Below are 54,270 nucleotides of genomic sequence, written 5' to 3' on the forward strand. Positions count from 1 at the left end.
TTTTACATAGCTCTCTTCCGTACTGGTCCAGCTGAAGGGATATTATCTAACTTAAATGTTCTCACCTTTTTTACGGTAGAAACAATAAGCCATAATACTCTTATCATTTACTTCAAGCACACGTATATAACGCTCTCTAACATTGTTATTGCTATCTGTATAAAAGATAATGATTTTTAACTTATTTTCTGCAGAACGATTAAGTAACCCTTTCACGATAAGACCATTTTTAGGATATTAGTTCTTATCATAACACAAAAACGAACATGTATACTTGTTTAGTTGGAGACTTATGCGATGTTTTTGGTTATATTTCAGGATAATGCAGGAATTTGAAAATTATTTTCGAATAATATTTAATAGAATTTTATAAAGGGGATTACGATATGAAACTAATTCTAACAAAAGAGATTAAAAATAAATTAAGAAAAAAAGAAGCTAGATTTAAATCAGTAGCAAATAGAATTTTGTGTAAACTTAATTTTAAATATCTTATCTCAATGACCATAATCACCACAGTTCCTGCCTCAATTCTTTTAACTCTTTTTGAGAGCTATATTACTAAGATAACAGAACCATTGGCAACATTTATAAGTTTTTTTCTCACAGTAGCATACTTTTTGTTTTGGGGCGTAATATACAAAAAGAAATACAGGCTATATCAAAATCCACCTGCTTCCTTGACTGTCATTATCAGCTCCTATCATCTTATAATAATTACTAGCGTATTAGTAATTATTGCTATAGTACCTTACACTAACCTACCAATTGAAACAATCATTGGAATATGGCTCAGTTTTTATGGGATATTATACTCTAATCATCAAAACAATAAAAAAAGGTTAGACGAATACCATGAAAAAAATATAATTTGTAAAAAAATGCAACAAGAAGTAATTGAGTATTTTTATGATAAAATTAATACTAAACTTTAAAATGTTTATATTAACGGAATTTGCCGGAATGTAAAAATAAACCTTCTCTATAGAAGGTTTATTTATTAGGGATAAGATCATTTAAAACTATATGTATATTAGAGTAGGGATTTACATATCTATCATTTTGATTAGACATTAAGGCTTCGCTATGCTGCTTTGCAGTTTCCCACCTCTCAGCTATTTTTCCTATAATATCGATCTGACTTTTACTTTCACCATATTTAACTTTTAGATAATCTGACATTTTTTTATGAAGTTTAGTTTTGGTTAGATCGTACTCGCCATTTAAAAATTCAAAATGTAACAATAACCATGTCTCAAAACATAAATTTGTAAATCCTACACCTATATTTCTTTCTTCAGCTTTTTTAAAAGTCAATTCAAGTTGATCCCTTGGCAAGTTATCTTTATCAAAAATTATCCACACGCTATCAAAATTCTTTTTTGAATTACTCACTTTTCCGCTTGCAGTATTCAATAAACTAATTCCACTTTTTCCTGTACCATCAACTTTTATTGTTACATTAGGCAAATTCAGAAGCTGCTTTAACCTTTCAAAATATATAACTTCAGTCTCTTTACCTTCACAAACAAGAAGAATACTTTTATGCTTTGTTAGACCTTTTTTCTTTCTCCTTTTAATAGGCATAACTCATATACCTGCTTTACAATTATTGAAAGGCTGAATATCAAGTAAGCCTTCACTAATAACAGGATAAGCACCGAATTTACCTTTTAAATACTCTTTAGCATAAGAGATATCACTTCTTGATCTATTCTTGTCATCATTAAAATCATATAAAGAATATATTTCAGTGGAATTAAGTTTATTTTTTTCTGCAAACCATATTTGATCAACTCTTAATATGTTATTATCAAGTAAGTTAATATCGTGTGTATTTAATATAAACTGAGCATTCTTATTATAATCTTTTGAATTGAATAACTGCAACAAAAACTTAGAAATTGCTATATGAAAAGCACTATCAAATTCATCAATTAATAGGGTCTTCCCTCTTTCAAATGCATCTAAAAGAGCAATGGCTATTACAATCATTTTTTTAGTCCCACGTGATTCGTAAGAATCGGCATGAAGTAGAGTAACATCATCTTCACCATTATGAGAATTAACCTTATTATATACTGTATATGCATCATTAAATTCTATAAATTTTTCATCATCATCGTCATCATCTTCAAGTATCTTTTTTATTATATCAGGTATTTCTTCTTTTTTTCTATTAACTATAATATCAACAATATTATAGTCAGCAACTTTTAATATATTTAATACGTTATGTTTAAATTTTTCATCTTCTAATTTTTCTAGTAAACTGTTAAAATATCTCAAATCATAGTTCGTATCTATTATTTTCAAATCGAATTTAAACCAATCCAAAATTAATATCGCTGTATCATCATTAAACTCAGATAAAATTGTTAAGTATGAAATATTTTTACGAGTTTTATCAGTTAAGTCAGATACTTTAGGGGTTTTATATAAATATCCCTGTTTATCATGACTATATTCTCTTTCATAGTATAAAATATCACGTTTTGTTTTTAACTCAACCAGAGATTCGTGATGTATACGATCTCCATCGTAGGTAATAGTGAATTTAAAGTACCTAAAATCTAAATATAAAACAATCTCAAACTCGGTATATCCCAATTCATTTTCTTCATCCATTTTAAATGGCACATAAGGTAACTTGGAATGATTTCTTTTATAATTCATCCCCCAATTCAGTAATAAAGCTCTTAAAGTCCTAATTCCTTCAAAAACGTTTGTTTTCCCACCACCATTGGCTCCAAAAATCAAGGCGTTTTTTAATAGCCTAATATCAGGTGATTTAATAGTATTAGATTCTTTAAATTTTTTTAAGTATGGAGCAGTTTGCATTGAAAAAGTTTGTTTAGTCTTAAAAGACCTAAAATTTTTCACAGAAAAATCTACTAAAATAAATTCCACCCACTTTCTAAACAATAATCCGTAAAGAAATAATGATATTATATATAATATACATTAAATAAATAGTTTTTGCACATATTTTTAGTAATTAAAATCGCCAGTTAATAATATCAAGACAAACTTTATCAAATTCTTCCTCATTTTTGACTATGATAGATTTACATAAATGAGGATAGATTACTTCTAATTCATTTTCTTTAGGAATAATTTTAAATCCATGACATTTTGCCAATTCATATACTAAAAATAGAAATTTAGAATGTTGAAACCTATTATTCACCTTCAATATAGCCCCTCCTTATATTCAATTACTAATTTAAATCATTCGCTTAGAAAATACCGTCGAAAAAACTATTTAATATAATTTTTTTATTTCTATATTTCAACAAATTAAACATATTGTTTTTATTTTTTTGAAATCATTCATATTTAGACAAATTAATTAAGAAAATTAAATGGCATATAGTTCTTCCTTAGCCATCTTTGCCCTTACTCCACTCACACATACTTGCTACTAGTCGTCACATTGAAATAAAAAACAGCCCCACCAAAAGGCAGGGCATGACGTTTACTTAATAATAGCACTAGTACCAGACCCAACATAAATATTACGCTTACCTCTGCCAGTCTTAATAGTAACTACATCTGGATATGGTTTATCTAATATTTTATATGTTAATCCACCATACCTAGCAGGAGTAAGGCTCCAATCACTATTTTTCTTTACAGGTTTAACATTAAGCTTGTACGTTCTCCACGTTTTTGCAGATGCAGGCAAATGAACGGTACCTTTTGCTTGGCTAGGTTTAGACGGTTTACCCTCACGCATTTTATGAAGCAATTCAAGGTTTTGATCTTCTGTACCTTTATAACCTTTAATACCATATTCAGCAGCATATTTTTTTCTTGCGCTAAAGCTGGCATCTTTACCAATGCTATTAAGGTAATCAACAATAGAGCCATTAGTTACTGTTTCGGAGCCCACTTGTTGGTTAGGTGCTTCGACGGTTTTACCCTCAATGCCATCTATAAATGTACTCCACATATTCAGCAACAAGCGAGGGCAGTTTTTGCCAGACCAATGCTTATGAGGTACAACACGTTCAATAGGTATGTTGTGTTCTTTCATTAATTTTTTAATAAGCCATTGGGCATTTTTAACCGCTTTGTTAAAGTCTCCATCGCTGTTTTCACATATTTCAATTCCAATTGATTGTCGATTTCCTGTTCCGTTACCATCGCCAGCATGCCAGCCATTTTCATTCGTTGGAATGTGTTGGTATATTTCTTTGTCATCGACAGTGTAGTGCCAAGCAACCACTCGGCCACCTGCACCATTATGCAAATACCGACTGTGCATTTCTGCATCTGCACCCTTCTTTTCGTTAGCAGTACCGTGGACTGTTAAATATCTTGGTTTCATAGAATGACCAGGGCGTTGATTCGTTTGAGATTTAGGTATAAAATCTTTTATTATTTTTGGCATTATTTCATCCCCTTATCACGTAAGAATTTATCATTATGTTTTCCTTTTTTAGTAACTGGATTGTCTTTAAACCATGCCCATACAGCTACGCCAATCGTTGCTACTGTTGATACACCTTCAAATATTTGATCTTCGCTAAATGGCAAAGGACTCCACCCCATAGTTATCAAGGTTTGATTTGCCAATAAAATTACCAATACCACCAGTCTTACAATTGCTTGTTTCATGTTAATTCCTCCTCTTAAAATAAAAATAGCCCTATTACTAGGACTAACCTTCCATTGTGTCTATTCGCTTGTGTGCTTGTTTGGTTGATTCTTCAACTCTGGTTACACGTTCATTTAAATGAGCGATGTTTTTCTCATTTGCTTTTAAATCAATTCGTATGTCATCTACCCCCTTTCTGATATAGCCTAACTCTGCCCTTACTTCTGCGCTTTGTTCGGCATCATTTTTTGTATTACTCTTAGCTGTGTTACTTCTTTTAAATTGGTAAGTTTGATAACCAATTAACGCTGCAAAGGCTGCAATAATTATTGATACAATTGATATTAATACTCCTAATTCAATCATTCTCAACCCCCTGTTTTAAGACATAAAAATAACGCCTATCCAGCGTTTATTAAACCTTCACATTTTAAGCAACCTCTCATACTCCGCAAACTGCCCCTTAATCATTTCGGGCAATGTCGGCTTCGATTGCCCAAAAGTGGCATCAATTCGATAAGTACCCGGTTCATAGACCTCACTTATTTCAGTAAGGCGTGCATTCCTAGTTAAACCCCAACTTCTATTCTGTAAAGTTGTAATATCGCCTAAATCATAATCCCTACCATATACAAAAGGTGACATCGTTAATATTTCTGATTCCAGATAAAACTCATTTTCCAGTTCTTTCATCTTTTGTTGTCCACGCTCTGTTAGTTGGCTTGTTTCAGCTACATCTCTAGCATCTATAAATGTTTCAATACGTTCAAGACCAGTAGCTCCCCCTATTTCAATAACTTCACGCTCTACACCTTCACCTTGACCAGCTACATAACCATAGTTTTTCATGTTAATGTCGCTGTCGGTAAGAGTTTGATTTTTGACCGTTTCAAATTCAGGACTAAACAAGATTGGTGGCACATCGCTCTGATCAGTCGTTTTATTCACACCTTCTACAACATCAAATACATATTGTCTATTTTCAAGATCAAGTGTAATATCCCAACCTAATTCAGTAGCTAAGGAAATATCTTGCAGTTCCTCTGATATATTCTTGTATCTGCTTTGCCATGTAACATGTTGCCCACGCCCTTTATCTTCTGCGATCACTAAATTAGGTATTTTACGACTAGGATCAGCAGGATTTATAAAGTGATTCATAATATAATGTTTCATTACAGTTTCAGCTGGTCCACTTTTTCGGTCATATTCTGCATTTGATGGAGGTATAGAAAGACGTTGACCAACAATACCTTTTAGTTGATACCCCTTAATAGTCCATTGTTCAGAGCTCTTTCCTTTTTCATTTAGGGGTATTTCTCGATGCTTAATAATACCAACTTTATTAAGCTGACCACCTAACATAATTAACGCATTTTTAAGCAGCTTGTCTGTATGTTGTTTATACCTGTTAATTCGTAAATCAAAGCTGCCAATCGAATGAAAGGAACGTGGAAACTGTAAGGATTCGTAGTTATCTATTTCCGCTAGTAACGTTAAATCTTGCGATAAAATGCGTATAGGCATCAACTTATTTTGAGCCATGTTTACACTTCCTCTGGACCTGATAAATTTTTATTTAACGGTTTTACAAATCCGCACACAGTTTCATCCTGTCTTGTGTCTGTAAGCTTGTATGCTATGAGTTGATCCGGATCTGGCTCGACAGTAGATATTGACAATTCATATAACTCCGTATTCCTAATTAAAGGCGGAATTTTGCCATGTTCTTCTTTCTTCACTACCTCAATATTGCCTGTTATTAAATCCAACTGGACAACATATCTATACATTTTGCCATCTCTTACTCCTGATACATCGTGACTAATATTATTTTCTTCGTAATAATAAGGGAGCCCCCCTATAATCGCATTTCCACTTGATAAACCCATATAATTAGCTGTTGCAAAGGATGGCTCAAGCCCACCCTCAAAAATCCCATCGGATAGTTTCAAGCCACCATTTATGATCGTACTTGCTTCTTTTAACTCATCCTCAATGGGTCGTATGCGTTCTTCCAATACTTTCCCTGTCACATATGCTTGACCACGCTGATCCTCAAACCATGCATTCCAATCATCTTTTGTTCCTTGAAACCAAGCATTCCAGTCGGTTTCTGTATTGCTAAACCAATTATTCCAACTGTTATCATATTCTGTTGTTGCGTCGGCAAACCAGGTATTCCATTGTTGTTCAAATTGTAAAATATGTTCGTTATACCAATCTTCCCATTGTCCTTCATGGCTTGCTGTTTTTGCTTCATACCACTGTTGGAATTGGTTAAATATTTCTGTTGTGTCAGCCTGAATCAATGAGTTAACCAAGCCACACACATCATTGTTTAAGCGTTCATCCGTAACTTGATATCCTTCAATATAAGACTTTCCTGCTTCAATCTTTACCTGTGCTAACGATAATTCGTATATATTATTTTCTCTCGTCAATGCTGGTGCTTGCGGAGAGGTAGATGGTGTACCTTTTAACACCACAGCATTAATGGATCTCACTTCTAAAGATGTATTTAAGCGCAAAACAATACGGTCAATACGATCAAGCTCATTATGCGGTAAATCGTGCTGCAAATAAAAAGGTTCGTCCTGGATTTTATAGAGATAGCCCTCTATCCAGCCGAACCCTTGATTAATATATGTTTCTATGTTGTTCCCATCTGCCTCTACTTTTAAATTGGTACCACCATTAAAGATACCATTTGAAAGCAATCGTCTAAAATACTCGGCAAATTCATCCGCGGTATATTCTCGATCATCGTCAGGAGTCGAGTCAAAAAATCGTGATAATTCGGCCATACTTTACACCCCCACATACATGTTTCTATAGGATATAACTACCCTTGTTTTCGTGCTGTCGTTGTTACTGTTATATTCCAATTGATTTTCTCCTATCTGCAGTTGGAAAAACCAACTTTCCGGATTAATCCAATTAAATGCATCCGTTCGGTTACCTGCAGCATCTTCTATTTCTACTGACTTTTGACCAAATGTAGTATCAATAATTAACTTATCTGTCTCCGATAAAGTACGGTTTACTTGAATAAATTCACCAGTTGTATTGTTCTTGATTATAGGATTAATGGCAGGACCACGAAATTCAATATGCACTGGCGTTTCTACATCACCATCATTTTTAAAAATACGTCTGAAAGACCGCTGTGAGAATTTCGTACCTAGTCGTAATGGGAAAGAGAATCCACCCATGACAAAAGACATTTGAGATGATTTAGTAACCGTTTCTCTCCAATAAGGATTAGGACATTTCCACGTAATCATAAATGGTTGCCATACGTTTCGACCACGTTCTGGAAAAACAGGACCGCCATCAAGTACACCAAATATTTCTTTGGTATCTCCATCTAATTCTAAAGTTATTTTTCCAAGACCTAATTTAGGATTGCAAACCCTCAGTATTTGTTTTCTAAAGCTCTTTATTTCTTCAGGTTCTCTTCTGGTAATAGTACCTTCTAAATCTATAAATCGAGGTTGTAATAATGTATCAATGTGTGTATCTCCATCTTGATAAGGAGCTTTCTCACTCTGTAAATCAGCATCTATTTCACCAATACCTGTTAAGGACTCAATAACTAGAGGTGATAGATAAAAGATAATAGCTTCACCTCTACTATTTTCAAATGTTAATCGTCTCAATATCTATCACCTCAATTCCATTGCTGCTTCTCTTAACATTTGCTTATTTTTCCTTGCTGTTTCCGATGGTGATAATGGTGTCGGACTATGATAATGATTTGTTTGATTAATCTCTTTTGCTTCTCCAGCTGTCTGAAGAAACTCTTTCATTAAACCAATTAAATCATCGATACGATCATTGTCACCATTTTCACCTGCTACATTAACTACTGTTTCATTACCTTTCCCATTAAGTGCAAGCAACTTCATAAACTCATTGTTTCTTAGCTTACTTGGCTCAACAAGGCTTTGCCAGTCTTTTGTACCTTGAGCGTATTTTGGTGCTGACTTTAACAACCTTTCTGTTTCTCGATGCGGTATTACATGAGATCCTTTTGGTAGATTAGGTAATAAGGTATCCGTAGGTGGAGATAAAAAGGTTGAACCGTTAGGGGTTTGTATTAATTCTCTTCCACCGCCATCACCTACGACAGCATGGCCACCAGGATGACCACTCGTAGGTGTACCTTTTGCCCACCATTTAAAACCACTAGCAACAAACTCGATTGTTTTTTGAATTGGACTTTTCGCTTTTTTATCAAGATCATTAATGGAACCTTTATCATCGGCCTTGACATACTTCGTGACCATATCACTTGCAAGGTCGTTGATAAACCTAATAGACCCATTGTCCTTAGCATTAACGTTCTTATCAACGTCTTTAGCAGCTTCTTTGGTACGTTTCTTTTCTTTTTCAATACCCTTGTCTGTTTTCTTGTTGTTGTTATCAATCTGATCGCCTTGCTTTTTAATGGCGTTTTCCCCTAAATTCACTTCATCTTTTACTTGATCCCACAAATCGGCTTCTTGAAGAATCTTTTTAAGAACGTCGTCGTTTTTAAGAATTTTATTATCAAGCTCTGCAACTTGATTCTTTATTTCTTGTTTGTTTAATCCCTGTTGTTTTCCGTTTTTTATAAGATTTTCACGTTCTTTAAGCAACTCATTATTCTTGTTTTGAATCTGTTTTACAATGTTACCTTCTTCAACTTTAATATCTGTAGTTAAAGCATGGTTTTCTATCTTCCGCTGCTTCTCTTTTGTTAAACTAGCAAATCTACCTTCCATGAGTGAGTTTAAATTTTTATAGATGCCTATTTCTTCAAACAAGTAATTCTTAGCCTCTAGTTGTTTGTTATTGGTTTTAACTAGCTTGTCATAACGTTTCTGTTCTTCTGCAGTTAGTTCACCATTTTTTTGACGTTTTTCTTCTAGCCTTACTATTTCCTCAGTATTCTTTGCGATAGATTTATCAAGCTGCGCAAGACCTTTTTTTCCTTCTTCATTGATTCCAACTTGCTTTAATATGATGTTTTGCATTTCTTCATTTAACGCATCAATTTTCGCAAGTTCTTCTTCACTTTCCTTTTTGGATTCGCGTTTCTTAATAATTTTATCCTGCAAATAGTCAACTGCTTTTCTATGATCACCATTTTCAATATCCATCAAGGCTGTCAGTTCTTTTGTTAATTCATTTTTTCTTGCAGAACTAGTATTACTATCATTTAACAATTTATTAATCTCGCTCTGTCTGGCTTTGTTTTCATTCATAGACAGTTCAGAAGCCTCATTTTTAATTTTCATTTCATCCAGCAAACCGTTAAGCTCTTTTTGTTTATCATTTATTTCTTGTTGGATATTTGCCTTTTCGGACAGTGCCGCTGATCGTTGAGCCTCTAACTCTGTCCTTGTCATTTCATATAACGATTCAACATATTCATTTACTGCATCTGAGTTTTTGGCAAACGCATTACCTTGATCAGAAACGTTTTTCTCTACATCAGGTGTTTGCTCAATAATATTCTTATTGGCTTTAAACAATTTTTTTAGTTCGTCCTTGGATAAGCCTGACTTCTTAGCTAAATCATCATAACGTTTTTGGAGCTCATTAATTTCACCAGGATTACTAGATTCAGATATACGTATATTTAAATCATTCAATTCAGCTAGTTGTTCATTGCTGATTTTAGCTTTATTTGATAGCTTATCAAACGTGTCGGCACTGTTTTCTAGTTCAGTAGCTTGATCGTTTAATGACTGAGCAACTTCCAGATTGACCTCTTTTGCCTTTTTTGATTTTTGAATTAAACCATGTACAGTTAAACCTAGTGCTGCGACTCCAGCAATCGCTAAACCAACTACGCCACCTTTACTAAGCAACGATAATGCACCAGCAGCGCCTTTTCCATTGGCTACACCGATAGATTTCGATAATCCTCCCATGCCTTGCATTAACATTCCTGTACCCATTGTTAATTTCCCAAAAATACTTAAAACAGGTCCAGCTGCGGCTGATAATAAACCAAACTTCACAATGTTTTCTTGTGTTTTAGGGCTTAATTCCGCAAACCAATTAGTTAAATCTTTTAAGAGATTAATGGTTGTTTCGATGGTAGGCTTAAGGTTTTTGTACATCTCAATAAAGAGATCTTCCAACATCGACTTTAATTCTTTCACGCTACCTGCTACATTATCTTGCATGGTATCAGCCATTTCACTTGCTGCGCCTTCGGATCCTTCGATAGCTTTTGTTAAATCCTTATAATCAGATTCAGAGGCATTTATCACAGCTAATGCACCAGACATGGCTTCTTTTCCAAATATAGTCGCTGCAGCTGAGGCTTGTTGTTTCTTGTCCAACTTGCCAAGATTCTTACGTAAATCCTTCATGACCTTGTCGAAGGATTTCATTTCTCCACTTGAATCGGTTAAAGAAATACCGTACTTATTCATTGCTTTTTGCATCGCTTTTGTTGGCTTAGATAAGTTAGTCATCATGGTACGTAATGCAGTACCGGCCTTTTCACCTTTAATACCAGCGTTGGCCATTAAACCAATTGCCTTAGATGTATCTTCCATCGTATACCCAAGTGCACCAGCTACCGGAGCTACATACTTAAAGGCATTACCTAAACCTTGTACATCTGTATTCGCATTGGACGATGCGGCCGCTAATATGTCAGCCATACGGCTACTTTCTTTAGCAGATTCGCCAAATGCTGTTAATCCGTCTGTTACAATATCAGAAACACTTGCTAAGTCCTCACCAGATGCTGCAGCTAAATCCATAACACCAGATATACCGTCCATCATATCTGCTGCATCCCAACCAGCTAACGACATATAGTAAAATGCATCGCTTGTTTCCTTGGCACTAAACACGGATGTTTTACCCATATCACGTGCTTTTGTTTCTAAGTTCTTCATTTCTTCAGCACTAGCACCAGATACAGCTTTTACTTTGGACATACCTGATTCAAAGTCCACGCCTGTTTTAATGGCGGCTCCGCCAACAATCCCAAGGGGTAAGGTTACATTTCGGTTTAATGTACTACCGATATCACTCATACCTGATCCAAAGTTTTTTACTTTTGAACCTGTATCGTGTAATTTATCCCCCATTTTCGTCCAATTCGAGTTGGCAATACGTTGTTCCTCTTTTAATTTGGCCAGTTCATCTTTGGTACGTTCCACATAGCGTTCTAAGTTGTTCAAGGATGCAGCTTGATTGTTGTATTCTCTCGCTGCCTTTTCTGCTTCGGTGGATCCTTCTCCATATTCATCTACCATTTTTTGATACGACTTATACGCTTTATCAGTGACTGCCCTTTGGACTTCTAACTTTTTATTAAGTCCTTTTAAGCGAGTCTCATATTTACCAACCGATCTATCACTGCGGTCAAAAGCAGACATATTAGCTTTCATTTCGCTATTAACCGTTTTAAGTTTAGACTTTAAATCATCCAAACCACTATTAACTTTCATGGTTTCGAGATCTAGCCCAATGGATAAGCCGTCTATTCGTTCAGCCATCAGTTACCTCCTTTCTTTGGAGATAATAAAAAATCCCTAACCGCCAAATGCAGCGATTAAGGACTTTTCTTTTTTTGGTTTATTCTTATCTTTTAAGATTTCTACAACGTAATGGATGGGCATATCTAATATTTCATTGATATCCTTACCATTTTCCATCATGTCTACGATGAGTTTATCCATATACTCTGCTTGTTTGGCTAAAGAAAAGTCCTCATCGTTTAACTGTTCTTCGCCAGGTAGTTTTTTGTATCATTACTTTGTTGTCCATGTGCAACGAACAACACTTGATCATACAAGGCATCTTTACCTTCAGGAGCATGAAGGCGATTATATATATCATCCTTCGTAATCTTGCCAGCATAAATTTCATTCGCTACAAAATCTGCCAACTTATCAAACTTATCTGCTTCAGACATTTCCATATCTGTTTCCAAATCATCAAACAGTTGAATTGCATCTCTACATACTCGAAACGGAATAAAGGCAGGTGTCCAATGTTTTTCGATTTCCACCTCTCCACCGTTCATGACTTCTTCTGGATTTTTTACAAGTTCTAACATGTTTCGTTTCAAATTCGCCATTCTAACCATCCTCTCTATTAAATTAAAAAAGAGAGCAGGAAAGACCTACTCTCAAGCTAATTATGATTATTGTGCTGGCCAAGGAACATCAAATGTAGATCCATCAGATTTCTCAAAGGTAATGTTAGTACCATCTGAAGTTGCACCAACTACACTAACACCATCGGCACCAGGATCACCCTTATCACCTTTTGCCCCTTTTGATCCAGCAGGACCTTGTTCCCCCTGAGGACCTTGAGGACCTTCTGGACCTGCGGGACCTTGTGAACCGCGTTCACCACCACTAGATTGCCTAACAAAGCTAGCAACTTCACCTGTCTTAATCGCATCTGTAACATAGCCTATTCCTTCAGTATCAGATGCAACCAGCACTCCACCTTCTCCAACTTCTACATATTGACCAGCTGATAAATCTTCCCCTGCTTCCACGTTCCATATTGGTTTGTCTTTCATGGTTACAGTAACTACTTGGTTCTCTGTTAATTCACCTGTGGATACAAAGTCTGGTGATTCACCTGGTACGGTAATAGCTAAATGTGGTGCACCGTTACCGCCTGTCATGGATAATAGACGATTAGCCTGAACGTCTTCTGTTACAATAGCTTTAAATGTACTCATTATCCCTCAACGCCTCCTTGATTTTCTGTACCTGGGTATGGCTTCCCAAATATTTTCTGGAATAAATCATCACGATTAGTTGTTTGTCCTTTTGGATCTTGGGCAAAAATAACGGATTTTTCCTCGTCAAATCCTTCTACAACACGATCCATAAATTGGGCAGAGATTTCTTCAGAACTAAACTCAACACCATCACCCTTTGTTTGACCACTAATATTTGGCCGAGTGAATAGTCCTTTCGGTAAACCAACATATTCCATCGATCCATCTTCAAATGTTTTCGCAAAGATAACACCTACATATGGAGAATTATCTTGACTACCTGCAGCAGTTAACCCTCCTACTTTCTCCCAACCTAATAACCGTTGCTTGTCCTCTATTGGGATTTTATGAAATTGAGATGTAACGGAAATATCTCCATTGGAGGTAGCCATTTCGGCTGTTTTATTACTTCCGTAAGCTCGAACAATTTCCTGCGGCATTTCTACATTGATATCTTGTAAAAAGTCAACATGCTCAATATATTGCGCTACAACATCATCGCCAACTTCACCATAGTAAAACTCATCTACACCAGTAGCTGCACGATAATTTTTCTTTTCTTCTTGTGGCACTATAATCACTCCTTGTTTTGGTTATAAAAAATGACAGCCTATAAGCTGTCCAAATCATCTCTATATAAGGTTCCTCGATACCTTCTTGCATCTCGAAAAACACCTGTATCTTTGTCATATGCTTGCGGTCCTGGTTTTTGCGAAAAGCCAAAGACCTCCCACATGATGTCACGAATTTTATCCGCTATGGCATCTGTTATTTTTCTATTACTTGACCAAACATCTATTTGTATTAGATAGTCATACTTCATCCATTTATTAGATCCATAATCACTAGGATCTGGTGGATTGATTGGATCAATAACTATAAATGGCTCAGTTACATCACCTGTTTCTGGATATTCATAATACTTTATTCTTCCAAGAGTCTGATCTTTAATGTAATCATCAGCAATTAGTGACTTGTATATCTTATCTAGTATATCCATCACAAACCACCTTTTAAGGCATTACGTACTGCAGCACGATACGCCTTTTCACTGTTTTTCATCGCCCTTGCAACTGCACCTTTACCTCTTGGATTCGGATTTTTAATTGTTCCCCACTCATTAAGATGTATAATCCGGTAACGACCATGCGGACCACTCCAATGCACCGTAACACGTCTCGCACCATCTGGGCCATATTCAGGACCTTTTATAGTAATTTCTTCGATACTATAACCTTCATCTTTAAAGCTTTCAAACTCAGACTTTAAATTTCTAACAAACTCTTTCGCTGCATTTATCAAAGCCTCATCGCTAATTCGTTGCATGGCCTGTTTACCCAACTTCGTTTCCAATTCAGCTAGTAGTTTATCCAAACCTCTTATTTTAACGCTCACGATTGAATCCCTCCCACAATTTTAATAAAAGCATTGTTTTGAGGATCCGGAAAATCCGCTTTTACGTTAAAGTGTTTTCCACGATAACCTCGGGCATCAATGGAAATATAGTGTTTGTTTGTAGGAATGTAATCGTCTAACGGATCTCGTATGGTAATGGTCACATCTTCGACAGTTCCGTTCGTTTTAGCCTGTTCCAGATCTTTCATCCACACTTCGTCAATCTTTCCCATGCATTCATAAAGAGTTTTCTTCTCTTGCTCTCCTGGTTCAGGACCTTCTTTCGGTACATATTTATAAAAGGTGACAGGTGTACGTAATTCGCCACTATGCACACGTGGTGGTTTGTATTTAAACTCCCTCATTTGTTTCACCTTCTTTTGAAAATACCATATCAAGGCCAAGTCCAACTATGTCGCTTAAAAAGTTATCGTCAAAATACTCAACGGCTTCATTATAAGCATACCTGGTACGTTCTATGACTAGTTCTGTTGCTCTGATATCGAGATTAGTTTTTCCGTCAATGTTGAATTGACCACATTTATCTTCTACGAATGCAATAGAAAAGGACAACAATTCCTTCAAATTGTCATCCTCTCCGCTATGAGAAATATGCATCCGTTCCTTAAATTTTTTCAGCAATCCCTCTGTGACCAATTAGATCACCCCTCTACGCCACCAGATCCTGAAGTATTAAATGTGATATTCAAATCGTAAACCAATGCTGTTTTATTATCTTCAGGTTTACCATTAGCAAATTGCTTAATCGTGTAAAGAATTGCGTCCTCAATCGCTAAGGTTTGGTCATATTTATTTGTTTTATACCCGCCTGCCAATGCAGCAAGATATTTTCCTTTAACAAAGAACACCGCTTTCCCAACAGGAACTTCTTCAGACTCAGTTGGTTTAATGTTATATGGTAAGGACATTACCCATTGACCATTGGGTGTTTGGATAGTGTTTCTAGCTTGTACACTAATAGCGTCAATTGGATTCACGATCATAACAATTTTATTCATTACCTTTCGTGCTTTGTCTTTTGCATCTGTAGATAAAGCTTTAATTACATCATGCAATTCTCCTGCAACAACTTCCCCTTTTTCAGATGGAGCAAAAGTTAATGTTCCAGAAGATTCTTTATCAGTTACAGCACCATTTTCAGATACATTTTTCATTAATCCGATTGGTTCATTTTGAGATGGACCACGACCGTTTACAAATCCATATTCTAAACCAACTGAATATGATTCAACCAATACAGTTCGAACATAACGTTCAACCCATACCGGACCAAGTGCCAGCATATCCTTTGGCATTACAGCAAATGCAGTAAGTTTCAATTGCCCGATTTCTTCTTCGGTAAATGCAGAACTAATTTGTCCTTTAATCTCTCCGAACAACTTACCCCATGCGTAAGCCTTTGTTGGATCGGATTTAATGAAGCGTGTAACCGCTCCTAAATCTTGCAGACCGATTGCTTCAAGTAATGGATGGGCTTCAACTAAATCCTCGAAAACACGTTCCTGCGTTGTTACAGGAAGGATTGAATCTTCATCGAAACCCTCAGAAATAATTACTTCATTAAAGAATTTCTTTTCCTCTGATGTAAGTACGTTTTGACCACGAGCAGACAAGATATGATCATCCATTTGTTGTGTACGAACTTCTGCAGTAATCTTCTCTGTTAAATCTTCTGCAAGAGCATTTTGCATTTCCTCCCACGCATTTGAAAGTTTTTCTGCATCTTGCTCTTCCGCTTTTACTAGATCCATGTATGCTTCTTTCTTCGCTTTAAAATTATCCATTTTACCTTTTAATTCCATTGTCATATAACATTCCTCCTGTTTTTCAATTAAAAAATGAACCCTTTTCTTTTTGGCTGCGTTGTTGCAGCTGGTGTGGGTTCATTTTGATTATTATTGTTTTCTTTTAATTCATTCAAAATTTCTTTCTTAAACTCTGCAAACATATTCTTTACAGTTTCTTTATCCAGGGTTTGTTCAGGCTTACCTGTTACTTTGTTTAACTTCCCCTGTCTAATACCGTCAATGACTTCCTGAGGTATTAAATTCGAAACACCTGAGCTTGCTGTAAGTTTAATTTCATTTTCAAACATGATTTCATCAACTAAACCTTTTTCAAGAGCGGCCTGTGGAGTTAGCCATGTTTCTTCACCCATGAGGTCCAGTAATTCTTTATCATTCATTCCGGTCTTTAATCGATAAGCATTAGCAATAGTCTTATCCGTGTTTTGTAGCATTTCAGATGCTTTACTCATGTCCCGGTGGTCTCCCGAATAACCCATTTTGGAATTGTGAATCATCATTTCTCCAGTGGGAGCTATCAAAACTCTATCGCCAGCCATTGCGATTACGCTTGCTGCAGATGCAGCTAATCCTACAATTCGTGTTTCAACACTTCCAGCATAAGACTTTAACTCCGTGTATATTTCAGATGCGGCATATACCTCTCCGCCTCCACTATTGATAATGACTTCTAAACTATCACCATTGGCTTCTTCGATTTGCCTAGCAACCCCTTGTGGTGACGTATGTTCTATGTCAAACAAGTCATATATCCATGAAATATCGCTAGATACAATAGGACCTTTTACATTAATTCTCTTTGGCATCAATTATCACCTCCTTCAGATGAATTAGCTGATTGATAGTTTTTCGTAATAACAAACTTGTCTAACTCTGGATCGTCTGATCGTTCTTTACCAAACAACTCTCTCACCTCATTTCTTGTAAAGGCACCAGATGCTACTAATTTATCAACCGACTCTGCATTCTCTACTAAATCCCTTTCCGTTAAACCAAAGACATCAATCCGATCACCTTTAAGATAATCCTCTTTCGTAAGTATTTTTGCATTCAATTCATTTTTTATCTTTCTTAGAATCGGACTGTTGCAGAATCTCACGTATGCCTTAATACTCGTTTCATAATCTGACAATTCACCATGAACTAGAGCAATAGGTATGCCAAGGATATTAGCTAGATCATCAACCAACGACCTTTTTAGTTTTGTAATCTCTTCAATTGATTGCCCTTTGCCATCACCCTTGGCTACTTCGTCATATTCAAAACCTTTTAACTTTGGTACGAGAGCAACAGTGTTTTTTCTAAATGAGGTGAATAATTTATCAATAAAGTTTTGTAATCTACCTTGATTTTCTGTGTCTAGCTTTTGGGTAGTGTCTACCCCTACTGTTCCACGGATTTGATGATTCCTCATACTAATTTCGATCATTCGACTAAACAAGTCACCAAAGTCATCAAACATACCTTTCATAAACTTGGTAAGTTTTTCGTTGTTATACGTGAGATAAATCACCTCATCCATTTGAAAAGTGCGTTGGAATGTATAATCTTTTACAGTTACATTGCGAAATATATCCGGGTAAACTGCGTATTCAACTCGATCAAAATCATCAGCAATTAAGAGATCATTGTTATTAGTTAAAATTACTAAAACTTCATTCTCGTTAATAAGCCGATATACAAAAGACTGCCAAAAATCTGTAGCTGTTTGGTCCGTGTTTGGGCGAACGTTTAAAAGATAATGCCAATCGTCAATTTGGCGTTTACCATCTTTCATAACCCTAAAATCAGATTGGCTAATTGTTCTACCGATAAAATTAATACAAGTTTCAAGAGCCATGTGTTTTAAATAAGCTCGGTGATTTGTCTCATCATATAAATCTAAATCAAATAATGATTCAAGCTCGCTATTCCTTCTCAACACTTTATCTAACCATCCCACAATATCTACTCACCTCCTTTAGAAGTTAAGTGCTTCGAGAGCGTCTAATGAGCTATCTAGATCAACTTCCTCTTCCAAGTAATTATCTGCTTGCCACAATGCGTATATAAATGCAGTAAAACCATCTGTTTTTCTTCTAACCTCATCCTTTTTGAGGAAGTCTTTATTTCCATCTGGTTTCACTTTTACTGCAATGTTATTGGTATTCCATCTCATCAATGGATTGTCACCAAATATAACTTTATGCTGCGCAAAGAGCATCTCGATCCTCGGTGCAAGCTTTGCGTAAATGGCACGTGGATTACGTATATACAAAACGGTAAACCCTTCTGCTTCTAAAGCTGTCTTCACAATGTCTAATCGAAAAGTATCCCCTACTATAATTTCTAACCCATACTTTTCTCGCATATCGCAAAAGTAATCCACCATATGCTGAATGTTTATAGCTGGCTCATCTAATAAAGTTAACAAGCCTTGTTCTTCCCATTCCTCAATTGGTGGCTTAAGGTTAGCTTCTTTTACAAAGTCACGCCTAGCATATTGGTGACTATCCCAAATGTAATTATCTCCGTCTTTAAACAAAACGCCGCAAGCGGTAAAGTCTTTTATAAAAGAATAGTCAATAGCACCTACGCATGTTTGGTGTTTTAACTTTTCATAAGGTATAGGTCTGCTGGTGGCCATAATGTCATCCCAAGAAGCAATCCTAATTGTGGTGTCCTCTTGAGGAAGATTCATTCTCTTGGCCATAAATTCAGAACGTCCAGAAGGATCATCTTCCAGATCTAGATATTCATCCATAACTGTGTCAAACAATTCTTCTGCATACGGACTCAAGGGTTTGCTAAACATAGGATTTGCTTTTTCCCATAGATCAGGATTTTCCACTTCCTCCTTGTTATCCATCTTGCATATAAAGACAAATCGGTTTTGCCGCTTACTTCCGCCTTTCAATACTTCTAGGCATTGTTCGATAAATTTATCAAAAAAACCACCACGGACATGACCGTTGGTGGATATGAATATACGCCTTCTATGTTTTACTTTTCCTAATCCTGAACTGAGTGTATTAATCAGTTTCATTCCTTCGTAGATATGCCACTCATCAAAGATCAAACACCCAGGACGTCCACCGTCTTTGGTATCGGCGTTAGATGTTCGAAAACGAAACTCAGCTAAAGATTTCTTTCCAGTGATTTTGGTCTTAGTCCATGTGAAAAACTTTTTCATGAAATTCTTATGTTTTTCTTTCATGTTGTAAACTTCTTTTATGGACGTTTCCGCTTGCTCTTCACTGTTGGCTACAACATCTACGTTATATCCGTCAATGCCATGAGCTGGGCTAATGAAATAATCACCCAGTCCGGAAATAAGACCGTTCTTTCCATTACCACGCGGTATAACAATGACAATATCTTTGTAGAACAATTTATCGCGTTTCTTGTACTTAAGAAATATGAATGGAATTATAAACTTCTGGAATGGTTCCAACTTAAAGTACCATTTTTCAATATAACTTATACATTGCTCAATTTGTTCTTCGTCAAAATATATATCATCCCGAACAAGGACCTCTGTTTCAAGTTGCTTAACCAAATCTATTCTTTCTTGATTGAAGAGGATTTTTCCCGTTCGCCACATTTTTATATAGTCATCTACATATTTTTGATGAATCAGTATAAATCACTGACTTCAGGTTCGTCATTATCCTTCTTGTCCTCATTTAGATTAGGGGGATTGATCATTTCGAATTTGATAGATTTTTCAAGAGAAATTAATGTTTTTGTGAGCTTATTTAATTCATTAATTGCTGGATTTGATTTAGTAAATTCTTGATTTGCATTTACAGTTGTCACCATTACTCCTTCTTTGTTGATTGCAGTTTGAAGCCTTCTAATTTGCTTAACAATTGCGATATAACGCTTTACTTTATCAACTTCAATTAGATCGTCTTGGTCAATTCGCATCATCAATTGTATTTCCAAATCAGTTATTTTTACTACTCCACTCACAAAAACACCCCCCTCTATTTTTTAACCCCCTAATATAGCAGCTGATTTTTCATTTTTTTGGACAGTAGACTCCCCCCTCACCGGTGCCCCTGGCGATAAAAATTGCGAAAATATTTAGGTGGGGGGTACCATTTATTTAGGTTTCAAAGGATCAATTTCATGAGTTTCTTTTACGCCTGTTAAGACAACTTCTTGAAACTGGCAATTCCCGCAAATATATTTATCTTTCACTTGATGTTCCCATAGCCAAAATTCATCTGTTTTAACTCCACAATGTTTGCATTCCGTAGAGAATCTAATTCGTTGTTGAAGCAAGTTAATCACCACCATTCATCATCCCACTTAGGTTTCTTTCTCCACTTCGAGTAATCCACATACCTACCATGCTTTTTGTTATGACAGTTAACACATAACGTTTGTAAGTTATCCTCATCCAATGCAAGCTCAGGATATTCCTCGATCTCTTTGATGTGGTCAACTACCAACATGATCTTCTTACGCTTGGCTGACTCACTATATTCATTGGTATCAATGGTTACTCTACCCTGACGCTTGCATTCCTGGCATTCATAGTTATCACGCTTCTTTACTTTCTCACGTAATATCTTCCAAGGTTTACTGTCATAAAACTTACGCTTTTGTTGTTTGGTTTTGTACTCAATCGAAGGCATGACCTTTCACCTTGCGTTCAATCCGATTGATTGCTGGATATCCTTTACCTGTATCAATGTGCTCAATGGAATAAGTTAAGCCACCAAAAGTATCTGTGTCAGTATCCCAATCTAAGAACACATTACATTTATGCTTAATCTCTTCACCTTTATAAAAGACTTTAGGCACAGACGTTTCATCTTCTAATTCGATAGTTAATAACGAATTGGGCTTATCTTTTTTTGCATATAGTTCATAACGATAGCGATCTACAAAAGCTCCATTGCATTTCGGGCAAACTGTTACCTTTTGGTATTCTTCATTCTTATCATTAAATGTTTTTTGAACATGCTCGCAAGCTAAACACTTTCTACTAACCCATGACATTTCATCCATCTCCTTTTACGCATAATAAAAAGACACCTCATACATGAGATGCCTCATAATCTTTTATTAACTTTTTAGATCTTACATCTAATTGATCAGTTCTCTTTTTAATACGTGTTTCAATCTTTTCAACTTGTTCAACAAATAACTTTGCTTGGCCATCACTAAGTTGATTTCTCATCCTAAGCGCCTGTGCTCTTTTATTAATACTAGCCATACGCTCTCTATCTTTTTTATTATCCTTCATTAACCGTTTTGATGTTTTGTCCATAACTAGAATCAAATGCTTATGATTACAATGAGGACAATCCCAATATCTAGCTTGTATACCTGATTTAATTGTATTGTCATGGATGTTTATTTGCTTAGAATGTATTAAGCTATTGCATGATTCACATTTAGTTAGATTGATCACCAGCAACACTCTCGCTTTGTTTAATTTTCTTTATATCTTCTAATAAACTAACAATTTTACCTAATGTTATAAGCACTGTTCCGATTGCAACATTTATTATTAAAGTTGCGATTCCAGCGACCCATGTAGATGTTAAATCATCTTTCATCACCTGCAACCTTATCTCGTCATCCTCGAGTAAATATGAATCATTTTTTAATTCCCCATATTCAGCATAATCAAAAGATGCCATAATTATTATAAATCCAATTACACCAATGATTATAAATAGAATGCCCATAAACTGTGCTAACTTTAAATCTTTTTGTTTTTCCACTTTATTCCCCTCCACATAGTTCTTATGACTCAATTATGATGGAATTGGAAATTATATGCAATATTCATTTATATGAATCTACTTCTAATTACCTTCAATGATTAATTCTATCAAGCTTTTAACATCATCACTTAAATAATATTTGTGAATAAATCCTTCACTATCAGTAACTGGATTATTTACTTCCTCATAAATTTCAACTGGAATATTATGAAAAGCAGCTTTGGGATCATTCAATCTTCTTTTTAGCATCTTCATTCGTTCCGTTACTTGGTATTTATCCATATCATTTACTTTCAAATCTATCATCCCCTTTGCAACTATAATAACTTTCTCAAAATAATAATCATAGTTTTTTATGAGCGGATTTTTTAAATAAAACAATTTGCAAGTATATTTCTTTATATTTTTCTTTAAATACTTTCTTTAGCATTTTGACATTATATGAAGGAAAAATTTTTACTGTACTCTATTTAGCGTACAGTAGTGTACTCTAATTAGCGTACAGTGCTGTACTCTGTTTAGCGTACAGTAAAAGGTGTACTCTAATTAGCGTACACCCGTTTTTGTTATACATTATTGAATTTCCGATAATATAAATTTATCACCTTTTAAGCCTAATGATTTAAACCTTTTTTATAATTTTTTTATAATATTTTTCTAGAATTTTTAAACCTGGTTGTATAAAAAAAGACACCGAACAGAATAAATCCGTCCGATGTGCTTCCTGTTAATCCGTATCAATAGCCCGTGTAACAGCTATATTAAGGTTTAGAGCCAATTTATAAAATGCTTTCCACCTGAGCTTTGAGTATGTCATCGCACTTATAGGAGGTTGAAATTTAAAACAATAGACATTGATGTCCGTTATATACTCAGCATCTTCTTTAAGGTACCGTTCTTCAATCAGAAATCTCTCCATTTTAGGCAATCGTCTCACAGATCGCTCAATTCGATCACAATATTTCCTAATCCGCTCCTGTTCAGATACATTGTGTACCGCTATGGATCCAGTTTGGTCACCAGGTATATTGCTTCTTCCTCCACCTACATCATCAATATGTGACGTAGTAGACGATTCGCGTTCAAATGTTAAGTATTTATAAATACGATATTTTTCCAATGCAGCTTCCACTGCCTTTTGTGTCTGTTTTCTGTCCAATTCTGGCAGTTCAAATCCCATGTTACGCCCCCTTTTTAGGGATACGCCCCGGTCAAATAAACAAGGGCAATATATTAATTTAATAGATCATCATCATCAAAATTAACATCATCCGGTTCTCCTGAAGGAATGTCATCAAGACTAAGCTGTCCATCAACTACTTCCACAGTACCATCTTTATCAACACTATAGTCAATTCCTTCATGTGCTTCTGCAGCATCCTGAAATTCTTCTATAGACATTTGAGAAGGTTCCAAGAATAAAGTGACATTACTTCCAGCTAATGAATAAAGTTTAATCACTCTATCTTCACTATCACCTCTAACATTAAATTTAAGAGCTGTCTTTTTACTATCGCGTTGAATCGACTTAAATTCTGCAGTTAATGGATCTGTTTCGCTGTTCTTAACCTCCAACACTGCAATATTGCCAGCTAATTGAACCAGTTCATCCGAATGCTCTAATTCATCACCTTGTACATGAAATTCTAAAACTTCTTTTTTGTCATCCTTCTGGATCTTTTTAAACAATACACTTAATTCTATTTTTGACATATTAGTTTCCTCTTTTCTTATTAAATTTGGTCGATTTCCGTCGAATCTATCAATCTTTCATATGAATGAGTATTATTGTTCGTTTTATATTTAAAACCTCACAGAACGGCTTAAAATCACTCACAGGACTATCCGGCTTTCACGTTATATAAAACCTCAGCTTGATAAGAATGTGATACCCTGCGTTCGACCAACGCCTTAGCTATCTGTGCTAATATATAAGCATCAACTACATTGTCGCTAGTATGGACAAATCCAAAGTGTTTTTTTACTGCATCCATAACAGCTAATTTCTTCTCTTTACCTTTCAAACGCTTTTTATTACCTGGTTCGCCTTTCCATCCAGTTACGTGCACAAACTTTTTAACCGCATTTGGCGCAACTTCATAGTAACGGATGCCTTGCTTATATAACTCATTGCGTATGCCGTGATGTAAGCCACCTGCAAACATGGCTCTTTGCGTGTTAAACGGCATACCCTCGATACAGATAATGTCTGTTTTTTGTACATGAGTAACTATGTCGTTTATTAAAGTCGTCATTCTCTTAGGATCCTTATCCCCAATACCAGTAAGCTCTTTTGCTTTTAAAACTTGGCCATCTTTTGCTAAAGCAACAAACCCTGTTTTAGATGCTGGATCTATTCCTACATATCTCATTTTCTACCAGCTTCCTTGTTAAGCAGTGGCGTAAGATGAGAAATCTTGTGGTAATGCTCTCTTTCAATGTGCTTCATATGATTGCCAACTTTACTGTTAGATTGATAGTATTTATTTGTTTCATCCCTTATCAAAACAAAATGATCAACACATAAGGGAACTAAAGCAAATGAAGTAGCAGCACTCTTATTACATTCAGGATAATTACATTTATCGTGCTTCATTACGTTTCCCCCCCTCTTTCCCTTAATAAGCCTTATTTCCGTGCTTGTAAGATCTACCTTTATTTCGTTCCATTTTTGTTTCGATAGCATCCTCTAAATCGATATTCTTGCTACCACAAAGGTCAAAGATACGAATGCATACATCGGCCAGTTCTTCCTCAAAATTTTCCTGATTACCTTTTCGATCAGCTTCTAATGCTTCTGATACCTCACTATGGATTAAGGCAAGTAAAGTACCAGTTTCTCTTGGTTCATCATGCCAACCCTTATCTTTAGCTATTTGATATGCTTCTTCACATAATTGATTAATAGATTTACTCATTGTTTGACCTCCAATTTTTTAATATCACCCAGCATGATTTCTTTTGTCATGACGTTACGCCTTCTAGTAGTTCTGGATGTTCAACTGTATTTCCGATAATTTTCAAATTATCAAATTCCATAAACTGCTGAATAATAAACAACGGTTCGCTTTCATCGACAACCGTATAATTTACATGTTCGTATTCACCGAAAGCGTACTGAACAATGGTGAAAGTCGGATTAACTACCTCGCTTTTTACTAAATCTCCGTAATAACAACCATCCTCAAATACGACTTCAATTACTACTTTATTGCCTTGATTGTCTGTTATTTCCAAAAGGTCTTTTCTGAATATCTCCTCATCGTTATCGGTATCTAATCCTGTGTACTCACTAATGGATTCATAATGCACAGGATGCTCTTGTATATACGCCAACTTGTCAGCATGATTCATATAAATATCATGGTATTCATCATTACCCGTAATCCACTTACCTCCATGCGCTAATGGTTCAATTACTAAACCTCTTACTTTAATTTCTCTCATTCCATTTCCTCCTTTACCTCCCATTAAGGGAGGGTTTGTTATTCCAGTAGCTTATTTAATTCGCTTTTTATTCGAACTCCGAATTAACTTATATTGAATTTTCTCGCTTCGCTTTGTTGAATTTCTCTCTAAACCGTTCTAATACCCATACTCTTTCATAGTGGTTTTCATCTGCAACCTCTAAACAAGTCTCAATTACTTCTTCTACAAGTTCATAGATACGTTCCATTGCTTCTTTATAGATTTTGCTTTCATCTGACATATAATTTCTTCCTTTACTTCGTATTTTGTGTCTAATTTAACCTTTTCAGCATGATTCATCCCTCTACTCCTTTCAATGCTTTATCGATAATTTTGTTTATTACATATACATCCCAGCAATTGTCATAAAAATCATCCGAATTAACATACTTACTCAATTGCTCCAAAGTCTGCCTGTAGCGTTAATTTTCTTCTAAAAGATCATCATACTCAGATTCTTGAATAATAATTCTTCCTGTATAGTAATCCACCCCTACACCTCCTGTAGTTGTTCAGTTATCCTCATGAACAAATCCCTGTCTCCAACATCGAGAGCATAATCTATTAAAATGTTAAGTATATCTTCATCAGTTACGGATGTTTCCACTCCGTATTCCAAGTGTGTATAATCTATTAAACTCATTTCTAACTTGAAAGATTTTAAAAGTGCACATTTAAATGCATCAAACTCATCGGCATTCCTCATATAATCAGCCCCTCTTTTTCTTCTCCAGTTCAATAAATTGCTGTTTCCATCCTCGGAACAAGAGCCTAAATTCATTCAATCCTGTGTTACGTCCTTTAGCTATAAATTGTTGGACCACCTTCCCTTTACTATCAGTGTCTTGTGGATCAACCCATAAAAACTCAACTACATCGGCATCTTGTTCAATGGATCCTGATTCCTTTAACTCAGAAAGAGTAGGCTTCTTTGGGTTCTTATCGCTATCCCTGGTCATTTGAGACAACATCATGAAGCAACATTTTAATTCTCTTGCAATTTGTTTAGCTGCTTGCGTTACTTTCCCTATAGCTTCAGATCTTGTTTGTCCTTTAGCCTGTGGTATGTTCATAATCTGTAAGTAATCTACAGCCACCATAGCTAAATCACCGTATTTCCGTTTAAACCTTCGAGCAGTGGTTCTTACTTCTTCAATGGTTACTCCGCTGCTGTCCTGCAAGAATATGGGTAGTTTTTCTATTCGGTTATACGTTTCTTCGATTAGTGCGTATTGTTTTGGATTGAGTTCTTTATTTCTGATCCGGTTAAATCCAATACCTGTAATGTTGGAAACTATCCTATCTTTTAATTGGTTTTCATCCATTTCCTGCGACCAAATAAGTACAGGACCTGTTTCAGCAACCCCCATTGCTCTTTGGAGCAATTTTGCTGTTTTCCCAACGGATGGGCGCCCAGCAGATATAAATAAGTCGCCTCTATAAATCCCTTTTGCCCATCCATCAAATTGAGGAAATCCTGTTTCTATATACTCAACCGACTTGTCTAAAAGGTGATTGAAATAATTCTGCCTAGTCTCTTGTAGGCTTCTCATTTTTCCTTTTACATCAGGTCTAATTTCAGCAGCTAAAGATTCAACTGCAGAAAAGTATTCCTCATCCGTTTCAAAATCTTCTCTTGCTAGATCGGTTATTTTATTTCCTATTTCGGATCCTCTTCTACGTATTGCTTTAGATCGAATAATATTTGCATGATGGACCACATTTGCAGTTGTAGGACAGGATTCTGCTAATTTTATAAAATACGAAGTATCTAATTGATCGGTTTTTTTGTACTTCACATATTGCTCTGTTACAGTTACTACATCCACAGGGTAATCGTGTCGATCTAAATATTTCATTACTTTATAAATCTGCTGGTGTACTGGATTACGAAAGTCTCTTTCTTCAAGAAAAGAAATATCGTCAAGCACATTTGCATCTAAGAAAACCGCACCTAAAACCGATTGTTCAGCTGATATATCTTCAATCGTTCCAGTTGAATTCATCCGGATCATTTCCTTCTGCTATCCATTGTTGTAACTCTATATCTTTATCACGATGGTCTTTAGGTTGTTTTGGCTTCTCAGGCTGTTTTTGTGCTTTCATTTTAATGGCCAACTCTGGAAACTTATCTCGCAATTTTCTAGCTGAAAGAACGTTCGTTTTCCAAAATGAATCATTCACTACCCAATCCATAACTTCCTTTGCAAGCTTTTTATCAACTTCATCAATTTCAACCAACTTCCTCATATCGTCCGCCCAGGTTTGCATATTTGCTTTTTTAGTTAGATGAGGAAGTCCAGCATCTTGGGCTACTTTATTAACAAGGTGATAGAAATAAACAGCCATCTTGTAATAGGTGTTATCTTCGTCGTACTTCCTTTTCTTAGTTGTTGGCTTTCTCTTAGGTTTAATCTCTGGAGTAGATTCCTTGGTGTTATTTTTATCTGTCCACTCTTCATAATTTTTGTTAAATGACAATACTCTAGCCCCTTTCTGACCAATCTCATTAACATTTATTATTTTTCTTTCAACCAAAGCTGTTAACTCTCTATCTACAAAGCTTCTGCTTTTTGTATCAATCAATTGCGCTAAATAGCTAGTAGACATTTCATATTCCTTCCGATTGAATCCGTAAGTATAACGCCATATAGCTATTACAAGCCGGAACTGTGTACCGTTGAGATTGGTCTTCATTATCTGATTCAAGATTTCATTGGCAATCCGTGTATGCCCGTTATGCAATTGTGGATTTGCCATATACAATCATCCATTCATTTTTGTTGTTGAAATAATTTAGTAACCATATGTGCAAAGTTCTCAATGTCTTCTTGCTCATTTCCGACATAAGGCTTGTTTAGCCAGAGTGTAATCATATTAGATAATTCATCCTGAATATTTATTTCAGGTTCGTATCCGTTTATTAATGCCTCAATGTACTTACATGGGTTTTCCATAGCGAAATTCCGTAATATAGTCGCCTTTCCTCTTACCCGTGCTGATGGAATTGTCATAAACATAAGTGTTTTTTCATCATCCGACATACCATTCAAACATTCATGATGAAAATCAAATGCTTCAGCTACTTCTTTTGGCACTTTTACGCGCATCATATAACCTCCAATGTATAATGTTTATTTTCAATGAACCCTTTTTGATACAAGGCTCTTTTCGTTGTCATTTCTGCCAAGGCAGGAAGATTATTATTACTGCTTAAATGCGTTAAATAGATCTGTTCTCCCTTGCCTTGAATTAACTTGGATAATGCTGTAGCTGTCTGCTTATTAGATAAATGCCCTATATCTGAAAGCACCCTAGCTTTTACGCTGTTAGGATAACTAGATGCTTCTACCATTCTTGGTTCGTGGTTGCTTTCTAAGATGTAGGCATTTGAGTTTTTCATAACATTTAACATGGGCTGTTCGACTTTTCCTGTGTCTAAACAAATTGATACTTTAAAGTCAGTTTTATGATTTGTTACTGTATATCCTAGTGGTCGATATGCGTCATGATGTACTTCAAAAGGAACGACTATAAAATGTTCCGGAGCTCCAAAGATTCCACCTATACCTATTTTGTTTATCAGGTGGGCTTCCACACTTTGTATGTCTTTCCATTCTTCCTCACCCGCATATACCGGAATGTTATACTTATTAGCCAACGGCAACCCTTTTGTATGGTCCTTGTGGGCATGTGTAATAAAGATAGCAACTACATTCGTTGGCACAATCCCTACATCAAGGAGACGTTTTTCAATCTTTGTTTTGGCTATTCCGGCATCCACTAGAATGGTAGATTTGCCACTGGTTAAGGCTATGCAATTTCCGCTAGAGCCGGAAGCTAGTATGTTAACTTTCATTATTGTTTCCCTCATTATCAGTTACCATCATCGCGAAATTGGCTATATTAGCGCACCGTTTAGTTATTTCCTGCTTATCCCTATTAGGTGGTATCTTTATTAACTCATGGCGTAACTTTTCAAGATTCAAGAGAAGAAAACCTGTTAAATCCTGATGATGATCTCTTTTCCAACCGCCTTTATGTTCGTTAGCACTTAACTGTTTTTCCATTTCAAAGGCAAATTTCATCACTTCATTTCTGGGATTCGGCACAGGTCTTGTTTGCTGTACGAAATTAGCCACACATTCGCCAAGCTCATACACCAGAATACAATCTCTATCCATACCATAGCGTAGAGCAATAAGAGTATCGTTATCATCATGAGTACCATTTCTATATGTGTGCATCTCTGAATTTTCCTCAAAAGTTTTCCTTGCATCTTTTACAAAATCTAAATGCCTTTGTTCTATTTGCTGAACCATTTGATTTCCTCCAATTCTTTCTGGCACCGTGGGCAAATACTAAGCCCACGGTAATAATTTTCATTTCCTCGGTTCATTTCATTTCCGCATAATTCGCACTCTGCTCTTCTTTCATATACAACAACATGGGGTAGATACTTATTCAGGTAGTTCATCGTCATCAGCAGCTTGTAACTCCTGTAATTCGATGTTTCTATCCAACAATTCTATTAAGCCTATTAACTCTGATTCAGTAGCTGGATCACTCATCTTTACATTGTTATCTTCTAAATACTTACCGATCTTGGCATTTGTTGTTATTCCAAGTTGCTTAAATTTACTTTTCATTTCTTCACGTAGACTAGCAATCTTATTTTCAGGCTTTTCTTCTTTCGGTTCAGTAATAGTTTCTTGATTAGGTGTAATGTCTTTTCGCTCTCTTTGTTGATATTCAGGTATGCTTTGATTTTCATCATGGTTAATTGTTTCGTCATCAAATTCAAGTCCATATTGCTTTTTAAGAGCGCGCTGCTGTACATGTTTTCCAAACATATCAGCAGTCCATTTTTTCCAGTTATCTTTATTTTGACCAGTAAACATATGCCCTACTTCATCAATGTCCATGATTACTGTTACTGGTCTGTGACCATCACGATAAGCAATTGAGTAAGCATCGATTATTTTTCCTCTTGGAAACCCAATCTCATGCTGAACAACTTCCATTTCTTTTGTTTCCTTGTTCATTTCGATCTTAAATTCATCATTCTCATGCACCATCTGTGTATCTGGTGGCTGAAATCCATCTTTTTCTCGTGCTTTAGAAAGGTAAGCTTCTGCAGCAAATTGAATACGGGCTGTGGTTCCATATTTGATAAAAAATATTTCATTCTTGAATGGATCTAATCCATAAGATGCTGCTTTATGTGCAAAGAGTAGAAATTCTTGATCGTTTGCTGTTGGAGCTATTGAATTACGCATTACCTCGATTACTTGTGGTGCAAAAGCATCCGTGATTTCTGGTGTTAATGATGGTAAGTTATTATTTGCCATTGTTTGTTTCCTCCTTTTTTTCAAATAAAGAAATAGTTGCATCAAATTGCACTTTATTCAGCAGTAATAAAAGCTCTTCTCTCTCTTTACGAGATTTAAAAATCACATTTACATGAGGTTTCCGAGAATTAAAAGTTAATCCAAATTTAGTCCTGCTCATCTACTTTGACCTCCAACTCTTTCCCAGCAACAACTCTGCTAATAATCAGTTGTCCATTAGGCTCTTTAAACTTGGTGATTGATTCGGCATTATCTACAAACACTGGTGCAATTACTTCACTTTGTTCAGACAATACATTTCTTAATTCAAGCCCTGCTCTAATTCCCTCGGATAAGGAAAGTTTTTTATAACCTTTTCCATCCTTTTCAATTTCAAAATCTGGCTGAGGTTCATCAGATGTTTTCAATTCTTTAAACAACTTAATGGATAAGTTCTCAAACAGCCCTTTCACCTTCTCCGCCTGTAGTTCAGCTTCTTTTGCCTCGAAATCTTTTATACTATCAAGAATAAAAATAGACTCATTTAGCGATAAAAGGGTATGCTTTTCGTTGTTTTCAGCTTCAGATACTTGTTCTTGCAAACCTTCTAGTTGCTTATGTTTTGACATCTCTTGTTGAAGAGGTGAACGTTTTGCTTCAAGCTCCCTAACCTTTGTCCTTTGTTCACTCACATCGATATATTCAAGGACTTTCAATTTCTCCTTTAGGGTATTACGCTTGTTGACAATTTCATTATGCTGAGCTTTGTATTCATCTACACGCTTTGATTTATCATCTTCAACAGCTTGTATAGATTCTTCATCCAATGGCCTTTTACATGTTCTACACGTATCCTCTATCTTTTCATCACGTAGCTTCGGCCATCTCTCTTTAGACATTTCAATTTGGTCATTTAATGCTAGAATTTGTGATTGCAGGCTATTAAATTCCGAATTCTTTTCAGCAGCAGAATCTATCACAGATTCAAGTTCCTGGATCTCTTTTTTCAAAATGCTATCTTCTGCATTTAGCGATTCTAGCGGAACTGTTGGAGCATTATTTTCTAGCTGTTCTTTTAATGTTTTAGTACGACTCTGTGCTGCTATATATTGCTTGTTCAACTTATTTTTGTTTTCGCGATGGATTTCCTTCAGATTTTTCATAGAATGTTTCTTTACAAGTTCAGATAACTTATTTCCCTGTGCTTCAGGTAACTCCTTAAACACTTGTTTATTTGCAGGAGCAGATACATACTGTAGAATCATTTTTCGTTGCTTTGTCCAATTTAATGTAAAAAAGTAATTTGGATTGAAAAGCGAAAGGAATAGATCCTTATCAAACATTTCTGTTAGTACCTCATTAAATTCAGTTGCCTTGCTTGGTACTTCATTGATGTAATATTTTGCTTTTCCTTTTACTAACTCTCTACCTAGAAGCAAATCTTTACCATCAACATTTAAAAGTAGGGAAACCATTGTTTGATCCGCTTCGTAAGTTATGGGCGTTGGATCCAATTTGCTTCCTAATGCATCCATACCGTATAATAACCATGTAATAGCTTGAGGGATTGTTGACTTCCCTTTCGCATTGTCACCAGTGATTACCGTGCGCTCGCCAAAGTTTACGGTTAATTCCTGGTGACTTTTGAAATTATTTAGTGTTAGTTCTTTGAATTTGATTTGCAATTTAGTTCCTCCTTACAATTCCAGTAATGTTTGTTCCAATAATTCAATTTCCTTCTCGACTACTCTTTCATATGCTTTTTTCATTTCATTCGCCAGAGATCCAGTTGAAGAATCAAACAAGTAATTTCCGTATGAATCATAGAATGTAACTCGGCCAATGCTGTTAGTTTCTTCTATATTTGATTTTAGTTTTTCGATTGTATTTACAATTTTTCGTGCTTCTTTTGATCGTTTTTCCATATACTCCAAGGTTTTTCTATCCACTTAACTCACCCTCTCTCAAATAATTATTGCTATAATCAGAGCTATAACCAATGCACCAGCAAAACTTCCTAGTTTCACATCCTCACCTCCTTCAATAAGTAATGATTAAGTAATAATTCCAAAGAGCTACAACAGCAAACAATATTCTATAAGTCCATTTAGACTCTTTGACTTTTTCTATCAAAACCAATCTTTCCTAACTTGTTCGTTTACTTTATTAAAACGATTTTCTTGATCTAGTTTCTTTTTGTTGTAAGATAGTATGGCTTTCAAAGAATGCTCGATTTGAAATTGTGCGTTTTTTGCTAGATCTGGATTTGCTGTTTCAGCCGCTTTTAGTCCATCAAGACCAGCTTTCATTAAGTTCTCAATATGTTCTAAAACCTTGTCCATATCTTCCATTCGATAATGATCTAACATCGACATTTAACTTTCCTCCCATGCGATCATGTTTTCAAGATCGTAATCAACGTTGAAAATTGTCTGGTAATTGCCATCTTTATCATAGAAGCTTAAATGCGAAATGCGTCCGTCATCATTCCAGAAAATACTTTTCACTGGACATTGCTTACCTTCAAAATTTATTATTGCTCGCATGTTTTAACCTCCTAACTGTTAATTAGCTACTTCGCTAACCTTTATATACAATTCCGCTATTCCTGAGTGTGCTTTTTCACCTGGTAATGAAAAGAGCATTTCCATGTCTTGCTGCAATAATTCAGCACGCTGTTTACGTATTTCTGGATGATTATTTAAAATGTCGTCAAATCTCTTTTGTAACAGCTGTAAATGTAATTGATTAGGATCAGTCATTTTGGTTCACTTCCTTCAACTAAAAAGATAATTTCAACGCCTGTCCGCGCTTAATTTGGATTACCATTCATTCATAATTTCTTTCATTACTTCTAAACTTTGTTCATAAAACCAAAAGCGTTTCCCTTTTTCCTTTCTTCTCTCCAGGAGTTTCATCCGTGGATCATGTAAGAATTCATTTTCTAAAAAAGATTTACTCATGCACGTTCTTTTCGACATTTCTTCAATATCCCAAACAAATAATGATTTCTTTAATGTTTCATCTAATTTTCCATTGATGTACTCCCTTATTTCCGATTGATCTACATCAATATTGACTTCTGCTATTGGCAATTAGGAAACCTCCTTTCTGTTAAATCCCTAAAATCTTTCTAATGTGTTTAACATGCTGTTGAGCTTTCGGACCAGTTCTTCGTCCGTTAATGATGTCACTAACGTACGGACTCGAAACCCCTAACTCTTTTGCTAACCACTTTTGAGTAATATTTTGCTTATACATTTCTGATTTAACCTTTGCTGCTAAATCGTTCGACATAACTATTTCTCCTTTCACGTCAATGACATTTGACTATTGCAATGATCTATTTCAATTTGTAACGATGTATTAGGTCGCCACAATTCAACAAAACGAATAGCTTCTTCAAACTTCGCCTTTGGAATGTCGCCATAACGAGGTACTTTAAAATACTGCTTAAACTCTCGCCAGAATGCTGAAAATACACGTTTACTCATTTCGTGATAAGCAGCAGAATCCCCACCGCCTAATGCTTGCACTACTGAATATTTAGCAGCTTGTTGTATTTCTTGTTGTTGGAGCGAATCGACACGCATACTGTCTTTCAGATAATTCACGTCTGACTTTATCGTCTTAATTTCGCGTTCATGTTCTAGTGCTGCTTGAAGAGCAATTTCTAATGATTGTGGTTGTTGTTGTTCTTTCACGTTGTAATATTCATCCACCAACATTTCGTAAGCATCCCAAGCTTCGTCTGTATTTAATGATTTAGCATGTAACCATGCTCCTTTTTCTGTCCAAAGATATAATACAGATGTATACTTTAGGGTGTCGTCAAGTTGACGTGACCCTTTAAAGTCTTTTAAACTCTCACCTGTTAATGCAAAGTAATGCTTACCGTGAGTGTATCGATCGGAATTCCTTTGAAAGTTTCTATTGATTACTTTCGATTCCGATCCAAAAGACTCAGCCAACTGACTTGTCGTCAAAACCCGTTGATCATTGTGGTTAATAATTGTTAAATCTGACATGTTATCATTCCTTTCTTTGGTATAATGTTCCTATTAATAGTGATGAGAGGTGTATTTACTTGGCTATTCCTAAATTTACTGATAATCAGATTGAAGCTATCTCCAAAATCATAGCCGATACTAATGAAGGAGTTTCTGGAAGTGATTTAACCAGACTACTTTCGCAGATTGGAATTGATGATCCTTCAACTCATACAAAATGGAGAAGACTGGATTACCACCTTAAAAACATCCAGAACAAACAAAACAGTGCAAATAATGTTGTTCAATTTATTCATAATGCTATGGAGCCTTCAAGGTTCATTGATGATATTGAATCTTTTAGCAATATGAGGTTAAAACTTAATAAAGTTCTCCTCCTAAATGGATTAAAATTAAATAACTCTGGTAAAGTTATTGTAGTTAATAAAGCTGAAACTCTTGATGAAGCTCAATCCCGAGCTAATGAATTGAAACGAAAATTAACTCTAAGAACCATCCACAGTAATCTTTTGATGTTTTGTGAAAAAGAGTACTTACAAGAAAATTATTTTCATGCTGTATTTGAAGCTGTAAAAAGTCTCCTTGACCGTATTAGAGAATTAACTAACCTTCATGAAGATGGTATTCCATTAGTTATGAAAGCTTTTAATGAAAAAAAGCCAATACTTAGTTTTAATAAATACCAAACTTCTAGTGAGCAAAATGAATTAATGGGGTTCAGATCATTATTAATCGGTTTAATTAAAATGGTAAGAAACCCTCATGCTCATGAATTAAAAGTAAAATGGGCTATTGAAGAAAAAGATGCTTTAGATGTACTAACCATGGTTTCTTATGTTCATCGAAGGCTAGATGAAACATTTAAGACAGGCTATTAAACTCTAGAAAATTTACGTATTCTTCTGTAAAGCCTAATACTTCGAGATTCATTAATTCCGAATAATAATTCTCAACTTTAGTTGCATAATCTCTAGCTAAATCCCGATCCACGAAAAGCATCGCACTGCTTTTATCAAGTGATATTGTTAACTTATAATCGGTGAGATAGTATTTAATGTGTTCACACTTCAACACTACTGAACTTAAAGTTCCCTCCGTTTTATCGGTGGGATTTTTTTTATCACTCACTCTCATCCCTCCTTTATCACTCACACCCAAGTTTCAAGACCTAAAGTCATGGCGTGACCTATTGGCGTCGCTCACTATCCCAATTGATAGGTCTTGGCGTTACTCCGCTCGTTTAGATTTTGAAACTTAGGTGTGAATGTTTTTATGGAAAGCTAATTAATTAGCTAAAGTTGTTGACTTGAACTAAAAAATACATTAGTATATAGGCATAGCTAAATAAGACTTTAAAAAGCCTGCAACAATACATTTAATCCGTTCCCCAACGCAAAAATTGTATTTAGATAGGTCGTATTTTTTATTGTCTCCTTTAGCTAATTGAATAGCTTATGTACACTTTACTAAATTATTTATTAGTTGTCAACGCATTTAACTAATTTATTTTTTAGTTATTGTGTATAAACGAAAGGATATATTGATATGAATACGTTAGAGCGTGTAAAGAAATTATGTAAGGAAAGAGGAATCACTGTTGCAAAGTTAGAGGAAGAACTTGAAATTCCAAAAAATACAATATATCAATGGAAGAGAATTTCACCTAGTCTAGATAAATTAAAATCAATTGCAGATTATTTCAACGTAAGTATAGACTATTTACTAGGTCGAACAGATATCAAAAATAATGATTTAACAGAAAAAGACGAACGAGATATTGCAAAACGAATGGAGAAAATGAGGAAAGATTTATTTGAAGGCACAGGAGAAGATGGCTTAGCGTTTTCAGGTGAACCTATGAGTGACGAAGCAAAAGAATCATTACTAGAAGCACTCGAATTCATTGAAAGGCAAACTACTAAAATCAATAAAAAATATATTCCATATAACAAACGAAAAAATCAAGATTAAAAGCGATGTGATTAAATGGATGTAAAAGAAATTGCAGAAAATCTAATAAATAAATATGACACGAATAACCCTTTCCTTCTCGCTGAATATATGAACGTTATTGTTTGCGAAAGAGATATGCATGAGGAAATCATGGGATTTTATAAATATAATAGAAAAAATAAATTTATCGTTCTTAACATGAACTTAAATAAACTACTCAAAAAATTTACAGCTGCACACGAACTTTCACACGCAATATTACACCCTGGATCAAATACTCCATTTTTAAGAAGCAATACGCTGTATCCTATTGGTAAGATTGAAAGAGAAGCTAATCAGCTTGCTGTAGAGATATTACTTCCTGACAAATTTATTTACGAACATCAGGATACCAACATGACCATTAATGAGATCGGCGGCATGTATGGAATCCCTAATGAAGTATTGCATCTTAAAAATTTTTACCATTAAAACCGAACAAACGATCTATTTAAGGAGGTGATTCCAATACAAATATGAAACTGATATCTTCCTCCCCTATTTTGAACGCCTGTCCGCGCAAAAGAAGGGAAAGATAACAATGAAATTGTATAACAGCAAAAAGGATAAGGAATTGTATTACTACTTTAATGCAAAAAAAGAAAAGTTGTGGTGTTATAGGCACAGGTATTATGATGCCTTGGGTAAAAGAAGGGAAAAATATAAGCAAGGTTTTAAAACAGAAAGTGAAGCTTATAGAGCATTACTAGATGTCAAAGCAAATACTTTGAATGGTAATGTAAAGCAAGTAGAAAACTCTAATTTGACGGTTGCGGAATGGCTAGATATTTGGTATGAAACTCATAAGAACGATTGGAAAGTCACTTCAAGAAAACAAAGAGAATTAGCTATTAAATATCAAATGAAACCACTCCTAGGGAAATATAAGTTAGTGGAGCTGGATAAAACAACTTACAAGCGAGTATTTATCAACAAATTGCTTGAGAAAAAGTACAAACCTAGTACGGTTCAGTTATTTCACAGGTTGTTTAAAGTGGCCATTAATGCAGCAGTCGATGACGAGATTTTACCTCGTAATCGATTTAATAAAATTTCTATTCCACAAGATGATCCTAAAGATAATTTTCTAACTGCAGAAGAGTTAAGTAAATTGCTTGCAGCTGCTAAGGAACATGAGAATGATACGAACTATACTTTTATCTTTACTTTAGCTTACACTGGATTACGTAAAGGGGAAGCCTTAGGGCTACAATGGAACAACATCGATTTTAATGCTAAAACAATCACTGTAGAGCGTACAAGAGATAATAAAGGTATTCGTACCCCTAAAACTAAAAACAGCTATAGAACTATTCTAATTGATGATATAGCAATTGCGCAATTAGAAAAATATAAAAAATGGTGCAAGAAAGTTAAACTTAAATATGGGATGCGTATAAAGGGAAATGATTTTGTTTTCATGTCATTCCAGACTGGAAGAGCTGTATCAGACGCCACAGTTCTATACGGTATGAGGCGAGCTGTCAAAAAAGCAGGAATTAAAAGTATTAGCTTACATGGATTACGCCATACACATGCTACCCTTTTAATTAGTCAGCGGATCCCGGTTAAAGTTATTGCTGAAAGACTAGGTAATACCCCGCAAATGATATTTGACATTTACGGTCATACATTTAAAGAATTAGAAGAAGAAGCAGTCACTGCTTTTAATGCCAGTTTAAAACAAATTGGGGGAGCTTCTGGGGGAGCTTTTTAAAATGAAGTTTTCAAATACTATATATACTAGGGTTTCGGAAACTATTTAATTCTACTCTCGTTAATCCTTTTAGATTGCAAAGTAATGCACAAAAAGCCCTTGTAATGTTGTTGTATCAACGTTTAAAGGGTTTTTTATTTTTATCTACTTTGCAAAATGATGCAGGATAATGAACTAAATTAGAGCCTATTTTGGGATCAAATAAATTACTGGCATGGATGAAGGGATGGAAAGAAAAGATCAGTTCACTACATGTGTTGCGGGCTGACTGATGAAATATAGATGTAGTAGTCCATCTATTATTTGATTACACCTTCTAGTGATATGTACCTCCTTGCCATAGTTTTTGAAATCAAAAATGTTATTATAGTTGGTATATAAATTGGGTTGATTTCAAATAAGGTCAGTCTTTCACAAACAAGCCGTATTGTGGGAGTAACTCTTATATTGCGTAGTAGACACATACTGTGCAACAAACAACTTTTTTTGATCAGTTTGTAAAGGAATGTATTAACTAATACGTTAAATATGTTGTTTATAAGAGAAGAAATTGATACTTCATTCTCTGTGTTCCAACAACTAAGTTGAATTTCATTGAAATAGTTTATGGCGACTTTCTTGTTGACAATATTTAAAATTTGGCATATCTTATACTTAACTTAATAATCGGCAATGTTTATTTTTGCCTATTTAAATAATTAGGCCTTTAGCATTCTTTTAATATTTAATATTGACTGGATGAAAAAGCACCCTAATATAAAGGGAAAGAGTAACATAAATCGATTTATTTCATAATCAGCGACTAAATTAAAGTTATACCGATGTTTTCTTAGAATTTAGTTAAAACATAAAGTAATATGACCTATAAAAAGGTAGTTCTTCAAAAAACTTTGTTGAAGTTAGTTGAAGTAAAACCGACAATTTTCAAGACTCAATGATTTTAAATCATCATTAAGTTTTGAAGTTGTCGGTTTTTTTATTGAGTAAGTATAAATTTATTCAATAATCGTAATGGAGTAAATAAAATGTATAACTTTTTAGAAAGATATATGACCTTTTCTAAAAGTAATTTTTAATGTGTTAACGCCGTTTAGAAGGGAGAATGTTTTGTGTTAGGTTCTTTGAGTTCATCATCATTGTTATCATTATTTTTTATTATGCTTGTTATTTCTGGACTTAGTGGCCTTTTGTTTTTACACCCACGGATACCATTAAGTTTTGTTCGTATTCATATCGGTATCGTGGCTTTACCATCTTTAGTTTCCTTATTGGCTCTCACTAATAACAGTGGGAATAGAGGCGATGGTTTTTGGTACCTAGATTCCTTAGCTTGGTTAATGGTTTTCTTTGTTCTTACAATTGGATTGATCATTCAGCGTTTTTCTGTACGTTATTTAATGGGAGATCGTTCTTATCGAAAGTATTTTACGCTTTTTACTTTCACTACAGGTGCTGCTTCAATTACATGTTTAAGTGCTGATCTCCGTTTGATGGTCATATCTTGGGGAGCGACTCTCGTCGGTTTAACCTTACTTATAAGGTTAAACCGTGCATGGAAAGTAGCAAGTGAAGCAGCCAAGGTTTCTGGTCGATTATTTATATTAAGTTGGTTTTCATTATTATTCGCGATAATTTGGCTTTTTCAAGTCACAGGTCAATGGCAGTTATCATTAATTCTAACAAATGAAAGTTTAGCTCAACTTGGAGCATGGGAGAGAACAGGGGTTAATTTATTGATTGTATTAGCAGTGATAATTCCTGCGGCCCAATGGCCTTTCCAAAGGTGGTTGATTGAGTCTGTTGTTGCTCCAACTCCTGTTTCAGCGATTATGCACGCAGGTTTAGTAAATGCAGGTGGGATTATGCTAGCTCGATTTTCTCCTCTTTTTAATGGTGATATAGCTTCGATTATTTTACTTATTCTTGCAAGTTTTTCTGTATTGATTGGATATGGAATTAGTTTAGTACAGGTTGACTATAAACGTCAGTTAGTAGGCTCTACGATCGGGCAAATGGGGTTTATGTTCATTCAATGTGCGTTAGGTGCGTATGTAGCAGCCATTATTCATCTTATCTTACATGGTTTGTTCAAAGCTACGCTGTTTTTACAGGCTGGTTCGGCAGTACGTCGTTTCGAAGTATCGACTCCCGTTAATGAAAGGTCATCCTATTTATGGATCATGGCAGGTCGGACATTAGCCTTAGTTATAGGGATTGCTTATTGGCTCATGGCTCCTTTAGAGGGGTATCAATTGATTAGTGCGTTAATCTTAGGGTGGTCATTGTCCGTTTCTTGGACACAGCTCGTAGCTTTTGGAAAGGGGAGAATTGGTCGAATTGTTGGCTTATCATTTTTAGGAGGAGCAGCCATTGTTTATTTTATCATTCATAATCTCTTCTATGAGTGGTTACGCACAACCGTTTTCCAAAGTGTTCAACCTCCAATGTCAGTTGTCATCATTGTCGTATGTCTCTTATTATTTGGTATTGCGATGGGTACATGGGTTGCTCGTAATCGTTCTTCTGTTTCCTTCGCAATACTTTATCTTTGGTTAGTACGATTAGGTGAAGCAAAACCAAAGTTAGTAGAAAGTCATCCAAACTACCTTAAACAATATTTATCTCAAGGAGGTAATCGGTGATGAACGGAACATCTGTATTAACGAAAGAAAATGTAAAAAAGCAAGATACAAATATTAATCATCAAGAAAGTAATATTAACGTTTTAATAGAATCTGCTAGTCAAGTAATTGCACCACTTTGGCCAATTTCTGCATTTGCAGCACGTAATCCGTGGGCGGGACTTGAAAAGCAATCTTTTGAACAGACTGCAGCTTGGTTAAATAAAACTCGTGATATTGATATCTACCCTAGTGCTTCTATGATCCTTTCGGCAAAGAGTAAAGGTGAGATTGATGAAGCTTTTGTGAAAATGGGTCTACAGCATTGGCTTGATTCCCATTCCTATAATATCCCACGGAACGTGGCAGAGCGATTTTGTCATGCTGCACTAAAATTAGATCCATTACCTTCTAACCTTTTATCATCACTTAAACTGGAGAAATTGGCAGATGAATTTAGTGGACTGAATACGGATCGTATCGATAATTTTTTAATCCAACCAATAAGTTCGAATATAGCGAATGAAGATGGTGAAAGGTTAGTCAATATTCTCGATCATCATGTCATCAAGTGGTGTAAATTATACCTTGATGACTCACAGGCAGGTTGGACAATGCCAAACCGTGATGAAGGTTTCTATCGTGCGTGGCAGCGTCTTATTCAATATGATCCGGCACTTAATAAAATTCAACGTAAAAGTTTAAAAGGTTGGCCAAAAGAGGCACATATGGCTTTAAAAAAAGCGTTATTCGCGCTAGAAATCCCTAATTCAGAAATACAGACTTATCTTGAAGGTCATTTGCTCTCCTTACCTGGGTGGGCAGGAATGATGCTCTGGCGCTCCCGACAATCAAGCCATGAACATTCACTCCTAACAGAATATTTAGCAGTTCGAATTTCCATGGAGTGGGCTCTATTAAAGCCTTATCTACATTTGACCAATCAACGACCTGAGAAAAAAGTTTCGATTGCTCCCCTTATAGCAGCGTGGATCCATTGGGGGGACCTTACAATCGAGGAATGGTCACAGATGTCTGCCGCTGAACAAAACGAATATTTATCATTTGCCTACAGCTTTGATGAGAAGCTTCGCAGGAAACTTTGGTTAGAAGCTTGGGAACAAACACACACAGATCGATTAAGTCAGCAGATTATCTCTAAACAACGGAAGATCATCGACAAAAAATCTGCACTAGCTCAATTTGCATTCTGCATTGATGTACGATCAGAACCTTTTCGTCGTCAACTTGAAAAAGAAGGTCCGTTTGAAACGATTGGAATTGCTGGTTTCTTTGGATTACCGATAGCAACTAGTGAACTTGGTAGCGATCATAGCCATTCTTCCTTGCCGGTTATACTAAAGCCTCAACATAAAATAAAAGAGACTGCTGATGAAAATGAACTCAAATTATATCAACAACGTAAGCAGGCAGTTACTTCCTTAAGCTATACATTTAAAACGATGAAACAGAATGTACTTGCTAGTTTACTTTTACCTGAGCTAAGTGGACCTTGGCTTAGTCTCCAAATGGTATCACGTAGCTTTGTACCAAGAAGAGCAGATCGTTTTATTCGTAACCTTCGTGAGACTTGGTTACGCAAACCTAATACAACGCTCTCGCTTAATCATGTTCATCATCTAGAAGCGGAGATGCCTGTTGGTTTTTCTGACGAAGAAAAAGTGAATTATGCCCGTCAAGCTTTGAAAATGATGGGGTTAACAAAGAATTTCTCACCATTAATCGTAATATGCGGACATAGTAGTAAAAGTACCAACAATCCTTATGCTGCAGCTCTTGAATGTGGTGCGTGCGGTGGAGCGGCAGGTGGATTCAACGCTAGGGCCTTAGCCACTTTATGCAACCTTCCAGAGGTAAGAAAGGAACTTTCTTCTGAAGGAATTGAAATTCCTGAGGACACCGTTTTCGTAGCCGCTGAGCATAAAACAACAGTGGATGAATTACATTGGATTTATGTTCCTGAACTTTCCGAAGCTGCACAGGAAGCATTTGACCGTATCGAAGCTATAATGCCGAAAGTGAGCCGTAATGCAAATGCAGAACGTCTAGCCCAATTACCGAATTTTAAAAAGGAACTTAAAAATCCTAAGGCTGAGGCACACCGATTTGCGGAAGATTGGAGTGAGATACGTCCGGAATGGGGATTAGCTCGTAATGCTGCTTTTATTATCGGCCAACGTGAACTAACTCAGGATTGTGACTTGGAAGGTAGGGCCTTCCTTCATAATTATGATTGGAATCAGGATGAAAGTGGTGATCTCCTAGCTAACATCATTGCAGGACCAGGAACGGTGAGCCAATGGATTAATCTTCAATATTACGCATCAACGGTCGCACCTCACTATTATGGTAGTGGAAATAAAGCAACTCAAACCGTTACAGCAGGTCTTGGTGTTATGCAGGGGAATGCAAGTGACTTGTTAGCTGGACTACCTTGGCAATCAGTCATGCAATCAGATCACGAGGTTTATCATTCTCCTCTTCGTTTGCTGATTGTCATCCAAGCACCTAGCGGATATGTAAAACGGCTATTAAATAATGATTCAGTATTTCGAGAAAAAGTTCAAAATGGATGGGTTCGACTTGCTAGTGTCGATCCAGATGGACGCTGGGTAAATTGGTAACTACTATCAACTAGTTACTACTTAAATAACAATTTATAAACATAAAGAAGGAGTGTACTATATGAATTTAGATAAAAATAAAAAAGCACTATTTTTAACGGACATGGAAAACGGGTTGGAGCCTATTTTACAAGAAGTAACGAATATTCGAGCAGAAAACATGCTAACTATACAAAGCTATGGCTCCGTAATCTTGCATCCTTATGGAGATATAATGAGGTCTATTATCATTGCGATTTATCAGGAAAATGTTGAGGAAATTTTTGTAGTAGGAACAAAAGATAAGAGGACTTCCACAGTTAATGTATCAACTCAACTTGAATCAACGAAAAACAAAATACAAACATTAGATTATCTTTTTCAAAATAGTAAGCCTGAATTTTCAGGTGGTACGGTCGATGAATGGCTAAATGGAAAAGAAAATGGTAGTGACAATATCGAAAAAAGTGTTGATATCATTCGTCATCATCCATTAGTTCCGTCACATTTTAAAGTTCGAGGTTTAATAATAAATAATTATGATGGAAAATTCTCAATTGTGGAGGTTCCTACTAATAAAACAGTGTCAAACCTAACCTGATCATCACTTGTCATTTCCTTAAGAATTAGAAGCTAGGAGCAATAAATCATTTAGCTCTATACTAGTTTTCATATTTACTGAAAGGAAAAATTAATGGACTCTAATTTAACTGATTTTGTAATTGCAACAAAAGAAGAAATAAAGTATGTTTGATTGTGCAAATATGGAATGTATTAAAAAGATAATTAGAAAAGCAATTGATTTTATAATTTAAAATCTTATGAGGAAGTTGAGGAAACCTATTTAGGTAGCATTCAATTTTTTGCATATACACTCTATTATGGACGAAAACATATTATCTAAAATTATTGAAGTCTCAATAAACAGTGAAATTGAATTAAATATTGAAGGTGTATATGAAGGTTATGTTATGAGGGATTATTAATGGATGGCTAGAATAATCAATTTTGTCAATATAGCATGCATCTTAGACTTTCGAATTCAGGATTGACGACTGGCGCTCTGCTTTATTTTATAAGGATGAAAAGCGATATAAAGACTTAAAAGCATATGGAATAAACCAATTTTTTGGTTTGATAGGAGATGTAGTATATATGAAAATATCTAAAGGTTCTTATGAATCTGAGATAAGTAAGGCAATTACTCAATGGGAAAAGGATTTTCTTGGGCGGGGGTCTGTATCAGTTAAGACAGATATATTAAGAGATATGATTATTGTAATTCTAAAAGGTATTTTAACACCAGCTGAATATAGCGTTTGTGAAACAAAAGAGGGAATGTTAACTATAAAGAAAACTCGTTCGGAATTAGTTGAATCAGGTATAGAAGATCTTAAGGATATTATATTAACTATTACGGGAGAAGAAGTGAAAAGTTTCCATACTGATATAAGCTCTCGTACAGGTGAACGAGTGATGGTATTTAAATTATTTAATGATCTTGAGAAAAATTTTAATGTAAAGAAATAAAGGAATGTAACCTTGTAAATGATAATTTGTTAGTAAACAATACTATATTATAATGTCTTCGATAACCTATTCGAGCAGGCTGAGACATATTAGTTATTCTAATTTTATACTATAAATAATATATAAATGATTTTTTGGACAGTATAGAGATTATTGTAACAATGCATAAATAACGATATAGAAATAAGCGGATGTGTTTATCAACTTTCGCTTATTTTTGTTTTATTGTTATTGCACAGTACAACGTGCAAAGATTAGGTAGTGCAATTGGGTGCTATCCACAATAAATAGTAATATTAATGAGTCTAAAATTTGCAAGCTTTAATTCACTTCTGCATATTTTGGCTCTCTTTTTTATTCAAAAAATATACTGCCATATATAGCATTCATTAAATGCCAAATACAGATAGTGGTGGTAACTTCAAGACTATGAGGGACAATACTTGCCCATTCTTATGGAGAGCAAAATACATAGCATGGTTTACAAAATTTATTATATCGTTATTAATATTAACACCGATTGTATAAGCACATAGAATAATTTTCATCATCATTTTGGGGTAATAAGCGGGGCAGCCTGTGTCATGCGAAAAACTAGTAAACGCATCATCTGGTATTGTTCAACCATATCATGCACGGTGAAGCAATATCATCCTTATCCAATTTTATTTCTAAATCTAAAGGCAAAACCATTTTAATTCTATCAAAGGGGATCCTTTTTGTTTATATTAAATTTTGAAATTAATCATAAAAAATATTGGGACTCCACATTAAGATGTCGTCCCACGAATTTTTATTTTACTCGGGTTTTGTTCCAGCCCCTTTTAAACGTGATGTATTCACGTGAAATTATTAGAAAATAAATTGTACGGTGACCCTATTTAACAATCGGCATTGATAATGAATTAATTCATAACCATAGATTGAGAATAACTTACTCACTTATTTACCAATCCTTCTAAATGTCCCAAACCTTTATATAATTAACTTCACCTATTCCTTTTCGTTATACCTCTGAAGTGCTTCTATTTCTCTTTTTAAACGTTCTTCCATCAGCATATTTTCTTCTTTTAGAGAGTTAGACAAAGATGTTAACTGATCCTTAAGCCAATCCATAATTCTCATTTCTAAGCTTTCCATGCTCTCATTTAACTTACTTTCACGTATATCATCCTCCAAAGATGTAACCTCTATTTCCTTCAACTTATTTTTCAGATCCATCCTCTGTTTTTTTAAATTCTGTTTAAGTTCATCTTTTTGTGCTTTCATCAGATTTATTAAATCTGCTTTATATTGTTGAATAGCTTCTCCATATAGTTGCTTTGACTGATTACTATACTGAAACTTACTTTCTTCTTTTGCCCCCATCGAATCTTGTTCCGTATGATCCATGAGCAATCCATCCTCCTAAAGTTTGATATATCATTACCATATGTAACTATATAGTGATGTGACACCTAAGCATTCTATATTTTCTGAACAAGTGTCTATACAGTGAATACTCCCCCTGAATACATTGTACATAACGATTAATGTCTATTAAGGGAGAGAAAATCATGAAAAACTCGCTCGATTTTTGTAATGAGTGCTGTAAACATTTTAAACATTGTGACTGCAAAAGAGAGTCTCCATGTAAAAGACAATTCTGTAAAAAATGTTTTCATAAGCTAGAATGTCAATGTCATAAAGATATGAAGCAACAGCAAGAGCAAGGATTTGGGGATCAGGACCAAGAACAAAGTCAAGGTGATGAGCAGCAACAGCAAGAGCAAGGATTTGGCGATCAGGACCAAGGACAAAGTCAAGGTGACGAGCAGCAACAGCAAGGACAGGGGTTTGGCGATCAGGACCAAGGACAAAGTCAAGGTGATGAGCAGCAACAGCAAGAGCAAGGATTTGGCGATCAGGATCAAGGACAAAGTCAAGGTGATGAGCAGCAACAGCAAGAGCAAGGATTTGGCGATCAAGACCAAGAACAAAGTCAAGGTGACGAGCAGCAACAGCAAGAGCAAGGATTTGGCGATCAGGACCAAGGACAAAGTCAAGGTGACGAGCAGCAACAGCAAGAGCAAGGATTTGGCGATCAGGATCAAGAACAGAGCCAAGGCAATCAAGAACTACAGCAAGGACAAGGACATGGTGGTCAAATCCAAAATCAGGGTGATCAAGATCAAGGGCCGCAAATTCAAAATCAGGAGCATGGTGACCAAAGAAATGGAGATCAAATTAATGAAGGACATACAAATATATCTCCGTTGGAAAATGATCAAACCATATCAACTCCTGTTGATGTGGACGGAGTAACTGTAAATGTAAAATGTGGTGATTGTGTTCCCTTTCCATTTTTCCCACCACACGATGATCGTAAAGATAAGTGTAAATGCAAACGATGCAAAAACAGGAAATGTTCACCTGATTGTGACAATTGCACCATATGTTCATGTAATTTACTAGAAATGTTACAATCTTTTCAGACCACAACTACGGATACTGATGCTAAGCAAGTAGATCTATACATCTCATCCATAACATCACTAAGCAACCCTATTGAAAATCAGACTATCACCGATATTATTGACTGCTGTATCGTTAAACTTAAACCTGCCTCACAACCTGAAGTAATTCCCAGCACAACTGTGCAACTGTGCGATATTGCTGGAATAAGAGCGGAAAACTCTACAGAAAGCCCAAATGCTTTAGATTTTATAATAGATGTTGCTCGTGAAATGAACGAACATGGTGATGACCATCAGAAAGACTGTAATTGTCCTCGTTGCGCAAAAGCAATGGGTGATGAGCTTGCATGTGCTGCGCGATTTGGAATACTTGTCAACATATCAATAACTGGCTTAACTACTCCACTATCTTTATATGTACTAAACGTAAAAGACTGTTTTGTTTTTCTTGTCGATGATCTAATGAATCCCTCAGAGATTTTTGCTTTTTCCCTATGTTCTGTAGTTGGGTTTACTGTAGAGTCACAAACCATCTAAAGAAGGCAAATTGTACCTCCTAACTATATAGGCTGGAAAAAAGCATATAGATAAATCCATGTAGGATTTGAAATTCCACATGGATTTATCGTTTTTCATTACGTTATTTTTTTCTAAAATGGTCCCCAATCAATCCATACACCAATTGTCAACGTCAGAATGGCAATGACTAACCAAATTAAAAATAGTGGTAAAACCCTCCTTCCCCACTTCGTCCATGGCACATTTGCTACAGCGAGACTTGCCATTAATATGCCGGATGTTGGAAAAATAAGATTCGTCAACAAAATACCCTAAGCTGGTTGCTACAAAAATGAGCAGGTACTTATGTCTGCTTGTAAATACAGCATGATGCTGCCTCCCTCTACTATCCTTATCCACGCCAATGATACTATTTGATGTATCTTCTACACCCTTTTAGCATATCTCCATATATACCAAATGGTAGCAGCCAAGGGAAGCCGGACACACAAAATAGCTGCCGAAAAGAATTTCTCGACAGCTATTCAAACTAATCATTAATTTACAATACTTATTGCTTCTATTATTTTTTAAAACGTAATAAGAAAGTACTTTTTCTTTCCTCTGCGTATAACAGTAAATGTATCTTCAATACGATCATCCACTTGCAAGTCGTATTGCACGTCCTGCTGACGTTCCCCGTTGAGATAAATAGCACCATTCGCTATATCCTCACGTGCTTGTCGCTTTGATGGAGAGATTTTAGCAGCAACCAGTAGATCAACTAAATTCATATCTTTCGATTCTGCTTTATACGTTGGTACATCTTTAAATCCCTGTTTAATATCACTTGCTGTAAGTTGTTTTATATCTCCACTAAATAAAGATGCTGATATTTTTTGTGCTTGTTCTAATGCTTCTTTACTATGAACAATCAGCGTCATTTCCTCAGCTAACCGCTTATGAGCTACGCGCTTTTCTGGTTGCGTATTAATTTCGTCTTCCAGACTTGCAATTTCTTCTTCAGAAATAAATGTAAAATAGCGGAGAAACTTGATAACATCACGATCATCTGTATTTAACCAAAATTGATAAAATTCATATGGAGATGTTTTTTCTGGGTCAAGCCAGATTGCTCCTCCAGCTGTTTTACCAAATTTAGTACCATCCGCTTTCGTAATTAATGGAACAGTTAGTCCAAAAACATTTATTTCGTCATTTTCATTTTCTCTTGAACGACGAATTAGTTCCATTCCTGCGGTAATATTTCCCCATTGGTCACTTCCACCAATTTGTAACGTACATCCTTCTTCTTCATTTAATTTCATGTAATCCAGGGATTGCAGAATCATATAACTAAATTCTGTATACGAGATACCCTGTTCAATACGCGCAGATACCGATTCTTTTGCAAGCATGTAATTGATGCCAAAATGTTTACCAGCATCCCTTAAAAAGTCAATAACAGTCATACTTGCTAGCCAATCATGATTATTTCTTGCAACTACTGGATTTTCTCCTTTGTCAAAATCAAGAATACGAGCAATTTGCTGTTTAATTTTTTCACTGTACCCTTTCACTACGTCGCTTTCATTTAGGGAACGCTCTGTATTACGTCCACTTGGATCTCCGATCATTCCCGTACCACCACCGATGAGAGCAATTGGACGATGTCCAGCCTTTTGGAATCTCTTTAGCATTGTAATTGGCACCAAGTGTCCAATATGCAAGCTATCACCAGTAGGATCGAACCCACAATATAATGTAACCTCATTTTCAGCTAGATGCTTTTGTAAACCATCTCTATCCGTTACTTGGTTAATAAGTCCTCTTGTTTCTAGATCCTGTAAAATATTCAATTCCTTCACACTCCATCATTTTTGTTTCTTTCTAGCTCAATATGCTTGTACTGCTTACTCCAATGAAAAAAATAAAAAAACTCCTCCCTCAAAAAGGGACGAGTTATATTCACACGCGGTACCACCCTTGTTGCAATTGCTTGCCACTTGGGATTGATAACGGTGTCGCCACCGTTTCTTTATTACACCATAAAGAAAATGCTCCAGAATGTAATTCATTTTACAAATATTCCTGACTTTCACCAACCGCCAGTTCTCTAAATAGGGATTTGTAAAACTACTTCGTTCTTTCTCAGCATCGTTTATCCTATTACTATATATTCATATCATATTCATTTCATAAAAGCAATAATAAATCAAAATTTAATATACCCTAAATAGTGAATATGCTATAATGAATAAGGAATTTAGGAGGTTTTGCCATGAATTTTAAAGAACGGCTTCATACATATTTTGAAAAAGCCAAATCTATTTGGAAAACGGGAAAAATCCAGACTACTTCACGTATTTCATATAGTGTCGTTTGGAATGTTATCCTATTTTTTCTTGTTATCGGCCTAATTGGTATGTTTTTTGCCGGTGGAGTGGGAGCAGGATATTTTGCTTCGCTAGTGAAGGATGAACCTGTCAGATCCTATGAAGTAATGAAACAGGATATATACAACTACGAAGAAACGTCCAAGCTGTACTTTGCAGGAGATAAATATTTTGGAGATGTCCGATCGGATCTTTATCGTGAAGAAACAACATTGGAGAACATCTCCCCTACTTTACTTGATGCTGTTATCGCTACAGAAGATGAATACTTTAAAGAGCATAAAGGAGTTGTCCCCAAAGCAATTTTACGTGCAGTATTACAAGAGGCACTTAATTCTAATGTAAAAACTGGTGGAAGTACGCTGACACAGCAGCTCATTAAAAATCAAATTTTAACAAATGAAGTATCGTTTGAACGTAAAGCAAAAGAAATCTTACTTGCACTCCGGCTAGAACGATTCTTTGAAAAGGATGAAATTTTAGAAGCATACTTAAATATTGTGCCATATGGTCGAGATGCATCCGGAAATAATATTGCAGGAGTTCAAACAGCTGCACAAGGTGTTTTTGGCGTAGACGCTAAGGATGTAAATCTAGCCCAAGCAGCTTATTTAGCAGGACTTCCACAAAGCCCCTCTGCCTATACTCCATTCACTAGCGATGGGAATTTAAAAGAGGGGAAAAGTTTAGAACGAGGCATCAATCGAATGAAGTCCGTACTTAACCGGATGTACGAATCAGAATATATTACAAAAAAAGCATATGAAGAGGCAATGGCTTATGATATAACTAAAGATTTCACAGGTAAATCAAAGTCACCAATTGAAAAATACCCGTACTTAACCTTTGAAGTTGAAAAAAGAGCCAAGGAAATTCTTACTACTCAACTTGCTAAACAAGATGGTTATACGGAAGAAGATCTTGCAAAAGATGATGATCTCGAAAAAGAATATCAATCGATCGCTTCAAGAAATCTACGCGTGAACGGCTATCATATCCATACAACAATTAATAAAGAGATTTATGAAGAGTGGCAGGATATCGTAAAAAATTATCAATACTATGGACCTGATCGTACATTTACGAAAACCGTTGATGGAGAAACTGTAGAGGTTACGGAAAAAGTACAAACTGGTGGCATGTTAATCGAAAATAGTTCTGGTAAAATTATTAGTTTTGTTGGTGGTCGTGAATTTGGCCAAGATAGTCAATACAATTATGCAACGTTGGCTACCCGTTCACCAGGAAGTACGATAAAACCAATACTTGACTATGCACCAGCAATGGAAGAAGGTAAAATCCAGCCTGGTAGCGTATTAGCAGATATAAGAAAACCATTACCAGGTTGGCCAGCTGGCAAGCCAGGAAACTATGGAGGAGGCTTTCATGGAATTGTTTCAGCAAGAACTGCATTGGCTCAGTCCTACAACATTCCTGCGGCGGAAGTCTATTCCAAAATACTGCATTTAAATCCCGCAAAAAAATATTTAGAAAAAATGGGGATTACCACACTGAAAGAAATAGATTATAGAGGTCCTGCCGCGTCAATAGGGACAATGGATGTATCGGTTGAAGAGAATGTTAATGCGTTCGCAACCTTAGGAAACAATGGTAAGTTCGCAGATGCTTACATGATAGAAAAAATCACGACAAATGATGGTGAGGTTGTCTATGAGCATAAGTCAAAACCAGTAGATGTATTTACACCACAGACCAATTATTTAACTATCGATATGATGCGTGATGTCATATCGAGTGGAACCGCTCGCTTTCTTAATGGCCAACTAAACTATGGTGGCGTGGATTGGGCAGGAAAAACCGGGACCTCACAGGATTACAAAGACGCATGGTTTGTTGCAACAAATCCAAATGTAACCTTTGGAACATGGATCGGATATAAAACGCCGCATTCCATTTATAATTCGAGTATGTCTCTAAGCTACAGCCAACGAAATATGAAGTTATGGGCGCAATTAATGAATAAAGCAACAGCCATTGATCCAGAGCTACTAGCACCGACAAATAGCTTTAAACGTCCAGGTGGAATCGTCCAGCGAAGCTATTGCGCCATATCTGGAATGCTGCCATCGGAGCTATGTGAAAAAGCTGGTTTAGTAAGGTCGGATCTATTTAATGCCAAATTCGTTCCTACAAAGAAAGATGATAGCTTAATTACTGGAAGTATTGTTATGGTAGACGGTAAAGCAGTAGTTGCCGGCCCAAATACTCCAAGTGAGTTTACTAAAGGTGATGGTCTAGCATTTAATCCAGAATTCTTAAAACGGAATGGTTATGATAAATTAGCAGATATTAGCCAGCTATTTCCTAACATTGCTACAGAGAAATGGGAAAAAATTAGTGCTCCTAATAAAGACGCTGGTGACATGCTAAAGGATGATGGAAAGGCACCAAGCGCACCAACATCTCTTAAAAAATCAGGAAAGAAACTAACTTGGAAGAAGTCAGGAAGCAAGGATGTTGTTGGCTACCGAATTTATCGGGCAACTGGACCAGGTAACAAATTCACATTAGTAGGCAGCACAACCTCAACTAATTTTAACATAGGCACTGGTGATGCTAGGTACCATGTCAAAGCAGTAGATTATTTCGGTCTTGAATCAGGTGCATCGAAAGAATTACTCGTTGGTGATACAGGAGAAAAAGAACCAGAAACACCAGATAAAGGTAAAGAAAAAGATACTGTTAAAGATAAGGACAAGAATAAAGAAGAAGACGAGAAACCAGTTGATGATAAGGATACGGATAAAAAAGATCCTGATTCGAACAAAAAAGATAATGACGAGGATACCGTCCCTAGGGATGAAGATAAAGAAGAAACTCCAACTGACAATAGTATACCTGAAGCAACTATGAATTAGACGTCAGTATTTGTCAGGAACTTGGCTAAAGTCCCCCATTACTTTTCTTTAAAGCTTGCAAAGCGAAATGCTTTGCAAGCTTTTTTATTGGTTTAGACCTTCCCTTGCTTATAGGTGTTTATAAAAAAACCTCACTTCAAGGTAGGATAAAGTTGGAATCAGCTCAAGGAAGATTATATGGGATCAACTTACAATATTTACATTATCTGATTCATTTACAGGAAACCCACAAGCGCAAGCGCCCGATTAGAAACGTAGCGACTGGAGTGAGCCAACGGAGTTAAAGGAATCACGGTGAGCTTGCGAGCCGATGATGACTTAGTTTAGGGGGCGATTCATGAAGTCACCTAGTTTCTGGGCGCTGGAGCTGGAAGCTGCTCAACAAGCGCCTATTTATCCACATGGGCTAATTTTATAACTCCTTATCTTTAAAAAAAAACT

At 35.7% G+C, this 54,270-nt stretch carries 67 protein-coding genes, 3 pseudogenes and 1 other annotated feature; of the genes and pseudogenes, 13 read left to right on the plus strand and 57 right to left on the minus strand.

Annotation, left to right across the window (positions count from 1 at the left end):
- Both JUJ52_RS10920 and JUJ52_RS10925 read left to right on the plus strand, forming a co-directional pair.
- The coding region (locus tag JUJ52_RS10920) for a hypothetical protein (RefSeq protein WP_228088952.1) at nucleotides 1–180 on the plus strand (180 nt) is incomplete at its 5' end.
- A 206-nt stretch (nucleotides 181–386) separates the two neighbouring features.
- A complete protein-coding gene (locus tag JUJ52_RS10925) occupies nucleotides 387–935 on the plus strand; it encodes a hypothetical protein (protein ID WP_228088953.1) in 549 nt (182 codons plus the stop codon).
- A 58-nt stretch (nucleotides 936–993) separates the two neighbouring features.
- Here the strand turns inward: JUJ52_RS10925 and JUJ52_RS10930 are convergent, their stop codons facing one another.
- The 52 genes from JUJ52_RS10930 to JUJ52_RS11185 all read right to left on the minus strand — a co-directional run bounded on the left by JUJ52_RS10930 (nucleotide 994) and on the right by JUJ52_RS11185 (nucleotide 35,134).
- Nucleotides 994–1,587 (minus strand): RloB family protein, encoded by a 594-nt coding sequence (locus tag JUJ52_RS10930; RefSeq protein WP_228088954.1) that lies wholly within the window; start codon nucleotides 1,585–1,587, stop codon nucleotides 994–996.
- A gap of 3 nt (nucleotides 1,588–1,590) precedes the next feature.
- Nucleotides 1,591–2,910 (minus strand): AAA family ATPase, encoded by a 1,320-nt coding sequence (locus JUJ52_RS10935; RefSeq protein ID WP_228088955.1) that lies wholly within the window; start codon nucleotides 2,908–2,910, stop codon nucleotides 1,591–1,593.
- Nucleotides 2,911–2,998: 88 nt separating this feature from the next.
- A complete protein-coding gene (locus JUJ52_RS10940) occupies nucleotides 2,999–3,196 on the minus strand; it encodes a hypothetical protein (protein ID WP_228088956.1) in 198 nt (65 codons plus the stop codon).
- A gap of 282 nt (nucleotides 3,197–3,478) precedes the next feature.
- A complete protein-coding gene (locus tag JUJ52_RS23520; RefSeq protein ID WP_304956760.1) occupies nucleotides 3,479–4,396 on the minus strand; it encodes an N-acetylmuramoyl-L-alanine amidase in 918 nt (305 codons plus the stop codon).
- A complete protein-coding gene (locus JUJ52_RS10950) occupies nucleotides 4,396–4,623 on the minus strand; it encodes a phage holin (RefSeq protein ID WP_228088957.1) in 228 nt (75 codons plus the stop codon). The genes JUJ52_RS23520 and JUJ52_RS10950 overlap by 1 nt, the downstream gene beginning before the upstream one ends.
- A 43-nt stretch (nucleotides 4,624–4,666) precedes the next feature.
- Nucleotides 4,667–4,969, minus strand: coding sequence for a hypothetical protein (locus JUJ52_RS10955; RefSeq protein WP_228088958.1), 303 nt, complete (start codon nucleotides 4,967–4,969; stop codon nucleotides 4,667–4,669).
- 57 nt (nucleotides 4,970–5,026) lie between these two features.
- Entirely contained in the window at nucleotides 5,027–6,148 is a 1,122-nt protein-coding gene (locus JUJ52_RS10960) for a siphovirus ReqiPepy6 Gp37-like family protein (protein ID WP_226983552.1), read from the minus strand.
- A 2-nt stretch (nucleotides 6,149–6,150) separates the two neighbouring features.
- Nucleotides 6,151–7,410 carry a hypothetical protein gene (locus tag JUJ52_RS10965; protein ID WP_205388910.1) on the minus strand — a complete coding sequence of 420 codons (1,260 nt, stop codon included), beginning with the start codon at nucleotides 7,408–7,410 and terminating at the stop codon, nucleotides 6,151–6,153.
- A gap of 3 nt (nucleotides 7,411–7,413) precedes the next feature.
- Entirely contained in the window at nucleotides 7,414–8,265 is an 852-nt protein-coding gene (locus JUJ52_RS10970; protein ID WP_205388912.1) for a phage tail family protein, read from the minus strand.
- Nucleotides 8,266–8,271: 6 nt separating this feature from the next.
- A complete protein-coding gene (locus JUJ52_RS10975) occupies nucleotides 8,272–12,117 on the minus strand; it encodes a phage tail tape measure protein (protein WP_228088959.1) in 3,846 nt (1,281 codons plus the stop codon).
- 36 nt (nucleotides 12,118–12,153) lie between these two features.
- Nucleotides 12,154–12,300, minus strand: a complete 147-nt coding sequence (gene gpGT / locus JUJ52_RS10980; RefSeq protein ID WP_162986297.1) for a phage tail assembly chaperone GT — start codon at nucleotides 12,298–12,300, stop codon at nucleotides 12,154–12,156.
- Nucleotides 12,301–12,338: 38 nt separating this feature from the next.
- Nucleotides 12,339–12,701: a phage tail assembly chaperone G gene (gene gpG / locus JUJ52_RS10985; RefSeq protein ID WP_121603777.1), complete on the minus strand. Its 363-nt coding sequence runs from the start codon at nucleotides 12,699–12,701 to the stop codon at nucleotides 12,339–12,341.
- Between the two features lie 66 nt (nucleotides 12,702–12,767).
- The gene (locus JUJ52_RS10990) at nucleotides 12,768–13,319 is read right to left on the minus strand and encodes a collagen-like protein (RefSeq protein ID WP_205388913.1); all 552 of its coding nucleotides are present in this window, start codon (nucleotides 13,317–13,319) and stop codon (nucleotides 12,768–12,770) included.
- Nucleotides 13,319–13,933: a major tail protein gene (locus JUJ52_RS10995; RefSeq protein ID WP_205388914.1), complete on the minus strand. Its 615-nt coding sequence runs from the start codon at nucleotides 13,931–13,933 to the stop codon at nucleotides 13,319–13,321. Before JUJ52_RS10995 ends, JUJ52_RS10990 begins: the two co-directional genes overlap by 1 nt.
- A 38-nt stretch (nucleotides 13,934–13,971) precedes the next feature.
- Nucleotides 13,972–14,361 (minus strand): gp17 family tail completion protein, encoded by a 390-nt coding sequence (locus JUJ52_RS11000; protein ID WP_205388915.1) that lies wholly within the window; start codon nucleotides 14,359–14,361, stop codon nucleotides 13,972–13,974.
- On the minus strand, nucleotides 14,361–14,756 hold the full coding sequence (locus JUJ52_RS11005; protein ID WP_205388916.1) for a hypothetical protein: 396 nt from the start codon (nucleotides 14,754–14,756) through the stop codon (nucleotides 14,361–14,363). Before JUJ52_RS11005 ends, JUJ52_RS11000 begins: the two co-directional genes overlap by 1 nt.
- Nucleotides 14,753–15,121, minus strand: a complete 369-nt coding sequence (locus tag JUJ52_RS11010; RefSeq protein ID WP_205388917.1) for a phage head-tail adapter protein — start codon at nucleotides 15,119–15,121, stop codon at nucleotides 14,753–14,755. The genes JUJ52_RS11005 and JUJ52_RS11010 overlap by 4 nt, the downstream gene beginning before the upstream one ends.
- On the minus strand, nucleotides 15,108–15,413 hold the full coding sequence (locus JUJ52_RS11015; RefSeq protein ID WP_226983553.1) for a phage gp6-like head-tail connector protein: 306 nt from the start codon (nucleotides 15,411–15,413) through the stop codon (nucleotides 15,108–15,110). Before JUJ52_RS11015 ends, JUJ52_RS11010 begins: the two co-directional genes overlap by 14 nt.
- A gap of 5 nt (nucleotides 15,414–15,418) precedes the next feature.
- The gene (locus JUJ52_RS11020; RefSeq protein ID WP_228088960.1) at nucleotides 15,419–16,585 is read right to left on the minus strand and encodes a phage major capsid protein; all 1,167 of its coding nucleotides are present in this window, start codon (nucleotides 16,583–16,585) and stop codon (nucleotides 15,419–15,421) included.
- Nucleotides 16,586–16,608: 23 nt separating this feature from the next.
- Nucleotides 16,609–17,388 (minus strand): head maturation protease, ClpP-related, encoded by a 780-nt coding sequence (locus JUJ52_RS11025; RefSeq protein WP_228088961.1) that lies wholly within the window; start codon nucleotides 17,386–17,388, stop codon nucleotides 16,609–16,611.
- On the minus strand, nucleotides 17,388–18,524 hold the full coding sequence (locus JUJ52_RS11030) for a phage portal protein (RefSeq protein ID WP_228088962.1): 1,137 nt from the start codon (nucleotides 18,522–18,524) through the stop codon (nucleotides 17,388–17,390). Before JUJ52_RS11030 ends, JUJ52_RS11025 begins: the two co-directional genes overlap by 1 nt.
- 18 nt (nucleotides 18,525–18,542) lie before the next feature.
- Entirely contained in the window at nucleotides 18,543–20,201 is a 1,659-nt protein-coding gene (locus tag JUJ52_RS11035) for a terminase TerL endonuclease subunit (RefSeq protein ID WP_228088976.1), read from the minus strand.
- Nucleotides 20,198–20,536: a P27 family phage terminase small subunit gene (locus tag JUJ52_RS11040; protein ID WP_228088963.1), complete on the minus strand. Its 339-nt coding sequence runs from the start codon at nucleotides 20,534–20,536 to the stop codon at nucleotides 20,198–20,200. The genes JUJ52_RS11035 and JUJ52_RS11040 overlap by 4 nt, the downstream gene beginning before the upstream one ends.
- A 132-nt stretch (nucleotides 20,537–20,668) precedes the next feature.
- The gene (locus JUJ52_RS11045) at nucleotides 20,669–20,866 is read right to left on the minus strand and encodes a hypothetical protein (protein WP_228088964.1); all 198 of its coding nucleotides are present in this window, start codon (nucleotides 20,864–20,866) and stop codon (nucleotides 20,669–20,671) included.
- A complete protein-coding gene (locus tag JUJ52_RS11050; RefSeq protein ID WP_205388918.1) occupies nucleotides 20,857–21,207 on the minus strand; it encodes an HNH endonuclease in 351 nt (116 codons plus the stop codon). Before JUJ52_RS11050 ends, JUJ52_RS11045 begins: the two co-directional genes overlap by 10 nt.
- A complete protein-coding gene (locus JUJ52_RS11055; RefSeq protein ID WP_121603787.1) occupies nucleotides 21,194–21,574 on the minus strand; it encodes a hypothetical protein in 381 nt (126 codons plus the stop codon). Before JUJ52_RS11055 ends, JUJ52_RS11050 begins: the two co-directional genes overlap by 14 nt.
- Nucleotides 21,575–21,611: 37 nt before the next feature.
- Nucleotides 21,612–21,989, minus strand: a complete 378-nt coding sequence (locus tag JUJ52_RS11060; RefSeq protein WP_228088965.1) for a hypothetical protein — start codon at nucleotides 21,987–21,989, stop codon at nucleotides 21,612–21,614.
- Nucleotides 21,973–22,305, minus strand: a complete 333-nt coding sequence (locus JUJ52_RS11065; RefSeq protein ID WP_121603789.1) for a hypothetical protein — start codon at nucleotides 22,303–22,305, stop codon at nucleotides 21,973–21,975. Before JUJ52_RS11065 ends, JUJ52_RS11060 begins: the two co-directional genes overlap by 17 nt.
- A gap of 84 nt (nucleotides 22,306–22,389) precedes the next feature.
- Nucleotides 22,390–22,605: a hypothetical protein gene (locus JUJ52_RS11070; protein WP_205388921.1), complete on the minus strand. Its 216-nt coding sequence runs from the start codon at nucleotides 22,603–22,605 to the stop codon at nucleotides 22,390–22,392.
- 430 nt (nucleotides 22,606–23,035) lie between these two features.
- A complete protein-coding gene (locus JUJ52_RS11075) occupies nucleotides 23,036–23,488 on the minus strand; it encodes an ArpU family phage packaging/lysis transcriptional regulator (RefSeq protein WP_205388922.1) in 453 nt (150 codons plus the stop codon).
- Nucleotides 23,489–23,541: 53 nt separating this feature from the next.
- The gene (locus JUJ52_RS11080) at nucleotides 23,542–24,021 is read right to left on the minus strand and encodes a hypothetical protein (RefSeq protein ID WP_205388923.1); all 480 of its coding nucleotides are present in this window, start codon (nucleotides 24,019–24,021) and stop codon (nucleotides 23,542–23,544) included.
- Nucleotides 24,022–24,149: 128 nt separating this feature from the next.
- Complete coding sequence (locus JUJ52_RS11085) at nucleotides 24,150–24,680, minus strand: hypothetical protein (RefSeq protein ID WP_205388924.1); 531 nt, start codon at nucleotides 24,678–24,680, stop codon at nucleotides 24,150–24,152.
- A complete protein-coding gene (locus tag JUJ52_RS11090; protein ID WP_205388926.1) occupies nucleotides 24,677–24,904 on the minus strand; it encodes a hypothetical protein in 228 nt (75 codons plus the stop codon). The genes JUJ52_RS11085 and JUJ52_RS11090 overlap by 4 nt, the downstream gene beginning before the upstream one ends.
- A 22-nt stretch (nucleotides 24,905–24,926) precedes the next feature.
- Nucleotides 24,927–25,226 (minus strand): MazG nucleotide pyrophosphohydrolase domain-containing protein, encoded by a 300-nt coding sequence (locus tag JUJ52_RS11095; protein ID WP_228088966.1) that lies wholly within the window; start codon nucleotides 25,224–25,226, stop codon nucleotides 24,927–24,929.
- Nucleotides 25,227–25,272: 46 nt separating this feature from the next.
- Nucleotides 25,273–25,755 (minus strand): YopX family protein, encoded by a 483-nt coding sequence (locus tag JUJ52_RS11100; RefSeq protein WP_205388636.1) that lies wholly within the window; start codon nucleotides 25,753–25,755, stop codon nucleotides 25,273–25,275.
- An 88-nt stretch (nucleotides 25,756–25,843) separates the two neighbouring features.
- Nucleotides 25,844–26,017 carry a hypothetical protein gene (locus JUJ52_RS11105; RefSeq protein WP_205388637.1) on the minus strand — a complete coding sequence of 58 codons (174 nt, stop codon included), beginning with the start codon at nucleotides 26,015–26,017 and terminating at the stop codon, nucleotides 25,844–25,846.
- 252 nt (nucleotides 26,018–26,269) lie between these two features.
- Complete coding sequence (locus tag JUJ52_RS11110) at nucleotides 26,270–26,482, minus strand: IDEAL domain-containing protein (protein WP_205388928.1); 213 nt, start codon at nucleotides 26,480–26,482, stop codon at nucleotides 26,270–26,272.
- Nucleotides 26,483–26,486: 4 nt separating this feature from the next.
- The gene (locus JUJ52_RS11115) at nucleotides 26,487–27,782 is read right to left on the minus strand and encodes a replicative DNA helicase (protein WP_205388930.1); all 1,296 of its coding nucleotides are present in this window, start codon (nucleotides 27,780–27,782) and stop codon (nucleotides 26,487–26,489) included.
- Nucleotides 27,760–28,536: a replication protein gene (locus tag JUJ52_RS11120; protein ID WP_205388936.1), complete on the minus strand. Its 777-nt coding sequence runs from the start codon at nucleotides 28,534–28,536 to the stop codon at nucleotides 27,760–27,762. Before JUJ52_RS11120 ends, JUJ52_RS11115 begins: the two co-directional genes overlap by 23 nt.
- 14 nt (nucleotides 28,537–28,550) lie before the next feature.
- On the minus strand, nucleotides 28,551–28,886 hold the full coding sequence (locus JUJ52_RS11125; protein ID WP_205388937.1) for a hypothetical protein: 336 nt from the start codon (nucleotides 28,884–28,886) through the stop codon (nucleotides 28,551–28,553).
- Nucleotides 28,886–29,635, minus strand: a complete 750-nt coding sequence (locus tag JUJ52_RS11130) for an MBL fold metallo-hydrolase (protein ID WP_205388951.1) — start codon at nucleotides 29,633–29,635, stop codon at nucleotides 28,886–28,888. The genes JUJ52_RS11125 and JUJ52_RS11130 overlap by 1 nt, the downstream gene beginning before the upstream one ends.
- Nucleotides 29,625–30,098, minus strand: coding sequence for a hypothetical protein (locus JUJ52_RS11135; protein ID WP_205388953.1), 474 nt, complete (start codon nucleotides 30,096–30,098; stop codon nucleotides 29,625–29,627). The genes JUJ52_RS11130 and JUJ52_RS11135 overlap by 11 nt, the downstream gene beginning before the upstream one ends.
- 138 nt (nucleotides 30,099–30,236) lie before the next feature.
- Nucleotides 30,237–31,127 carry a recombinase RecT gene (locus JUJ52_RS11140; protein ID WP_228088967.1) on the minus strand — a complete coding sequence of 297 codons (891 nt, stop codon included), beginning with the start codon at nucleotides 31,125–31,127 and terminating at the stop codon, nucleotides 30,237–30,239.
- Complete coding sequence (locus JUJ52_RS11145) at nucleotides 31,117–31,287, minus strand: hypothetical protein (protein WP_205388966.1); 171 nt, start codon at nucleotides 31,285–31,287, stop codon at nucleotides 31,117–31,119. The genes JUJ52_RS11140 and JUJ52_RS11145 overlap by 11 nt, the downstream gene beginning before the upstream one ends.
- The gene (locus JUJ52_RS11150; protein ID WP_228088968.1) at nucleotides 31,274–32,791 is read right to left on the minus strand and encodes an AAA family ATPase; all 1,518 of its coding nucleotides are present in this window, start codon (nucleotides 32,789–32,791) and stop codon (nucleotides 31,274–31,276) included. Before JUJ52_RS11150 ends, JUJ52_RS11145 begins: the two co-directional genes overlap by 14 nt.
- Before the next feature lie 12 nt (nucleotides 32,792–32,803).
- Nucleotides 32,804–33,055 (minus strand): hypothetical protein, encoded by a 252-nt coding sequence (locus JUJ52_RS11155; RefSeq protein ID WP_228088969.1) that lies wholly within the window; start codon nucleotides 33,053–33,055, stop codon nucleotides 32,804–32,806.
- Nucleotides 33,056–33,235: 180 nt separating this feature from the next.
- Nucleotides 33,236–33,481 carry a hypothetical protein gene (locus tag JUJ52_RS11160; RefSeq protein WP_228088970.1) on the minus strand — a complete coding sequence of 82 codons (246 nt, stop codon included), beginning with the start codon at nucleotides 33,479–33,481 and terminating at the stop codon, nucleotides 33,236–33,238.
- Nucleotides 33,482–33,652, minus strand: a complete 171-nt coding sequence (locus JUJ52_RS11165) for a hypothetical protein (RefSeq protein ID WP_228088971.1) — start codon at nucleotides 33,650–33,652, stop codon at nucleotides 33,482–33,484.
- 18 nt (nucleotides 33,653–33,670) lie between these two features.
- Nucleotides 33,671–33,868, minus strand: coding sequence for a hypothetical protein (locus JUJ52_RS11170; protein ID WP_228088972.1), 198 nt, complete (start codon nucleotides 33,866–33,868; stop codon nucleotides 33,671–33,673).
- Nucleotides 33,869–33,928: 60 nt separating this feature from the next.
- On the minus strand, nucleotides 33,929–34,201 hold the full coding sequence (locus tag JUJ52_RS11175; protein ID WP_205388967.1) for a hypothetical protein: 273 nt from the start codon (nucleotides 34,199–34,201) through the stop codon (nucleotides 33,929–33,931).
- A gap of 19 nt (nucleotides 34,202–34,220) precedes the next feature.
- Nucleotides 34,221–34,403 (minus strand): helix-turn-helix domain-containing protein, encoded by a 183-nt coding sequence (locus tag JUJ52_RS11180; protein ID WP_121603812.1) that lies wholly within the window; start codon nucleotides 34,401–34,403, stop codon nucleotides 34,221–34,223.
- Nucleotides 34,404–34,417: 14 nt separating this feature from the next.
- Complete coding sequence (locus JUJ52_RS11185) at nucleotides 34,418–35,134, minus strand: ORF6C domain-containing protein (RefSeq protein WP_205388976.1); 717 nt, start codon at nucleotides 35,132–35,134, stop codon at nucleotides 34,418–34,420.
- A 59-nt stretch (nucleotides 35,135–35,193) separates the two neighbouring features.
- Between JUJ52_RS11185 and JUJ52_RS11190 the strand changes: the two genes are divergently transcribed.
- Nucleotides 35,194–35,994 carry a TIGR02391 family protein gene (locus JUJ52_RS11190; RefSeq protein ID WP_121603814.1) on the plus strand — a complete coding sequence of 267 codons (801 nt, stop codon included), beginning with the start codon at nucleotides 35,194–35,196 and terminating at the stop codon, nucleotides 35,992–35,994.
- Here JUJ52_RS11190 and JUJ52_RS11195 read toward each other — a convergent pair.
- The gene (locus JUJ52_RS11195) at nucleotides 35,978–36,244 is read right to left on the minus strand and encodes a hypothetical protein (RefSeq protein ID WP_121603815.1); all 267 of its coding nucleotides are present in this window, start codon (nucleotides 36,242–36,244) and stop codon (nucleotides 35,978–35,980) included. The two genes, JUJ52_RS11190 and JUJ52_RS11195, sit on opposite strands and share 17 nt — an antisense overlap.
- A 417-nt stretch (nucleotides 36,245–36,661) precedes the next feature.
- Between JUJ52_RS11195 and JUJ52_RS11200 the strand changes: the two genes are divergently transcribed.
- The 8 genes and pseudogenes from JUJ52_RS11200 (at nucleotide 36,662) to JUJ52_RS11235 (ending at nucleotide 45,600) form a co-directional block, all read left to right on the plus strand.
- The gene (locus tag JUJ52_RS11200; RefSeq protein WP_228088973.1) at nucleotides 36,662–37,087 is read left to right on the plus strand and encodes a helix-turn-helix domain-containing protein; all 426 of its coding nucleotides are present in this window, start codon (nucleotides 36,662–36,664) and stop codon (nucleotides 37,085–37,087) included.
- Nucleotides 37,088–37,102: 15 nt separating this feature from the next.
- On the plus strand, nucleotides 37,103–37,540 hold the full coding sequence (locus tag JUJ52_RS11205) for an ImmA/IrrE family metallo-endopeptidase (RefSeq protein WP_228088974.1): 438 nt from the start codon (nucleotides 37,103–37,105) through the stop codon (nucleotides 37,538–37,540).
- 109 nt (nucleotides 37,541–37,649) lie between these two features.
- Complete coding sequence (locus JUJ52_RS11210; protein ID WP_228088975.1) at nucleotides 37,650–38,825, plus strand: tyrosine-type recombinase/integrase; 1,176 nt, start codon at nucleotides 37,650–37,652, stop codon at nucleotides 38,823–38,825.
- A gap of 1,109 nt (nucleotides 38,826–39,934) precedes the next feature.
- On the plus strand, nucleotides 39,935–41,467 hold the full coding sequence (locus JUJ52_RS11215) for an NADH dehydrogenase subunit 5 (protein WP_026681456.1): 1,533 nt from the start codon (nucleotides 39,935–39,937) through the stop codon (nucleotides 41,465–41,467).
- On the plus strand, nucleotides 41,467–44,091 hold the full coding sequence (locus tag JUJ52_RS11220) for a DUF2309 domain-containing protein (RefSeq protein WP_205388706.1): 2,625 nt from the start codon (nucleotides 41,467–41,469) through the stop codon (nucleotides 44,089–44,091). Before JUJ52_RS11215 ends, JUJ52_RS11220 begins: the two co-directional genes overlap by 1 nt.
- Nucleotides 44,092–44,152: 61 nt before the next feature.
- Nucleotides 44,153–44,693, plus strand: a pseudogene (locus JUJ52_RS11225) (carbonic anhydrase).
- A gap of 71 nt (nucleotides 44,694–44,764) precedes the next feature.
- A pseudogene (locus JUJ52_RS11230) lies at nucleotides 44,765–45,056 on the plus strand (DUF6407 family protein).
- A 169-nt stretch (nucleotides 45,057–45,225) separates the two neighbouring features.
- On the plus strand, nucleotides 45,226–45,600 hold the full coding sequence (locus tag JUJ52_RS11235; RefSeq protein ID WP_026681458.1) for a Na-translocating system protein MpsC family protein: 375 nt from the start codon (nucleotides 45,226–45,228) through the stop codon (nucleotides 45,598–45,600).
- 512 nt (nucleotides 45,601–46,112) lie between these two features.
- Here the strand turns inward: JUJ52_RS11235 and JUJ52_RS11240 are convergent.
- Both JUJ52_RS11240 and JUJ52_RS11245 read right to left on the minus strand, forming a co-directional pair.
- Nucleotides 46,113–46,293, minus strand: a pseudogene (locus JUJ52_RS11240) (transposase); the annotation flags it as partial.
- A 300-nt stretch (nucleotides 46,294–46,593) separates the two neighbouring features.
- Entirely contained in the window at nucleotides 46,594–46,992 is a 399-nt protein-coding gene (locus JUJ52_RS11245) for a hypothetical protein (RefSeq protein WP_205388707.1), read from the minus strand.
- Between the two features lie 299 nt (nucleotides 46,993–47,291).
- Between JUJ52_RS11245 and JUJ52_RS11250 the strand changes: the two genes are divergently transcribed.
- Entirely contained in the window at nucleotides 47,292–48,593 is a 1,302-nt protein-coding gene (locus JUJ52_RS11250; RefSeq protein ID WP_205388708.1) for a hypothetical protein, read from the plus strand.
- Nucleotides 48,594–48,706: 113 nt separating this feature from the next.
- Here JUJ52_RS11250 and JUJ52_RS11255 read toward each other — a convergent pair whose 3' ends face one another.
- Nucleotides 48,707–48,877 (minus strand): hypothetical protein, encoded by a 171-nt coding sequence (locus JUJ52_RS11255; RefSeq protein WP_226983528.1) that lies wholly within the window; start codon nucleotides 48,875–48,877, stop codon nucleotides 48,707–48,709.
- A gap of 267 nt (nucleotides 48,878–49,144) precedes the next feature.
- A complete protein-coding gene (tyrS, locus tag JUJ52_RS11260) occupies nucleotides 49,145–50,413 on the minus strand; it encodes a tyrosine--tRNA ligase (protein WP_026681461.1) in 1,269 nt (422 codons plus the stop codon).
- Between the two features lie 91 nt (nucleotides 50,414–50,504).
- Nucleotides 50,505–50,716 (minus strand) — a binding site (T-box leader).
- Nucleotides 50,717–50,835: 119 nt separating this feature from the next.
- On the opposite strand from tyrS, the gene JUJ52_RS11265 reads away from it, so the two are divergent.
- Nucleotides 50,836–53,829, plus strand: coding sequence for a transglycosylase domain-containing protein (locus tag JUJ52_RS11265; protein WP_205388709.1), 2,994 nt, complete (start codon nucleotides 50,836–50,838; stop codon nucleotides 53,827–53,829).
- Nucleotides 53,830–54,270: the final 441 nt, after the last annotated feature.

This window comes from Virgibacillus sp. AGTR, from assembly GCF_016919725.2.
Lineage (GTDB): Bacteria > Bacillota > Bacilli > Bacillales > Amphibacillaceae > Virgibacillus > Virgibacillus salarius.

Coding starts and splice junctions, on each gene's coding strand:
- JUJ52_RS11105 (WP_205388637.1), bottom strand. CDS start 26,017: ATGTCAGATGAAAGCAAAATCTATAAAGAAGCAATGGAACGTATCTAT.
- JUJ52_RS10960 (WP_226983552.1), bottom strand. CDS start 6,148: ATGGCTCAAAATAAGTTGATGCCTATACGCATTTTATCGCAAGATTTA.
- JUJ52_RS11165 (WP_228088971.1), bottom strand. CDS start 33,652: ATGCGAGCAATAATAAATTTTGAAGGTAAGCAATGTCCAGTGAAAAGT.
- JUJ52_RS11205 (WP_228088974.1), top strand. CDS start 37,103: ATGGATGTAAAAGAAATTGCAGAAAATCTAATAAATAAATATGACACG.
- JUJ52_RS11025 (WP_228088961.1), bottom strand. CDS start 17,388: ATGCCAAAGAGAATTAATGTAAAAGGTCCTATTGTATCTAGCGATATT.
- JUJ52_RS11145 (WP_205388966.1), bottom strand. CDS start 31,287: ATGAGCAGGACTAAATTTGGATTAACTTTTAATTCTCGGAAACCTCAT.
- JUJ52_RS11120 (WP_205388936.1), bottom strand. CDS start 28,536: ATGGCAAATCCACAATTGCATAACGGGCATACACGGATTGCCAATGAA.
- JUJ52_RS11020 (WP_228088960.1), bottom strand. CDS start 16,585: ATGACAATGGAATTAAAAGGTAAAATGGATAATTTTAAAGCGAAGAAA.
- JUJ52_RS11080 (WP_205388923.1), bottom strand. CDS start 24,021: ATGTCAAAAATAGAATTAAGTGTATTGTTTAAAAAGATCCAGAAGGAT.
- JUJ52_RS11125 (WP_205388937.1), bottom strand. CDS start 28,886: ATGCGCGTAAAAGTGCCAAAAGAAGTAGCTGAAGCATTTGATTTTCAT.
- JUJ52_RS11245 (WP_205388707.1), bottom strand. CDS start 46,992: ATGGATCATACGGAACAAGATTCGATGGGGGCAAAAGAAGAAAGTAAG.
- JUJ52_RS11045 (WP_228088964.1), bottom strand. CDS start 20,866: ATGGTGGTGATTAACTTGCTTCAACAACGAATTAGATTCTCTACGGAA.
- JUJ52_RS10925 (WP_228088953.1), top strand. CDS start 387: ATGAAACTAATTCTAACAAAAGAGATTAAAAATAAATTAAGAAAAAAA.
- JUJ52_RS11010 (WP_205388917.1), bottom strand. CDS start 15,121: ATGAGGGAGTTTAAATACAAACCACCACGTGTGCATAGTGGCGAATTA.
- JUJ52_RS11075 (WP_205388922.1), bottom strand. CDS start 23,488: ATGGGATTTGAACTGCCAGAATTGGACAGAAAACAGACACAAAAGGCA.
- JUJ52_RS11220 (WP_205388706.1), top strand. CDS start 41,467: ATGAACGGAACATCTGTATTAACGAAAGAAAATGTAAAAAAGCAAGAT.
- JUJ52_RS10950 (WP_228088957.1), bottom strand. CDS start 4,623: ATGAAACAAGCAATTGTAAGACTGGTGGTATTGGTAATTTTATTGGCA.
- JUJ52_RS11160 (WP_228088970.1), bottom strand. CDS start 33,481: ATGTCGATGTTAGATCATTATCGAATGGAAGATATGGACAAGGTTTTA.
- JUJ52_RS11085 (WP_205388924.1), bottom strand. CDS start 24,680: ATGAGATATGTAGGAATAGATCCAGCATCTAAAACAGGGTTTGTTGCT.
- JUJ52_RS11100 (WP_205388636.1), bottom strand. CDS start 25,755: ATGAGAGAAATTAAAGTAAGAGGTTTAGTAATTGAACCATTAGCGCAT.
- JUJ52_RS11170 (WP_228088972.1), bottom strand. CDS start 33,868: ATGACTGATCCTAATCAATTACATTTACAGCTGTTACAAAAGAGATTT.
- JUJ52_RS11250 (WP_205388708.1), top strand. CDS start 47,292: ATGAAGCAACAGCAAGAGCAAGGATTTGGGGATCAGGACCAAGAACAA.
- JUJ52_RS10955 (WP_228088958.1), bottom strand. CDS start 4,969: ATGATTGAATTAGGAGTATTAATATCAATTGTATCAATAATTATTGCA.
- gpG (WP_121603777.1), bottom strand. CDS start 12,701: ATGGCGAATTTGAAACGAAACATGTTAGAACTTGTAAAAAATCCAGAA.
- JUJ52_RS23520 (WP_304956760.1), bottom strand. CDS start 4,396: ATGCCAAAAATAATAAAAGATTTTATACCTAAATCTCAAACGAATCAA.
- JUJ52_RS11130 (WP_205388951.1), bottom strand. CDS start 29,635: ATGAAAGTTAACATACTAGCTTCCGGCTCTAGCGGAAATTGCATAGCC.
- JUJ52_RS11200 (WP_228088973.1), top strand. CDS start 36,662: ATGAATACGTTAGAGCGTGTAAAGAAATTATGTAAGGAAAGAGGAATC.
- JUJ52_RS10975 (WP_228088959.1), bottom strand. CDS start 12,117: ATGGCTGAACGAATAGACGGCTTATCCATTGGGCTAGATCTCGAAACC.
- JUJ52_RS11090 (WP_205388926.1), bottom strand. CDS start 24,904: ATGAAGCACGATAAATGTAATTATCCTGAATGTAATAAGAGTGCTGCT.
- JUJ52_RS11235 (WP_026681458.1), top strand. CDS start 45,226: ATGAAAATATCTAAAGGTTCTTATGAATCTGAGATAAGTAAGGCAATT.
- gpGT (WP_162986297.1), bottom strand. CDS start 12,300: ATGGATAAACTCATCGTAGACATGATGGAAAATGGTAAGGATATCAAT.
- JUJ52_RS11185 (WP_205388976.1), bottom strand. CDS start 35,134: ATGTCAGATTTAACAATTATTAACCACAATGATCAACGGGTTTTGACG.
- JUJ52_RS11135 (WP_205388953.1), bottom strand. CDS start 30,098: ATGGTTCAGCAAATAGAACAAAGGCATTTAGATTTTGTAAAAGATGCA.
- JUJ52_RS11000 (WP_205388915.1), bottom strand. CDS start 14,361: ATGGATATACTAGATAAGATATACAAGTCACTAATTGCTGATGATTAC.
- JUJ52_RS11095 (WP_228088966.1), bottom strand. CDS start 25,226: ATGAGTAAATCTATTAATCAATTATGTGAAGAAGCATATCAAATAGCT.
- JUJ52_RS11140 (WP_228088967.1), bottom strand. CDS start 31,127: ATGGCAAATAATAACTTACCATCATTAACACCAGAAATCACGGATGCT.
- JUJ52_RS11265 (WP_205388709.1), top strand. CDS start 50,836: ATGAATTTTAAAGAACGGCTTCATACATATTTTGAAAAAGCCAAATCT.
- JUJ52_RS10965 (WP_205388910.1), bottom strand. CDS start 7,410: ATGGCCGAATTATCACGATTTTTTGACTCGACTCCTGACGATGATCGA.
- JUJ52_RS10990 (WP_205388913.1), bottom strand. CDS start 13,319: ATGAGTACATTTAAAGCTATTGTAACAGAAGACGTTCAGGCTAATCGT.
- JUJ52_RS11210 (WP_228088975.1), top strand. CDS start 37,650: ATGAAATTGTATAACAGCAAAAAGGATAAGGAATTGTATTACTACTTT.
- JUJ52_RS11110 (WP_205388928.1), bottom strand. CDS start 26,482: ATGAGGAATGCCGATGAGTTTGATGCATTTAAATGTGCACTTTTAAAA.
- JUJ52_RS11180 (WP_121603812.1), bottom strand. CDS start 34,403: ATGTCGAACGATTTAGCAGCAAAGGTTAAATCAGAAATGTATAAGCAA.
- JUJ52_RS11115 (WP_205388930.1), bottom strand. CDS start 27,782: ATGAATTCAACTGGAACGATTGAAGATATATCAGCTGAACAATCGGTT.
- JUJ52_RS11050 (WP_205388918.1), bottom strand. CDS start 21,207: ATGCCTTCGATTGAGTACAAAACCAAACAACAAAAGCGTAAGTTTTAT.
- JUJ52_RS11055 (WP_121603787.1), bottom strand. CDS start 21,574: ATGTCATGGGTTAGTAGAAAGTGTTTAGCTTGCGAGCATGTTCAAAAA.
- JUJ52_RS10930 (WP_228088954.1), bottom strand. CDS start 1,587: ATGCCTATTAAAAGGAGAAAGAAAAAAGGTCTAACAAAGCATAAAAGT.